The sequence below is a fragment of the Tsuneonella sp. HG249 genome (assembly GCF_053819205.1).
Genome location: NZ_JBSOQY010000001.1, coordinates 1058521 through 1112414 on the forward strand (window position 1 = coordinate 1058521; position 53894 = coordinate 1112414).

General features: G+C 66.7%; 60 protein-coding genes and 1 tRNA gene (1 of these 61 running past the window's edge). 28 read left to right on the forward strand and 33 right to left on the reverse strand.

The genetic code is table 11. From position 1 onward, the window contains the following. The 4 genes from ACWPM1_RS05220 to ACWPM1_RS05235 form a co-directional block, all read left to right on the forward strand. Positions 1-244, forward strand: the 3' portion of a protein-coding gene (locus ACWPM1_RS05220; protein WP_455693779.1) for an adenylosuccinate synthase. It extends 1046 nt beyond the left edge of the window; 244 of the gene's 1290 nt are visible here — the last part of the coding sequence; the start codon falls outside the window, past its left edge; it ends in the stop codon at positions 242-244. 74 nt (positions 245-318) lie between these two features. Next, the gene (locus tag ACWPM1_RS05225; protein WP_455693780.1) at positions 319-1278 is read left to right on the forward strand and encodes a winged helix DNA-binding protein; all 960 of its coding nucleotides are present in this window, start codon (positions 319-321) and stop codon (positions 1276-1278) included. A gap of 75 nt (positions 1279-1353) precedes the next feature. Next, positions 1354-1662, forward strand: coding sequence for a hypothetical protein (locus tag ACWPM1_RS05230; RefSeq protein WP_455695126.1), 309 nt, complete (start codon positions 1354-1356; stop codon positions 1660-1662). A 47-nt stretch (positions 1663-1709) separates the two neighbouring features. Beyond that, positions 1710-2114, forward strand: a complete 405-nt coding sequence (locus ACWPM1_RS05235; RefSeq protein WP_455695127.1) for a response regulator — start codon at positions 1710-1712, stop codon at positions 2112-2114. Positions 2115-2177: 63 nt separating this feature from the next. Here the strand turns inward: ACWPM1_RS05235 and ACWPM1_RS05240 are convergent, their stop codons facing one another. The 5 genes from ACWPM1_RS05240 to argH all read right to left on the reverse strand — a co-directional run bounded on the left by ACWPM1_RS05240 (position 2178) and on the right by argH (position 6902). Continuing rightward, positions 2178-2996: a hypothetical protein gene (locus ACWPM1_RS05240; RefSeq protein WP_455693781.1), complete on the reverse strand. Its 819-nt coding sequence runs from the start codon at positions 2994-2996 to the stop codon at positions 2178-2180. Positions 2997-3177: 181 nt separating this feature from the next. Next, positions 3178-3969: a siroheme synthase gene (locus ACWPM1_RS05245; RefSeq protein ID WP_455693782.1), complete on the reverse strand. Its 792-nt coding sequence runs from the start codon at positions 3967-3969 to the stop codon at positions 3178-3180. After that, positions 3960-5219 (reverse strand): diaminopimelate decarboxylase, encoded by a 1260-nt coding sequence (gene lysA, locus ACWPM1_RS05250; protein ID WP_455693783.1) that lies wholly within the window; start codon positions 5217-5219, stop codon positions 3960-3962. Before lysA ends, ACWPM1_RS05245 begins: the two co-directional genes overlap by 10 nt. Positions 5220-5289: 70 nt before the next feature. After that, positions 5290-5526 (reverse strand): hypothetical protein, encoded by a 237-nt coding sequence (locus ACWPM1_RS05255; RefSeq protein ID WP_455693784.1) that lies wholly within the window; start codon positions 5524-5526, stop codon positions 5290-5292. Then, a complete protein-coding gene (gene argH, locus ACWPM1_RS05260) occupies positions 5523-6902 on the reverse strand; it encodes an argininosuccinate lyase (protein ID WP_455693785.1) in 1380 nt (459 codons plus the stop codon). The genes ACWPM1_RS05255 and argH overlap by 4 nt, the downstream gene beginning before the upstream one ends. Between argH and ACWPM1_RS05265 the strand changes: the two genes are divergently transcribed. Continuing rightward, positions 6901-7485 carry a TlpA family protein disulfide reductase gene (locus ACWPM1_RS05265; RefSeq protein WP_455693786.1) on the forward strand — a complete coding sequence of 195 codons (585 nt, stop codon included), beginning with the start codon at positions 6901-6903 and terminating at the stop codon, positions 7483-7485. The two genes, argH and ACWPM1_RS05265, sit on opposite strands and share 2 nt — an antisense overlap. 4 nt (positions 7486-7489) lie before the next feature. Here ACWPM1_RS05265 and ACWPM1_RS05270 read toward each other — a convergent pair. Continuing rightward, positions 7490-7562 (reverse strand) — tRNA-Val (locus tag ACWPM1_RS05270). A gap of 61 nt (positions 7563-7623) precedes the next feature. On the opposite strand from ACWPM1_RS05270, the gene ACWPM1_RS05275 reads away from it, so the two are divergent. Then, on the forward strand, positions 7624-8601 hold the full coding sequence (locus ACWPM1_RS05275; RefSeq protein ID WP_455693787.1) for an asparaginase: 978 nt from the start codon (positions 7624-7626) through the stop codon (positions 8599-8601). Here ACWPM1_RS05275 and ACWPM1_RS05280 read toward each other — a convergent pair. From ACWPM1_RS05280 to fmt, 3 genes are read right to left on the reverse strand one after another with little or no spacing between them, the layout of a single operon-like run. After that, positions 8598-9710 (reverse strand): zinc-binding dehydrogenase, encoded by a 1113-nt coding sequence (locus tag ACWPM1_RS05280; protein ID WP_455693788.1) that lies wholly within the window; start codon positions 9708-9710, stop codon positions 8598-8600. The two genes, ACWPM1_RS05275 and ACWPM1_RS05280, sit on opposite strands and share 4 nt — an antisense overlap. Positions 9711-9766: 56 nt before the next feature. Then, positions 9767-10516 carry a tRNA pseudouridine(38-40) synthase TruA gene (gene truA / locus ACWPM1_RS05285; RefSeq protein ID WP_455693789.1) on the reverse strand — a complete coding sequence of 250 codons (750 nt, stop codon included), beginning with the start codon at positions 10514-10516 and terminating at the stop codon, positions 9767-9769. Further along, the gene (gene fmt, locus ACWPM1_RS05290) at positions 10513-11418 is read right to left on the reverse strand and encodes a methionyl-tRNA formyltransferase (protein WP_455693790.1); all 906 of its coding nucleotides are present in this window, start codon (positions 11416-11418) and stop codon (positions 10513-10515) included. Before fmt ends, truA begins: the two co-directional genes overlap by 4 nt. Positions 11419-11470: 52 nt before the next feature. On the opposite strand from fmt, the gene recR reads away from it, so the two are divergent. Both recR and ACWPM1_RS05300 read left to right on the forward strand, forming a co-directional pair. After that, positions 11471-12067 (forward strand): recombination mediator RecR, encoded by a 597-nt coding sequence (gene recR / locus ACWPM1_RS05295; protein WP_455693791.1) that lies wholly within the window; start codon positions 11471-11473, stop codon positions 12065-12067. Between the two features lie 42 nt (positions 12068-12109). Beyond that, positions 12110-12676 carry a peptide deformylase gene (locus ACWPM1_RS05300; RefSeq protein ID WP_455693792.1) on the forward strand — a complete coding sequence of 189 codons (567 nt, stop codon included), beginning with the start codon at positions 12110-12112 and terminating at the stop codon, positions 12674-12676. 10 nt (positions 12677-12686) lie between these two features. Here ACWPM1_RS05300 and ACWPM1_RS05305 read toward each other — a convergent pair whose 3' ends face one another. Further along, complete coding sequence (locus tag ACWPM1_RS05305) at positions 12687-13127, reverse strand: four-helix bundle copper-binding protein (protein ID WP_455693793.1); 441 nt, start codon at positions 13125-13127, stop codon at positions 12687-12689. 201 nt (positions 13128-13328) lie between these two features. Between ACWPM1_RS05305 and ACWPM1_RS05310 the strand changes: the two genes are divergently transcribed. Together ACWPM1_RS05310 and ACWPM1_RS05315 are read left to right on the forward strand one after the other, a co-directional pair. After that, positions 13329-14708 (forward strand): DNA recombination protein RmuC, encoded by a 1380-nt coding sequence (locus ACWPM1_RS05310; RefSeq protein WP_455693794.1) that lies wholly within the window; start codon positions 13329-13331, stop codon positions 14706-14708. A 42-nt stretch (positions 14709-14750) separates the two neighbouring features. Further along, entirely contained in the window at positions 14751-15464 is a 714-nt protein-coding gene (locus tag ACWPM1_RS05315; protein ID WP_455693795.1) for a hypothetical protein, read from the forward strand. Here ACWPM1_RS05315 and ACWPM1_RS05320 read toward each other — a convergent pair. From ACWPM1_RS05320 to ACWPM1_RS05350, 7 genes are all read right to left on the reverse strand, one after another. Next, a complete protein-coding gene (locus ACWPM1_RS05320; protein ID WP_455693796.1) occupies positions 15461-16273 on the reverse strand; it encodes a TrmH family RNA methyltransferase in 813 nt (270 codons plus the stop codon). The genes ACWPM1_RS05315 and ACWPM1_RS05320 overlap by 4 nt on opposite strands. Next, a complete protein-coding gene (locus ACWPM1_RS05325) occupies positions 16273-16551 on the reverse strand; it encodes an HPr family phosphocarrier protein (RefSeq protein ID WP_455693797.1) in 279 nt (92 codons plus the stop codon). The genes ACWPM1_RS05320 and ACWPM1_RS05325 overlap by 1 nt, the downstream gene beginning before the upstream one ends. A gap of 10 nt (positions 16552-16561) precedes the next feature. Beyond that, positions 16562-16990, reverse strand: coding sequence for a PTS sugar transporter subunit IIA (locus tag ACWPM1_RS05330; RefSeq protein WP_455695128.1), 429 nt, complete (start codon positions 16988-16990; stop codon positions 16562-16564). A gap of 73 nt (positions 16991-17063) precedes the next feature. Then, positions 17064-17990: an RNase adapter RapZ gene (gene rapZ / locus ACWPM1_RS05335; protein WP_455693798.1), complete on the reverse strand. Its 927-nt coding sequence runs from the start codon at positions 17988-17990 to the stop codon at positions 17064-17066. Continuing rightward, entirely contained in the window at positions 17987-18430 is a 444-nt protein-coding gene (locus ACWPM1_RS05340; protein WP_455693799.1) for an HPr kinase/phosphorylase, read from the reverse strand. The genes rapZ and ACWPM1_RS05340 overlap by 4 nt, the downstream gene beginning before the upstream one ends. Continuing rightward, complete coding sequence (locus ACWPM1_RS05345; RefSeq protein ID WP_455693800.1) at positions 18427-19992, reverse strand: stimulus-sensing domain-containing protein; 1566 nt, start codon at positions 19990-19992, stop codon at positions 18427-18429. Before ACWPM1_RS05345 ends, ACWPM1_RS05340 begins: the two co-directional genes overlap by 4 nt. Continuing rightward, positions 19985-20740: a response regulator transcription factor gene (locus ACWPM1_RS05350; protein WP_455693801.1), complete on the reverse strand. Its 756-nt coding sequence runs from the start codon at positions 20738-20740 to the stop codon at positions 19985-19987. The genes ACWPM1_RS05345 and ACWPM1_RS05350 overlap by 8 nt, the downstream gene beginning before the upstream one ends. Before the next feature lie 176 nt (positions 20741-20916). On the opposite strand from ACWPM1_RS05350, the gene ACWPM1_RS05355 reads away from it, so the two are divergent. Beyond that, on the forward strand, positions 20917-22530 hold the full coding sequence (locus ACWPM1_RS05355) for a phosphoenolpyruvate carboxykinase (protein ID WP_455693802.1): 1614 nt from the start codon (positions 20917-20919) through the stop codon (positions 22528-22530). 74 nt (positions 22531-22604) lie between these two features. Here ACWPM1_RS05355 and ACWPM1_RS05360 read toward each other — a convergent pair whose 3' ends face one another. Together ACWPM1_RS05360 and ACWPM1_RS05365 are read right to left on the reverse strand one after the other, a co-directional pair. Beyond that, positions 22605-24434: a DUF885 domain-containing protein gene (locus tag ACWPM1_RS05360; protein WP_455693803.1), complete on the reverse strand. Its 1830-nt coding sequence runs from the start codon at positions 24432-24434 to the stop codon at positions 22605-22607. Between the two features lie 40 nt (positions 24435-24474). Next, positions 24475-24864 (reverse strand): DUF3597 domain-containing protein, encoded by a 390-nt coding sequence (locus ACWPM1_RS05365; protein ID WP_455693804.1) that lies wholly within the window; start codon positions 24862-24864, stop codon positions 24475-24477. Between the two features lie 85 nt (positions 24865-24949). Between ACWPM1_RS05365 and ACWPM1_RS05370 the strand changes: the two genes are divergently transcribed. Continuing rightward, positions 24950-25153 (forward strand): hypothetical protein, encoded by a 204-nt coding sequence (locus tag ACWPM1_RS05370; protein ID WP_455693805.1) that lies wholly within the window; start codon positions 24950-24952, stop codon positions 25151-25153. Positions 25154-25182: 29 nt separating this feature from the next. Here the strand turns inward: ACWPM1_RS05370 and ACWPM1_RS05375 are convergent, their stop codons facing one another. Together ACWPM1_RS05375 and ACWPM1_RS05380 are read right to left on the reverse strand one after the other, a co-directional pair. Further along, entirely contained in the window at positions 25183-25857 is a 675-nt protein-coding gene (locus tag ACWPM1_RS05375; RefSeq protein ID WP_455693806.1) for an energy transducer TonB, read from the reverse strand. Positions 25858-25948: 91 nt separating this feature from the next. Further along, entirely contained in the window at positions 25949-26605 is a 657-nt protein-coding gene (locus tag ACWPM1_RS05380; protein ID WP_455693807.1) for an alpha/beta hydrolase, read from the reverse strand. A 90-nt stretch (positions 26606-26695) separates the two neighbouring features. Here ACWPM1_RS05380 and ACWPM1_RS05385 point away from each other — a divergent pair, with 90 nt between their 5' ends. From ACWPM1_RS05385 to ACWPM1_RS05400, 4 genes are all read left to right on the forward strand, one after another. Next, the gene (locus ACWPM1_RS05385) at positions 26696-27793 is read left to right on the forward strand and encodes a cysteine desulfurase family protein (protein ID WP_455693808.1); all 1098 of its coding nucleotides are present in this window, start codon (positions 26696-26698) and stop codon (positions 27791-27793) included. Beyond that, the gene (locus tag ACWPM1_RS05390; RefSeq protein WP_455695129.1) at positions 27793-28860 is read left to right on the forward strand and encodes a cysteine desulfurase family protein; all 1068 of its coding nucleotides are present in this window, start codon (positions 27793-27795) and stop codon (positions 28858-28860) included. Before ACWPM1_RS05385 ends, ACWPM1_RS05390 begins: the two co-directional genes overlap by 1 nt. Then, a complete protein-coding gene (locus tag ACWPM1_RS05395; protein ID WP_455693809.1) occupies positions 28857-29189 on the forward strand; it encodes a 2Fe-2S iron-sulfur cluster-binding protein in 333 nt (110 codons plus the stop codon). The genes ACWPM1_RS05390 and ACWPM1_RS05395 overlap by 4 nt, the downstream gene beginning before the upstream one ends. Before the next feature lie 80 nt (positions 29190-29269). Further along, positions 29270-31108: a DUF885 domain-containing protein gene (locus ACWPM1_RS05400; protein ID WP_455693810.1), complete on the forward strand. Its 1839-nt coding sequence runs from the start codon at positions 29270-29272 to the stop codon at positions 31106-31108. A 52-nt stretch (positions 31109-31160) separates the two neighbouring features. Here ACWPM1_RS05400 and ACWPM1_RS05405 read toward each other — a convergent pair whose 3' ends face one another. Then, positions 31161-31970, reverse strand: coding sequence for a DUF4349 domain-containing protein (locus tag ACWPM1_RS05405; RefSeq protein ID WP_455693811.1), 810 nt, complete (start codon positions 31968-31970; stop codon positions 31161-31163). A 227-nt stretch (positions 31971-32197) separates the two neighbouring features. Here ACWPM1_RS05405 and parC point away from each other — a divergent pair, with 227 nt between their 5' ends. Next, positions 32198-34510 carry a DNA topoisomerase IV subunit A gene (gene parC / locus ACWPM1_RS05410; RefSeq protein WP_455693812.1) on the forward strand — a complete coding sequence of 771 codons (2313 nt, stop codon included), beginning with the start codon at positions 32198-32200 and terminating at the stop codon, positions 34508-34510. Between the two features lie 161 nt (positions 34511-34671). Here parC and ACWPM1_RS05415 read toward each other — a convergent pair whose 3' ends face one another. The 5 genes from ACWPM1_RS05415 to ACWPM1_RS05435 are packed head-to-tail and all read right to left on the reverse strand — an operon-like array spanning position 34672 to position 38745. Beyond that, positions 34672-35850, reverse strand: a complete 1179-nt coding sequence (locus ACWPM1_RS05415) for a CCA tRNA nucleotidyltransferase (protein WP_455693813.1) — start codon at positions 35848-35850, stop codon at positions 34672-34674. Continuing rightward, positions 35843-36442: a CoA pyrophosphatase gene (locus ACWPM1_RS05420; protein ID WP_455693814.1), complete on the reverse strand. Its 600-nt coding sequence runs from the start codon at positions 36440-36442 to the stop codon at positions 35843-35845. Before ACWPM1_RS05420 ends, ACWPM1_RS05415 begins: the two co-directional genes overlap by 8 nt. Continuing rightward, positions 36439-36975 (reverse strand): DUF1285 domain-containing protein, encoded by a 537-nt coding sequence (locus ACWPM1_RS05425; RefSeq protein WP_455693815.1) that lies wholly within the window; start codon positions 36973-36975, stop codon positions 36439-36441. The genes ACWPM1_RS05420 and ACWPM1_RS05425 overlap by 4 nt, the downstream gene beginning before the upstream one ends. A gap of 24 nt (positions 36976-36999) precedes the next feature. Beyond that, positions 37000-37515, reverse strand: a complete 516-nt coding sequence (locus ACWPM1_RS05430; RefSeq protein WP_455693816.1) for a GNAT family N-acetyltransferase — start codon at positions 37513-37515, stop codon at positions 37000-37002. A 42-nt stretch (positions 37516-37557) separates the two neighbouring features. Further along, a complete protein-coding gene (locus ACWPM1_RS05435) occupies positions 37558-38745 on the reverse strand; it encodes a PQQ-dependent sugar dehydrogenase (protein ID WP_455693817.1) in 1188 nt (395 codons plus the stop codon). Here ACWPM1_RS05435 and ACWPM1_RS05440 point away from each other — a divergent pair. Further along, on the forward strand, positions 38744-39373 hold the full coding sequence (locus ACWPM1_RS05440) for a ribonuclease HII (protein ID WP_455693818.1): 630 nt from the start codon (positions 38744-38746) through the stop codon (positions 39371-39373). The genes ACWPM1_RS05435 and ACWPM1_RS05440 overlap by 2 nt on opposite strands. On the opposite strand, the gene ACWPM1_RS05445 is transcribed toward ACWPM1_RS05440, so the two are convergent. From ACWPM1_RS05445 to ACWPM1_RS05455, 3 genes are all read right to left on the reverse strand, one after another. Continuing rightward, positions 39370-40065, reverse strand: a complete 696-nt coding sequence (locus ACWPM1_RS05445; protein ID WP_455693819.1) for a sulfotransferase family protein — start codon at positions 40063-40065, stop codon at positions 39370-39372. The genes ACWPM1_RS05440 and ACWPM1_RS05445 overlap by 4 nt on opposite strands. Before the next feature lie 122 nt (positions 40066-40187). Continuing rightward, complete coding sequence (locus ACWPM1_RS05450; protein ID WP_455693820.1) at positions 40188-41099, reverse strand: hypothetical protein; 912 nt, start codon at positions 41097-41099, stop codon at positions 40188-40190. Between the two features lie 90 nt (positions 41100-41189). Next, positions 41190-41891, reverse strand: coding sequence for a sulfotransferase family protein (locus ACWPM1_RS05455; protein WP_455693821.1), 702 nt, complete (start codon positions 41889-41891; stop codon positions 41190-41192). 265 nt (positions 41892-42156) lie between these two features. On the opposite strand from ACWPM1_RS05455, the gene ACWPM1_RS05460 reads away from it, so the two are divergent. Both ACWPM1_RS05460 and folP read left to right on the forward strand, forming a co-directional pair. Then, positions 42157-43281, forward strand: a complete 1125-nt coding sequence (locus tag ACWPM1_RS05460) for a DNA methyltransferase (RefSeq protein ID WP_455693822.1) — start codon at positions 42157-42159, stop codon at positions 43279-43281. A 102-nt stretch (positions 43282-43383) separates the two neighbouring features. Then, the gene (gene folP, locus ACWPM1_RS05465) at positions 43384-44493 is read left to right on the forward strand and encodes a dihydropteroate synthase (RefSeq protein WP_455693823.1); all 1110 of its coding nucleotides are present in this window, start codon (positions 43384-43386) and stop codon (positions 44491-44493) included. Here the strand turns inward: folP and ACWPM1_RS05470 are convergent. Next, positions 44490-45272: an SDR family oxidoreductase gene (locus tag ACWPM1_RS05470; RefSeq protein ID WP_455693824.1), complete on the reverse strand. Its 783-nt coding sequence runs from the start codon at positions 45270-45272 to the stop codon at positions 44490-44492. The genes folP and ACWPM1_RS05470 overlap by 4 nt on opposite strands. An 18-nt stretch (positions 45273-45290) precedes the next feature. Then, positions 45291-46709, reverse strand: a complete 1419-nt coding sequence (locus ACWPM1_RS05475; protein ID WP_455693825.1) for a sigma-54-dependent transcriptional regulator — start codon at positions 46707-46709, stop codon at positions 45291-45293. A gap of 155 nt (positions 46710-46864) precedes the next feature. Between ACWPM1_RS05475 and ACWPM1_RS05480 the strand changes: the two genes are divergently transcribed. Genes ACWPM1_RS05480 through ACWPM1_RS05500 form a run of 5 tightly spaced genes read left to right on the forward strand, consistent with a single transcriptional unit; the run spans position 46865 to position 50222 of the window. Beyond that, positions 46865-46990: an aa3-type cytochrome c oxidase subunit IV gene (locus ACWPM1_RS05480; protein WP_455693826.1), complete on the forward strand. Its 126-nt coding sequence runs from the start codon at positions 46865-46867 to the stop codon at positions 46988-46990. A gap of 11 nt (positions 46991-47001) precedes the next feature. Next, a complete protein-coding gene (locus tag ACWPM1_RS05485) occupies positions 47002-48126 on the forward strand; it encodes an NAD(P) transhydrogenase subunit alpha (RefSeq protein ID WP_455695130.1) in 1125 nt (374 codons plus the stop codon). Between the two features lie 4 nt (positions 48127-48130). Then, positions 48131-48439, forward strand: coding sequence for an NAD(P) transhydrogenase subunit alpha (locus ACWPM1_RS05490; protein WP_455693827.1), 309 nt, complete (start codon positions 48131-48133; stop codon positions 48437-48439). A 20-nt stretch (positions 48440-48459) separates the two neighbouring features. After that, positions 48460-49905 (forward strand): NAD(P)(+) transhydrogenase (Re/Si-specific) subunit beta, encoded by a 1446-nt coding sequence (locus ACWPM1_RS05495; protein ID WP_455695131.1) that lies wholly within the window; start codon positions 48460-48462, stop codon positions 49903-49905. Continuing rightward, positions 49905-50222, forward strand: a complete 318-nt coding sequence (locus ACWPM1_RS05500; protein ID WP_455693828.1) for a hypothetical protein — start codon at positions 49905-49907, stop codon at positions 50220-50222. The genes ACWPM1_RS05495 and ACWPM1_RS05500 overlap by 1 nt, the downstream gene beginning before the upstream one ends. Here ACWPM1_RS05500 and ACWPM1_RS05505 read toward each other — a convergent pair. Beyond that, positions 50219-50581, reverse strand: coding sequence for a hypothetical protein (locus ACWPM1_RS05505; protein WP_455693829.1), 363 nt, complete (start codon positions 50579-50581; stop codon positions 50219-50221). The two genes, ACWPM1_RS05500 and ACWPM1_RS05505, sit on opposite strands and share 4 nt — an antisense overlap. A 109-nt stretch (positions 50582-50690) precedes the next feature. On the opposite strand from ACWPM1_RS05505, the gene ACWPM1_RS05510 reads away from it, so the two are divergent. From ACWPM1_RS05510 to ACWPM1_RS05520, 3 genes are read left to right on the forward strand one after another with little or no spacing between them, the layout of a single operon-like run. After that, positions 50691-51893 (forward strand): parallel beta-helix domain-containing protein, encoded by a 1203-nt coding sequence (locus tag ACWPM1_RS05510; RefSeq protein WP_455693830.1) that lies wholly within the window; start codon positions 50691-50693, stop codon positions 51891-51893. After that, positions 51890-52891, forward strand: a complete 1002-nt coding sequence (locus tag ACWPM1_RS05515) for an SO2930 family diheme c-type cytochrome (RefSeq protein ID WP_455693831.1) — start codon at positions 51890-51892, stop codon at positions 52889-52891. Before ACWPM1_RS05510 ends, ACWPM1_RS05515 begins: the two co-directional genes overlap by 4 nt. Continuing rightward, positions 52888-53853: an alpha/beta fold hydrolase gene (locus ACWPM1_RS05520; RefSeq protein ID WP_455693832.1), complete on the forward strand. Its 966-nt coding sequence runs from the start codon at positions 52888-52890 to the stop codon at positions 53851-53853. The genes ACWPM1_RS05515 and ACWPM1_RS05520 overlap by 4 nt, the downstream gene beginning before the upstream one ends. The last annotated feature ends 41 nt before the right edge of the window (positions 53854-53894 follow it).

The window sequence follows — 53894 nt, forward strand, 5'->3', positions numbered from 1 at the left end:
CGGCAGAATCCTCGATTACTTCCCCGCCCATGCCGCCGATCAGGCCGCTGTCGAGCCGATCTACGAAGAGATGGATGGCTGGCGAGAGACGACCGCCGGCGCTCGCTCGTGGGCCGATCTGCCGGCGCAGGCGATCAAGTACATCAGCCGCGTTCAGGAACTCATCGAGACTCCCGTAGCCCTGGTATCGACAAGCCCGGAACGCGAGGACACGATCCTCGTGCGAGACCCGTTTCTCGACTGAACAAGGCCGCAATTCATTGACTTAGGGTCTTCTTGTTCTACTCCTGTTCGCTTAGGTGGCAGCGGAGTGGTCGCGTGAATCAGGCGAATTTTTCCTATGGGGCGGGTGGGGCGGACGCACTTTCCTGCGTTGCGGGGTTGTACGCGGCCAGGCCGGCGGACGCCGCGCGGCTTGAAGAGGACATCGCCGCGGCGGGATACGGCGCGGTGGGCTTCGATCTCCTTGCAGAGCTGGCCGATGCCGAACCGCCATTGCCCGGCGACCTCCTGCTGGTCGATTGCCCGGTCGATGACGGGGCGATGATCGCTGCCTTGACCAAGCTCGATATTCGCGCGGCCGCGGCTCGCGTGCCGCTCATCGTGACCACCACGATGACGGCGCTCGAATCGGTGTTCGCGTGTCTCGATCAGTCGGGCGCCGAAGTGCTCGTCGATGCCACTAGGGGCGAACGCGTATTGGCTCTGGCGCGTGCGCTAACCAAGATTCCGCGGATGGCGGTGCGTGAACAGGACGAAGGCGATCGGATCACGCTGCTGCGTCTGACCGAACAGGTGGCGCAGATCGCCGCCCAGATCGACCGCCTCTCTGCCGGCGAGCCACGGGCGTTCAGGCTCGGGTCGCCCGTCGATGGCTTCGCGGGAGAGGGCGATGCCGAGCGCAGGCTCATCCGGCCTCCGCGGATGCCGCTACCCGACCCCAGGCTGGTACGGCGTGTCATCCGCCAGCGTCAATTGCGGGGGCAGTTCTTCGATCCCGCATTGTTCGCGGATCCCGCCTGGGACATTCTGCTCGATCTGACCGCCGCACGGGCCGAGCACACACGGGTGTCGGTAACCTCGCTGTGCATCGCCAGCGGGGTGCCGCCGACTACCGCGCTGCGCTGGATTGGCCAGATGACTGAAGCAGGGCTCCTGGAAAGGGTAGAGGACGACAGCGATCGCCGTCGGGCATTCATCCGGCTCAGCGACAAGGCGGCCGACGCCATGGCGCGCTATTTCGCGGAACTCGGCAGGGACGCAAAATCGGCCGTTTGAACACGTTGAAGGTTCGGCAACCAATTCGCTTTAGCGTGCCTTCTGGTCGCAGAGGGTGCCGAAGCCTTGATCGAAGTGCAAATCCAGAACGAGACTCACCAGTCCGAGCACACCATCCGGTTCGCCGCGGTGCCACGGATCGGCGAGGGCATTCGCCTGCGCGAGCCTGACGGTTGCTGGGCCAGCTACGATGTGCTCGACCTGTGGTACCAGAAGGCCGACTACGGCGACGTCTGGGTTCCCTACCTTCACGTCTGCATGACGCCCGCCGACAAGGCCGCGCTAGCCACGCCTTTCCCGGCGCAGCGTCCGATCGGCGATACCAGCGATGTCGACGAGCGTCCGGTCTATGGCGAAGAGGAGTTCGTGTCATTCACGGGTTGATCAAGCGCCTTAATCCGGAAGCCGGCGCAGTGCCGCCGCGCACTGCGATCGCCGAACCCGCGCCGGAGCCGACTACGCAGACGGGCCGCCGCACCTGCCTGCTGGTCGACGATTCGCGGATGATCCGCAAAGTCGCCCGCCGTATCGTCGAGAGCGTCGGCTACGTAGTGGTCGAGGCGGAGAACGGCGAAGAGGGCCTCGCCCGCTGCCGTGCGGCCATGCCCGATCTCGTGATCACCGACTGGAACATGCCGGTGATGACCGGCATCGAATTCGTCACCGCGCTGCGCGCAATTCCCGCCGCCCGGCCGCCGAAGGTCGTATTCTGTACCACCAACTCCGGCGCCAAGGACATCCACAAGGGCATCGCCGCCGGGGCGGACGAATACGTCATCAAGCCGTTCGACGAGGCAGCGATTGTCAGCCGCCTGCAGGCGATCGGCGCGGCCTGAGCACAGGATTCCTCCGCTCTAGCTGAATCAAGTGAATGTCCGCGATTGGTCGGAAAGCGGACGTCAGCCCCCCTCGGTCACCACGAAGGATGGCCGACCGTCACGCCTTGGCAGAGCGGTCCGGGCCAGCAGGACCCCCACGAGAAGAACCACTATCGCCAAGATCGCGCCCCTATTAGGCGCGGCGGTCGCAATAGTCAGGTTATCCAGTTGATCAACGCTCGCGAGATAAGCCTGAAGCCCTACCGCCAAAGGCCCCGAACCGGCCGTGAAGAGATACGGCCAGCCGTTCCTCCAGTCCTTGACGAACATGAGGAAGGCGATCGCCAGATTGACGTTGAGGCTCATTTCGCCCGCCGTCTGGAACCGGTAAAAGGTCTCTGGGCCCTCGATTCTGTAGGCGGGCGCGAATGCGATCAGTGCAAAGAAGATCGCCGGACCAAGAAAGATCAACAGGGTACTCATCAGAAAGGCACCATGCACCTTGCGCTGCTTTCTTAGGGCGAACGCGAGTACAAGAATTAAACCCAGCCAAAGGGTACCAACGATGTTTTGGACGATCAGGAAATCGGGCTGACCGCTTGCAATCGCCGATTGCGCACTATGCATTGCAAGGAACGCGGCTGAGCCAACTAGCAGCGGCCCGGCAACCAGAACTGCCAAGCCTACCCGGCGGTGGAGCTGCCACTTTCCTCGTGCCAGCAACAGCACTTGAGTGAACAGGAGGCCCATCCATCCGAATGTGGTAGCGACATGGAAATGATGGTGCGGTTCTGCACCCGCACGTGAACCTACATATACACTCCAGAAGCCCAGCACTCCGACAACCATCGTGGCCAGGACGAGCGTGATCTCCCCCGCATAAGGCCGGTACCGTTCCATACCACCCCCTTCCGCCCAGCTCTTTATCCGGCGCTTCGGTCCTTACCGAGACGCTGGCACGAGCAGGATCAGAGAGCAAGGGTATGGCTTCGCTTAGGCCGCTCCTCGCATGCCGCCTCGCCAGGCTTACTCCGACCTCGTCGCGTGGCACGAATGTCTGCAATTAAGTCGAAAGCGGACCTCAATATTCGCTTGGATCGATGGGCCGCAGGACAACTGTCAGGCCTGTGCGCCTTTCCGGGATGTTCGAGAGTCCGCATCTGATCGCGTCGGCTCGCGCGCGGGCGAGGATGGCTTCGGAGGTTTCGGGCCCGTGCGCGATGGTGTCCGCTTCGCCGAGCAGACGCGCCTGGCGGAGGGTGAGATCTTCCGGGTCCCTGCTCGTCAGCACGATCTCGACCGTCCGCGCCGCCGCCGGCTCGCGTTCGCTGGCCAGCCACCCGTCCACGCGCCCGAACGCGTCCTCCCGCAGCGGGTCGAGCACGCCGCCGGACGTGAGCGCGGCATCGAGCGCGCGGCGGCGCTCCGCGGGATCGGGGTAGCGCCGGCGCAGTGCCTCGCGGCTCGCGTTGAGGGCGTCAGCGAGCCGGCCCAGCGATTGCGGTATGAGCGCTTCCAATCGCAGCCGAAGCTGCTTTGCCAGACCCGCGGAAGCACCGCCGGTGCCTACCGCAACCAGCACCGGGTCGCGGTCGAGCACGCTCGGGACGGTGAAATCGCACAGCTCGGGCCGGTCGGTGACGTTAACCAGCAGGCCCTTGCCGCGAAGGCGGACGGCAGCCGCTTCCGCGGAGCGGGCATCGTCGATGGCGACGAAGGCGAGCCGCGCATGGTGCGCCTCTGGCTCCCCGCAACATACGCCGCCGGCGCGCTCTACCAGCCGCCGCTTGGCCTCCGCTGCCGGTCCGTCGCCGAGCACGACCACCCGCTGCCCCGCCACGCGGTGGAACAGCGGCAGGCTGCTCAGAGCCATTCGGGGACGCGCTCGGCATTCATGATCGCGTGCGGATCGATCCGATCCGCCACCACCGCGAACTTGTCGCCATCGACCAGTACTTCGGGCACGTAGCCGCGGCTGTTGTAGCTCGAGGCCATCGTCGCGCCGTAAGCCCCGGCGGTGCGGAACACCGCGAGGTCGCCGGCCCCGATCGCGTCGATCTCGCGGTCCATCGCGAAAGTGTCGCCGGTCTCGCAGATCGGGCCGACGATGTGCGCGGTCATCCGCTCGCCGGTCGGCGCGACAGCGTCGAAGTCGTGCCAGGCGCCGTACATCGCCGGGCGCGCGAGGTCGTTCATCGCCGCGTCGACGATCACGAACGGGGGCCCGTTGCCGCTGCGCTTCGAACGGATTACCCGTGTCAGGAGCACGCCCGCGTTGCCGGCGATTACCCGGCCGGGCTCGAAAGACAGCCGCACATTCCAATCGGCCGTGACGCGCGCGACCATCGCGCCGTACTCCGCGGGCGAGGGAAACACATCGTCCTTGCGATATGGCACGCCGAGACCGCCGCCGAGGTCGGCGTGAGTCACCGTCTGGCCCGCGGCGCGTAGCTCGGCGATCAGCGCCCCCAGCTTCTCGAACGCCGTCTCCAGCGGATCGAGGACTTGCAGCTGGCTGCCGATGTGCACCGCCACACCGCGCATCTCGAGGCCGGTTTCCGACGACAGCGCGGAGTAGATCGCCACCGCGCGGTCGAGCGGAACGCCGAACTTGTTCTCGCGCTTGCCGGTCGAGATCTTCTCGTGCGTGCGGGCGTCGACATCGGGATTGACCCGCAAGGCGCAGGCGACCCGCACGCCGCGCTCCGCGGCGATGGCGGCGAGTTCGCGGCCCTCTTCCTCGGACTCGATGTTGAACTGGCCGATGCCGGCTTCGATCCCCTGGATCAGTTCCAGGTGCGTCTTGCCGACGCCGGAAAAGACTATCTCGCTGGGCGCGATACCGGCGGCGAGCGCGCGGGTGAGTTCGCCGCCGCTGACGACGTCGGCGCCGTAGCCCTCCTTGGCGAGCACGCGCAGCACGGCGATGTTGGGGTTGGCCTTCACCGCGAAGGCGAGGTGCGGATCGCGCACGCCTGCCAGCCCTTCGCGAAACACCCGGGCATGGCGCACCAGCGTGGCGCGCGAATAGGCATAGACGGGCGTGCCCACCGCCTCCGCGATCGCGGGGAGGGGCACGTCTTCGACATGGAGAACGCCGTCACGGAACTGGAAATGGTCCATCGGCTGGCGCGTTAGCCGCGCTAGCGCTCCGGAGTCGAGCAAGCCTTGCTTGGGCCGCTATGCTCTGCGGTTATTCCGGGGGGAGGTCGAAGGGATCGTCTTCGCGCTCTTCCGACCGCTTGCGCAGCTCGACGGTGCGTTCGGGGGCGGCGTGGGGGTCGGGTTCGAGCAGCGCGGCCGCGTCAGGCTGGGCCTTGGCACCATAGGGCGCCGGCGGCAGTGATTGGCCGGCAACCGGTTCAAGATCGGTCTTCTGGCCGCATGCAGCAATGATTGTGACACTTACGAGGGCGATCAAGCGCTTCATTGCGGCTCCATCCCGAGCGCCTGGCGCGCTGCGGCTACCTGTTCCCTTACTCGCACCGGCGCCGTCCCGCCATAGCTGGCGCGCGCCGCGACGGAGCTTTCGACCGAAAGCGCGGTGAACACCCGCTCGTCGATCCGCGCATCGATTTTCCTGAGATCGTCGATGGTTAGCGCATCGAGCGGGATGCCGCGACCCTCGGCGAGCTTGACCGCCGCGCCGGTAATATGGTGCGCCTCGCGAAACGGCACGTCCGCCTCCCGCACCAGCCAGTCGGCGAGGTCGGTTGCGGTGGCATACCCCAATTCCGCCGCCTCCCGCATCCGCTCGATCCTGAACTCGCTGCCTTCGATCATCCCGGTCATCGCCGCGACCGACAGCGCGAGCAGGCCATGCGCCTCGAACACCGGCGGCTTGTCGTCCTGCATGTCCTTCGAATAGGCGAGCGGCAGGCCTTTCATAGTCACCATCAGGCTGGTGAGGCAGCCGACGATCCGCCCCGAGTGGCCACGCACCAGCTCGGCGGCGTCGGGGTTCTTCTTCTGCGGCATGATGCTGCTGCCCGTGCTCAGCGCATCCGGCAGGCGGACGAAGCCGAACGGCTGGCTTGCCCACAGTATCAGCTCTTCGGCGAGCCGCGACAGATGCAGCGCGCACTGCGCGGCAGCCATCAGGTAATCGAGTGCGAAGTCGCGGTCCGACACGCTGTCTAGGCTGTTGGCGGTGGGGCCCGTGAAGCCGAGCGCACGAGCGGTCGCTTCGCGGTCGATCGGAAAGCCGGTCCCCGCGAGGGCCGCGGCGCCGAGCGGACACTGGCCGGCGCGGGTATGCGCATCGACGAACCGCGAGCGGTCGCGCTGGACCATCTCGTAGTAGGCCATCAGGTGATGACCGAGAGTGACTGGCTGCGCAGTCTGCAGGTGCGTGAACCCGGGCATAACGGCATCGGCGAACTCGCCGGCGCGGCTCACCAGCGCAACCTGTAGCGCACCCAGTGCCCGATCTGTTTCCACGCAGGCTTCGCGCACCCACATCCGGAAATCGGTTGCCACCTGGTCGTTACGGCTGCGCGCGGTGTGCAGGCGCCCCGCAGCCGGGCCGATAAGTTCGGCGAGCCGGCTTTCGGTGACCATGTGGATGTCCTCGAGGTCCCAATCCTCGGGCACCCCATTTGCCTCGTACTCGCCGGCGATCCGGTCGAGCCCGGCGGCGATCGCGGTGGCATCCTCGGCACTCACGATGCCTCGCGCCCCGAGCATGGTGACGTGCGCCTTCGACGCGGCGATGTCTTGCCGCCAGAGCGCCTTGTCGAACGGGATCGAGGCGTTGATTTCGCGCATGATCGCGCTAGGCCCCTCGGCGAAACGACCTCCCCACATGGAGTTTGCTGTGTCATTGCGACTGTCTGTCACGCTGCTCGCCTCGGCCGCCCTGCTCGGCGGGTGCAGTAGGGAAGAGCCTCCGGAGGTGCAAGGCGAGGCGGAGGCCCAGGATTCGGCCGGCGCGCTGACCGGTGAGATCGACCGAACGCATGCCGGCGAATTGCTTCCGGCGGTTGCGCTGACGAACCCCGAGGGGGCGACGCTCAACACGGGTGCGCTGTCGGGCACGCCGGTTCTGCTGAATTTGTGGGCCACATGGTGCGCACCCTGCGTCGAGGAAATGCCCCTGCTCGATAAGCTCGCGGGCGATTACCAGGGCAAGCTGCGCGTGGTCGTTGCCAGTCAGGACCTGCAGGGCGCCGAGAAGGTCGTTCCCTTCTTCGCCAAGGCCAAATTCTCCCACCTCGAGGCCTGGCTGGACCGGGAGACGCTCCTTTCCACCGCGTTCGGCGGCGACGGGGTTCTGCCGACCACCGTCCTTTACGACGCCAGCGGTCAGGAGGTCGCCCGAGTGGTCGGCGGGTTCGACTGGCAAAGCCCGGAGGCTAAGGCCCTCGTCGACGAGACTATCGGGGGCTAGCGCGTGGGCGCTGACGGGCTCGAACCGCCGACCCTCTCGGTGTAAACGAGATGCTCTACCAACTGAGCTAAGCGCCCCACGCGGGTGGCGCTTCTAGTCGGGTTTCGCGCGGCGTCAATCGGGGCTAGGGCGGCCGTCGTGAAAACGCCCCGCATCCGGATACTCGCCACCGGCGGCACGATTGCGGGCAGCGCGGGATCGGCGATCGAGCGTTGTTACCGTCCGGGGCAGATCGGCGTCGCCCAGCTACTCGATGCGGCCCGCGAGCTAGGGCTCGCGGCGCAATTCGACGGGCATGACATCGCCGCGATCGGATCGCAGGATATCGGTTGGCCCCAGTGGAACGCACTCCATCGGGAGATTTCCGATGCGATGGCCGACGACGCCGTGGATGGTGTCATCGTCACCCACGGCACCGACACCGCCGAGGAGACGGCATTCCTGCTCGACTTGACGCTGCCGGCGGGCAAGCCGGTCGTTCTGGTCGGTGCGATGCGCCCGGCTGATGCAGTCGGAAGTGACGGGATGCGCAACCTCGCGAATGCGCTGCGAATTGCGGGAGACCCCGACGCGGCAAATCGCGGCGTGGTCCTGGTGATGAGCGATCATGTTTTCGCTGCGATCGACGTGCGCAAGGCGGGAACCGGCGGAGCCGAAGCGTTCCGGGGATTTCCCCGTGGACCGATCGGAAACGTCACGCCGACATCGCTCGACTGGTTCGGGCCGCCGGACCGGGTAGGCCACGCGGCGCGATTCGCCTGGCCCGAGGCGCTGCCGAAGGTAGCGATCGTGACGGCATATGCCGGCATGGATACCGATGCGGCCCTTTGTGCGCTCGCCGGCGGTGCCAGCGGGCTGATACTTGCCGGCCTCGGGCAGGGCAACGCGCCTGGTCCCGTGATTGCCGCGCTTGCCGGAGCAGGCGTGCCGGTGGTGCGCTCGAGCCGGGTGGATCAAGGCTCGGTCGACCGCAACCTCGAGGTCGACGACGACGCGCTTGGCTTCGTCGCCGCGCGGGCGCTAGGCCCGGCCAAGGCGCGCATCCTGCTGCAAGTGCTGATCGCCAGCGGGATCACCGATCCCGCGGCGATGCAGGCGGAATTCGACCGCCGCTAACCCCAGGGTGTGACGAGGTACTTCTCGCCGGTCTTCATCTGGCGATAGTCGCTCGCCGCGCTCTTCTCGAGCATCTGCTCCAGCGTGACCTTGGTCTTGTAGTGGCTCGCGAAGGTCGAGGTCAGCCCGGCGAGCACCCGCTGGCGCATGCGCAGCATCGTCTCGACCCCGGCCTGAGCGAGGAACGGTGTCAGCAACCAGCCCGACAGCGTCCAGCCGAAGCCGTAGCTCGGGGTAAGGATGGTCGGCCCGGTGTCGAGCCGGCCGTATATGAACATGCGCTTCTGCTGGTTGGAGCCGTAGCGATTGTAGTCCTTCATCTTGCCGACCGCGACCCGCTCCATCGCCTTGAAGCACGCATCGACCGTGGTGCCGCCGCCGATCGGGTCGAAGCCGTAGTAAGCGTCGGTGGCGTCGATCGCTTCCATCAGCTTGGCCATGAAATCAGGCGCGGAGGAATTGACCACCCACTTGGCGCCGAGATCGCGCAAGATCGCCTCCTGCTCGGGCTTGCGAACGATGTTGACGAGACCAATGTCGTCTTCCTGGCAGATCTTGACCAGCATCTGGCCGAGGTTGCTGGCAGCGGCGGCGTGGACGATCGCCTTTTGCCCGTCCATCTTGGCGTTCTCGACGAAGCCCAGCGCGGTCATCGGATTGACGAACGCGCTCGCGCCGACTTCCGACGAGAGCTCACCGAGCGGCAGGCACATCGCCGCATCGGCAATGGCGTATTGCGAGTAGGCATGGCCGGGCACGCAGGCGACGCGCTGGCCCATCAGCGCCTTGGCCATGTCGGAATCGCCGGTCGCGACCACGGTCCCCGCGCCCTCGTTGCCGACCGGCATGCGCTGGCCGTGCCGGCCCTTCATCGCCGAATGGAACGGCTCGGGCATCGTCGCGACCAGCTTGCCGGGCGAGTACTCGCCGTTCTCGAGGTCGCACTGGCCGAGCAGCAGCGCGAGGTCGCTCGGGTTGATCGGCGCGGCCTCCATCTTGACGAGGACCTGGTTGCCGGTTGGGTCGGGAAACTGGGTTTCCGCCACCTCCACTGTCAGCTTGCCGTCAGCGGCGAGGGTGGTGAAAAGCTGCTTGCCGGTGGTGGCCATGATCGAGTCTCCCAGTTTCGGTTTGCAACTTTGCTAGTCGCGCAGCGCGACGATGGCTAGCCCTCGCCGGGGTAGATCGCGCGGACGAAGTAGAGACCGTGGGGCGGGGCATTGAGACCGAGCTTCTGGCGGTCCTTAGCTTCGAGAACCTCGGCGATACGCGCGGGCTTCCAGCGACCCATGCCGACGAGGGCGAGGCAGCCCACCATGCTGCGCACCTGGTGGTGAAGGAAACTGCGCGCAGCGGCTTCGACCGTCACGTGATCGCCTACGCGCCGCACATCGAGCCGGTCGAGCGTCTTGACCGGACTCGCCGACTGGCATTGAACCGAACGGAAGGTGGTGAAGTCGTGTTTTCCGATCAGCGCTTGCGCAGCTTCCTGCATGGCATCGGCGTCGAGCTCAGGGCCAATCTGCCACGCGCGTCCCGCTTCCAGCGTCAGTGGCGCGCGGCGGTTGGTGATGCAGTATTCGTACGCGCGGCCGATGCACGAAAACCGCGCGTGCCATTCGTCGGACACCGCTTTGCAGCCCGTCACTGCGATCGGCGCGGGTCGCAGGTGGGCGTTGAGCGCCTCCATGAGCCGGAACGGTGCAATGTCCTTCGCCAGGTCGACATGCGCCCGCATCGCACGCGCGTGGACCCCGGTGTCGGTGCGCCCTGCGGCGTGCAGCGTCGTCCGCTCGCCGGCCACTGCGAATACCGCATCCTCGACCGCGCCTTGCACGGTGGGCGCGTTGTCCTGCCGCTGCAGGCCGGCGAAGGGCCCACCATCAAATTCGAGCGTGAAGGCGAAACGCGTCACCCGACGAGGGTGCCAGCCAGGATCGGCTTGCCGCGCAGGAAAGCCTCGACGCCCATCGCCGGCCTGCCAGCCCGCTGGACCAGGATCGGGCGCAGCGAAGCGTAGCCGCAGGCAACGGTCAGCCCGTCGTCGAGAGTCGTGCCCGGCTTGCCTTCGCGGGCGACAACTTGCGCCTGCAATACCTTGATCCGCTCGCCGTCGAGTTCGAACCAGGCGCCGGGGAACGGGGCAAGGCCGCGCACCTTCCGCTCGAGCGCTTCAGCATTGCTGGTCCAGTCGATCCGGGCCTCGGCTTTGTCGATCTTGGGCGCGTGGGTGGCTTCGAGATAGTCCTGCGGCTTGGCCTGCAGGTTCGGCAGGTCGTGCAAGGTCTCCACCATCAGCCGCGCGCCGATCTCGGCCAGTTCGGCGGTCAGTTCCCCGGCGGTTTTGTCGTCGACCGGCGTGCGCGCCACCGAGAGCATCGGGCCGGTGTCGAGCCCGGCCTCCATCCGCATGATCGTAACGCCCGTGACCGGGTCACCGGCCATGATCGCCCGCTGGATCGGCGCCGCGCCACGCCAGCGCGGGAGGAGGCTGGCGTGGACATTGAGGCAACCGCGTGCCGGGATATCGAGCACCGCCTGGGGAAGGATCAGGCCGTAGGCCGCCACCACTGCGATGTCGGGCGCGTATGCCGCCAGTCGCATCTGCGCCTCGGCAGGCCTCAGTGATTTCGGAGACAGCACCGGGATACCGCGGCGCTCGGCCTCGAGCTGCACCGCGCTCGGTTGTAGACGCTTTCCCCGGCCCGCCGGGCGCGGCGGCTGCGTGTAGGTGGCAACCACCTCGTGCCCGGCCTCCGCCAGCGCAATAAGCGTCGGCACCGCGAAGGCCGGCGTTCCCATGAACACGATGCGCATAACCGGGGGCCGTACCTTTCGTGGCGAGGCGCCAGCCCCTATCTCCCGCCCCATGGCATCGCAAGAGATCGAGACCCTCGCCTCCGCGCTGGCGAGGCTGCCCGGGCTGGGGCCACGGAGCGCGCGGCGGGCGGTGCTGTGGCTGGTCAAGCGCCGCGAGACGGCGCTCACCCAACTCGTCGCCGCGCTCGGGGAAGTGCGCGACAAGCTCGTCGAGTGCGCCACTTGCGGCAATGTGGACACGCAGAACCCCTGCGGCATCTGTGCCGACCCGCGCCGCGATCCTCGGTCGCTGTGCGTGGTGGAGGACGTAGCCGACCTGTGGGCGCTCGATCGCGCCAGGCTGTTCAGTGGGCGCTATCACGTGCTCGGCGGCCGGCTCTCAGCACTCGACGGGGTTGGACCCGAAGACTTGACCATCGGGCGCCTTATCGACCGTGTGGGGAAGGGCGGGATCGACGAAGTGGTCCTGGCGATGAATGCCACGCTCGAGGGGCAGACCACCGCTCACTACATCGCCGAGCGGATCGAGAGCTTTCCCGTGCGCATTACCCAGCTCGCTCACGGTTTGCCGGTGGGCGGGGAGCTCGACTATCTCGACGAGGGCACTCTGGCGCAGGCGCTGCGGGCACGGCGGCCCGTCGGCTAGCGCCCACTTGCCGTTCAGCGGTGCCGTGATTATCTGCCCGCCATGGCCATCCGTGAGATTCTCGAGGTGCCGGACCCCCGGCTGAAGACCGTGTCGACGCCTGTCGAGGTGTTCGACGACGAGCTCAAGACGCTCGTCTTCGACATGTTCGAGACGATGTACGACGCGCCGGGGATCGGCCTCGCGGCCATCCAAGTCGGCGTGCCGAAGCGCGTCCTGGTGATCGACCTGCAGCCCGAAGATCCCGACGCCGAGCCCGAGCCGTGCGATCATGACGGGCACCACCATCACCACCGGCCGACGATCAAGCAGCCGCGGGTCTTCGTGAACCCTGAAATCCTCGACCCGGCCGAGGACCTGGCGACCTACCAGGAAGGCTGCCTCTCGGTCCCCGAGATTTACGCCGACGTCGACCGCCCGGCGACCTGCCGCGTTCGCTGGCAGGACCTTGAGGGTACGTTCCATGAAGAGACGATGGAGGGGCTGATGGCCACCTGCATCCAGCACGAAATGGACCACCTCGAAGGGGTGCTCTTCATCGATCATCTCAGCCGGCTGAAACGGCAGATGGTGCTGAAGAAGCTGCAGAAGCTGCGCCAGGCGGCCTGACGCGGGGCGGTTAAGCCGCGCCGTGCTCGAACGTGCTGCGTTCGCGGTCAGTGTGAACCTCGTCGTTGAGCGCGGTCAGGGCGCGGCGACAATCCTCGGCGCATTCACGGCACATTTTGGCGCAGCGTTGGCAATGCGCGTGGTCGTGCCTTTCGCATTCCTCGGCGCAGGTTTCGCACGCCTCAATGCATACCGCCAACACTGAGCGGATCAGCTGGCGGTTCTCGTCGGTTCGCCGGGTGGCGATGCGATAGGCCATCGTGCACACGTCCGAGCAGTCCAGGCACAGCCGGATGCAACGGCGCATGTCCATTTCCTCGGCGCTGCAGGCGTCGGCGCACGAATTGCAGATCGCCGCGCAGTACATCGCGTGCTTGACCGCTTCGCCAAGCGTCTCGTTGTAATCGCTCCCGACCGCGGGGTGCTCGCGGATCATTTCCTTGATCGACATGGCTCTCTCCTCACCGCACCAGCGCGCGAGGAACGGGGATTGTTCCAGAGCAGGCTTTCCTACAGCTCTCGTTCCGCCTATGTTCCAAGCCGTTATGCCGATCGAAGGCGTCTGCCGTCGCAATCCCGCAGCGGACCCGTCGTTGGTGTCAACTTAGTGTAACCTTTCGAAGGCCGGACCTTCGGCAAGCAGGCGATGAACATGGATTTCGCGGTCGTTGTGGCGGTTGTCGTTGCGTTGCTGGCGGGCTTGGCGGCCGGCTGGTTCTTCGGTTCGCGCCCGGTAGCCGATTGGCAATCTCGCCACGGCGAACGCGAGGGCGAGTGCAGGGCGCTTAACGAGAAGCTGGCGCGCATTGTCCCCGAACTCGCCACCATGAGCGAGCGCGCCGCGCGGGCGGATGTGCTGGCGGCGCAACTCGACGCAGCGCGCGAACAGAACGCGGCGTTCAAGGCGGAACGCGCAGGGTTCGCCGAGCAGAAGCGCCTGCTCGAGGAGAGCCGCACGAATTTGCTCAAGGAATTCGAGAACACCGGCGCCAAAGTCCTTGGGATGGCGCAGGAAAAGATGCTGGCTGCGGCCGCTGAGCGGATGGGGCATTCGGAGAAGGCGTCCGAGGAAAAGATCAAGGCGCTGCTCGAGCCGGTCGGCTCGCGGCTCAAGGCCTACGAGGAGCAGGTCGCGGCGCTTGAGGCCAAGCGGGTCGATTCGTTCGGCCAGCTCACGGGGCTGATTGAATCGATGAAGGCCGGACAGGAAGAAGTGCGGCGGGAGGCCGCCCGGCTGGGCAATTCGCTGACCAACGCCCCCAAGGCGCGTGGCCGGTGGGGCGAACGCGCGCTGCAGAATGTGCTCGAGCAGTGTGGGCTGTCCGAACACACCGACTTCACGCTCGAACACTCCATGGACACCGAGGAGGGGCGCCTGCGCCCCGACGCGATCGTCCGCGTCCCCGGACAGAAAAAGCTGGTGATCGATGCCAAGGTGTCGCTCAACGCGTACCAGGCGGCATTCGAGTGCGAGGACGACGGCGAACGCCGCCGGCACCTCGACCTCCACGCCAAGTCGATGCGCAACCATGTCCAGACCTTGGGCGCCAAGAGCTACCAGAGCCAGTTCGACGAGGCGCCCGATTACGTGGTGATGTTCGTTCCCGGCGAGCACTTCGTCGCCGCCGCGCTCGAACACGATCCCGAACTGTGGGATTTTGCCTTCCGTAATAAAGTGTTGCTGGCCACTCCTACCAATCTCGTGGCCATCGCGCGGACGGTCGCGCAGGTTTGGCGACAGGACACGATCGCGCGCGAAGCCGTCGAAATAGGCAAGGCCGGTGCCGAGCTCTACGACCGGCTGGCGGTGGCGGCCGAGCACATGAAGCGGGTCGGCGGCGGACTCGAGACTGCGGTCAACAACTACAACAAGTTCGTCGGCAGCTTCGAGCGCAACGTTCTCACTGCGGGCCGACGGCTCAAGGACAAGGGCATCGAGATCGGCAAGCGCGAGATCGAGGAAGTGCCGCTGGTGGAATCGGCACCTCGTTATGTGGGAATAGCGGAAGGCGAAGTCGAAGCCGGCGTGTAGCGCGGGTTGCCACCTGCGGTACTCGGCGGTTACGCAGCGGAAATGAAGATATCCACTTCTTCCATCGCCATATTGTCCGCGCTGCTGCTGGCATCCTGTAGCCAGGAGCATGCTCCCTCGGAGTCGATCAGCGAGGCGGCCGATACCGTCGTCGAGAAGGTCGAGGGCGAAGAGCCGACCCCCTTCGCCAAAGGTGAATTCGCGCCGCGCGATGAGTGTGCCGACGTTCCCGGAGCCGCCGCGTTCCGTGCGCAACTGGCGGCCGCGGTGGAGGCGCGCGATGCCGCCAAGCTGATCGCGCTTGCCGCGCCCGACGTGCAGCTCGACTTCGGGGGCGGGGCGGGGACTGCGGAACTGCGTTCCCGCTTGACGGAGGAAGAAGGCGCTCTCTGGAGCGAACTCGATGCGCTGATGGCGCTCGGATGCGCGGCGAACGAAGCGGGCGGGATCACTCTGCCCTGGTTCTTCGACCGCGACTTCGGCACCCGCGATCCCATGATGACGATGATCGTGACGGGGGAGGACGTGCCCGCCTACCGCTCCGCCGAGAGCGGCAAGCCCGCCGGTTCGCTATCCTGGGACGCCGTCGAGTTGGAAGGCTTCTATCCCGAGCGAGCACGCCAGCAGGTCAAGACGGCGGAGGGCGAGACGTTGTTCGTGGCCACCGACAAACTGCGGAGCGTGATCGACTACCGCCTGATCGCATCGAGCCGTGACGGAAAGTGGAGCTTCACCAGCCTGATCGCGGGCGACTAGCTCTCGAGCGACGCCAACACTTCGTAAGCCAGAACGGCGGCGGCGACCGCGGCGTTCAGGCTGTCGGCACGCCCGCGCATCGGCATGGTGACCCTGAGGTCGCAGGCCGCTTCGTACTCGTCGGGCAGGCCACGGGACTCGTTGCCGACGAGGATGAAGCACGGCGCTTCGTACGGCGCGCCGCGGTAGGGCACCGCCTCGCGCAGACTCGCCGCGACGAGCTGACCGGCTCCCTCGCGCAGCCACGGCAGGAACTCTTCCCACCGCGCCTGCGCGATCGGTACGGTGAAGACGGCGCCCATGCTGGCTCGGACGGCTTCGACGCTGAACGGGTCGGCGCAATCGTCGATCAGGATCAGCCCTCCGGCGCCGACGGCGTCCGCAGTGCGGAGCATGGTGCCGAGGTTTCCGGGGTCGCGCACCGCCTGCACCACGAGCCAAATCGGTGCAATGAAGCGCTCGATCCGCTGCAAACCAGTGTTGAATTCTGCGAATACACCACTGATTGCCTGCGGATTGTCCTTGCCGGTGATCTTGCTGAGTATCTCTTCCGAGGTCTCGATCACCTCGCCCCCGGCGGCCAGCACATCGGCTTCCAGCGCGGCGAGCAGCGGATGGCTCTCGCGCCCCTCTGCCATCACCAGGGTTTCCGGCAGCATGCCGGATTCGCGCGCGTCGGTGAGCAGGCGCAGCCCTTCGGCGAGGAACTTGCCTTCCGCCTTGCGGTGCTTCTTGTCGCGCAAGCTCCGGAGCGCCTTGACGGTGGGATTGGAAAAGCCGGTGATCTGCCGCCGGCCGGGGTGCGCCATCAGTTCTCGCCGAAGCCGTCGTCGATCATCGCGCAAAGCTCGTCGAGCACGGCTCCGGAATCGTCACCGTCAACGATCACCTCGATGGTGTCCCCCTTCGCGGCGCCGAGCATCATCAGCCCGAGGATCGAACCGCCGCCGGCTTCATTGCCGCTGGCCGCAATCCGGACGCTGCAGCCGGAGGGTAGCTGCGCCACCGCGTTGACGAACTTGGCGCTCGCGCGGGCATGAAGGCCCCGCTGGTTGACGATGGTGCAGGTCCGCCGGACCTCGCTCATGAAACCGGCCTCACTGGGCCGCCTTCTTCTTGAGGCAGGCCTCGGCCGAGAGGAATTCGGAGGCGATGGTGATGTAGCTCTTGCCCGCGTCCCGCGCCGCCTTGACCGCGTCGCTCACGCCCATCGCCTTGCGCGCGCCGGCGAGGCGAATGAGCATCGGCAGGTTGATCCCGGCGATGACCTCGATTCGGCCCGCCTCGAGCAGGGAGATCGCGAGATTGGACGGCGTCCCGCCGAACAGGTCGGTGAGGATGATGGCCCCGGTGCCGGTGTCGACCTCGCCAATCGCCTTGGCAATTTCGGCGCGGCGCTTTTCCATGTCGTCGCTGGGCCCGATGCAGATCGTCGCGATCCGCTCTTGCGGGCCGACGACGTGCTCCATCGCGCTGACGAATTCCTCGGCCAGGCGGCCGTGGGTGACCAGAATTAAACCGATCATGTGAAGATGATGCTCGTTTTCCGCCATTGCGCGGCGCCGGCCCGACCCCGGGCGCCCAGAAGTAGCGAGTTCGTCACGACTGCGGCTGCCCTTCGAGCTGGTCTGCGGCGCGCGAACCCAGGTTGCGATGGACCACAGTGGGCGAAAACCCCGCGTCGCGCAAGGCCCGGGCGATGGCCTCCGCCGAGTGGACCGAGCGGTGTTTCCCGCCGGTACAGCCGAACGCGAGGTTGACGTAGGTCTTTCCCTGCGCGGCGTAACGCGGGAGCAACTGGAGCACGAGGTCACGGATGCGGGCGAAGGCCTCGTCCCAGGCCGGATCGCGCTCGATATGCGCCGACACCGGCTCGTCGAGCCCCGTTAGCGGCCGCAGGTCGGGATCCCAATGCGGGTTGTCGAGAAAGCGCATGTCGAACACCAGGTCAGCCAGGGGCGGCATTCCCCGGGCGAAACCGAAGCTGGAGACGGTCACGGTCATGGCGTCCGCCGGCGCGTCGCCGAACCGCTCGCGGATGGCCTGCTGGAGATCGCTGGAGGTCAGCGCGCTGGTGTCAATCACCGCCTCGGCCCAGCGGCGCAGCGGCTCCATCAGCTCGCGCTCGGCCTTGATCCCTTCCATGACCGGGCGCCCCTGCGCCATCGGGTGGCGCCGGCGGGTCTCGTTGTAGCGCCGCTCAAGCTCGGCACCGCTGCAGTCAAGAAAGAGCGTGGTCACGTCGAGATCGGGCCGTGCGGCGAGTTTTTTCCACCGCGCGATGATCTGGCTCGGCACGAACCCGCGCGTGCGCGAATCGAAGCCGATGGCCAGCGGCGGGCGCGGCTCGTCCTGCCCTGGCTCCGTCGCCACGAGCCGTTCGAGCAGGCGAATGGGGAAGTTGTCGAGCGCCTCCCAGCCCAGGTCCTCCAGCACGTTGAGCGCGGTGGTCTTTCCCGCACCCGACAGCCCGGTGACCAGCATGACCCGCTGGCGGTGCTCGGGGGCAGGCGAGTCGGCGCTCATCGGTCCATTTGCGAACAGGCGCCGGAAAAGTCCAACCCATGCAGCGCGAGCGCATATTCCGCCCGTAGCGGCGAGGCCTGCGCGGAGAGGTCGAACGGCAGCGACGGGATGACGATCCCCTCGATCTCCAGCGATCCGGCCGTCTCGACATAGCGAGGGGGGGTGGCTTCGAAGGTCAAGACCAGCCCGACCGGCGCCTGCGTGTAGGGGAGGGTGGTCAAGCCCACGCCGCGCACTTCGAGCACCCCGCGAGTCGCCTCGGGCGGTTCGGCCCAAAGGACCCCGCCACGCGAGCTGAGGGCTACCCCGTCGTCGCCCACGAGCACGGCGCCGCGATCGATCAGCGCGAGGGCGAGGCTGGTCTTGCCGCACCCGGGCGGCCCTTCGATAAGCAATGCCCGCCCATCGATGGCGACCGCGGTTGACTGTCGCAGCTTCACGGCCGAGGTGCGCTCGCCTCCGGCAGCGTGATCGCCAGGCACGCGCCATTGCCACCGTCGGCGCGAGGCTCGGCGATAAGGGTTCCGTCGTGCGCCTCGGCAATCGTCCGGGCAATCGCCAGGCCGAGCCCGCTGTGCTGCCCGAACCCTTCGGCCTCGGGCCGGTCCGAGTGGAAGCGACGGAACACCTTCTCGCGCGCATCCTCGGGTATGCCGGGGCCATGATCGGACACGGTAAGCGTCACCAGTCTATCCCCGCGCGAGATCGACAGTTCGATCGGCGCTTCCGGGGGCGAGAACGACACCGCGTTGTCGAGCAGGTTATCGATCACGCGTTCCAGCCGCACGGGAACCCCCATGACCGGCGCGCCGCCCCGCGAGGGATGGGTGAAGGCGACTTGCCGCCCCGCGTTCTCATCGCGCAGTTCGCGGCGGCCGATGATGTTCTGCGCCAGGTCGACGAGGTCGATCTTTTCGAACACTGCCCGGCTGAGTTCGGCGTCGATGCGGCTGGCTTCGGATATCTCGCTGACCAGCCGGTCGATCCGCCGCACGTCGTGCGCGGCAATGTCGTTCAGTTGCCGCCGCAGGTCCTTGTCCTCGACTGTGCCCAGTGATTCGAGCGCGCTGCGCAGCGACGCGAGCGGGTTCTTGATCTCGTGGGCGACGTCGGCTGCAAAATGCTCGACCGCGTCGATCCGCTGGCGCAGCGCGTCGGTCATGTCCGAGATGGCGCGTGCGAGCTGGCCGATCTCGTCCCGCCGCTGGGGCAGGCGAGGCACTTCGACCTGTCGCTCGCGCCCCTGTCGCACGCGGTTGGTCGCGTTCGCCAACATGCGCAGCGGGGTGACGATGGTCCGCGCCATGTAGAGCGAGAGCAGCGTCGACATCAGCAACGCGAGCATGACCGCGGTGATCAGCGTAGCGCGCGCTTCGCGTACCTCCTGGGTGATGTCGACTGCGTTCCGGGTGGTCAGCAGCGTCGCGCCGCGCAGACCGACGGGGGCCGCGGTGTTGATAACCGGGGTTCCGTCGCTCGCGTCGCGCAGCTGGATCTGGGTGAGGTTCTCTTCGCGGGCGCGCTTGAGCTCGGGCCAGGCATCGGCGTCGAGATTGTCGGGCTCGATATAGTTCGGGATCGGCTCTGCGCCGACCACGGCATCGACCGCCCGGTCCATCCAGCGGGCGAGGTTCTCCTGCCAGGTTTCATCGCCGGGCGTGTCGAATTCGAAGCTCGGTTCGTCGAGCGCGAAGCTGTCGGCCCACAACTCACCTTCGGCATCGAACATGCGCAGGCGCATCTTCTGTTCCTTGCCGATCTGGACGAGCACGGCTTCCTGCCGCTCCCGGCTGGCTCCGGCGAGCGCCTCCGCGGTGATCTGCGCTTCGACCCTCGCCAGCTTGTAGCGCTCGTTGAGGAGCTGTTTGCGGTAGCTGTCGAGATAAAACACCCCGCCGCCGAGCAGAAGTAGCGGCAGCAGGTTGATGATCAGGAGCCGCGGGGTGAGCGAAAGCCGTCCTCCGGGCGTGAACCGGAGGAGCCCCGCGGTCGTCTCAGCCATCGGCGAAGCTGTATCCCGCGCCGTACAGCGTCTCGATCGCGCCGAATTCGCGGTCCACGGTACGGAACTTGCGGCGCATCCGCTTGATGTGGCTGTCGACGGTGCGATCGTCGACAAAAACATCGTCGGGGTAGGCTGCATCCATCAGCTGGTTGCGGCTCTTGATGACGCCGGGGCGCTGGGCGAGCGCCTCGAGAATCAGGAACTCGGTGACGGTGAGCGAGACCGGGCGGCCTTCCCAGGTCACCTGGTGACGCGCTGGGTCCATCCGCAGCCGCCCGCGCTCGATGACGGGCCCTGGCTCGGGAGTAGCCACGCCCGAGTCGCTTTCGTCCGCAAGACCCGCTCGCTTCAGGATCGCGCGGATGCGGGCGATCAGCAGGCGTAGGCTGAACGGCTTGGCGATGTAGTCATCCGCGCCCAGTTCGAAACCGGCTTCCTCGTCTTCCTCGTCGTCCTTGCTGGTGAGGAAGATGATCGGCAGCGCAGTGTGTTCGGCGCGCACGCGGCGAAGCAGTTCCATCCCGTCCATCCGGGGCATCTTGATGTCGAACACGCCGAGGTCCGGCGGGTTCTCGGTGATCGCCTTCAGCGCCGCTTCGCCGTCGGAGTACACCCGGGTGGCGAAGCCTTCGGCCTGGAGCGCGATCGACACGGTGGTGAGGATATTCCGGTCGTCGTCCACGAGCGCGATGGTGCGGCGGTCGCTGGCTGTACGCTCGCCGGTGGCAGTGCTGTCCTCTCGCATGTCTGCGGGACTAGACCGAAGCGTGGCGGGTGACAATAAAGCGTCGGAAAGCAACGCTTGGTCCGCATGCTAACCTGCGTTGTTTGACGGAAATCGCTTCCGCGACTATGCGCCGGACTAGCCCGCGCGCATAGGTATGCACGGGGCGCTCGGTCGCATCCGCTTGGAGAATATCGTTGACTGCTCCGCTTGCTCATTCGCTGTCGGCCCAGGGCATCGACACTGCCGCCGAAATCCATGCCAACCTCGGGACCGACGCGCTGATCGAAGCGGCGTTGGCCAACGGTGAAGGCAAGCTCGCGAAGGAAGGCGCGCTGGTCGTCGAGACAGGCAAACACACCGGCCGTAGCGCGAAGGACAAGTTCATCGTCCGCGATGCCGAGACCGAGAACTCGGTCAACTGGGGTAAGGTCAACGTCGCGATGGCTCCCGCGCATTTCGCCGCGCTCAAGGCCGATTTCCTCGCTGCGCTTAAGGACAAGGGCGCGCTTTATGTCGCCGACCTGTTCGGCGGCTCGCAGCCGGAACATCGCGTCAACGTGCGGGTGATCAACGAACTCGCCTGGCACAACCTGTTCATCCGCACACTGCTCGTGCGGCCCACCGAGAGCGAGCTCGAGGGCTTCAGCCCCGAGTACACGATCATCGACCTGCCGAGCTTCCGGGCGGATCCGGCGCGCCATGGCACCCGCAGCGAGACGGTGATCGCGGTCAATTTCGCCGAGAAGCTCATCCTCATCGGCGGCACCAAGTACGCCGGCGAGATGAAGAAGAGCGTTTTCGGCATACTCAACTACCTGCTGCCGCTTGAAGGCGTGATGCCGATGCATTGCAGCGCCAACATCGGCCCCGACGGCAAGACGGCGGTGTTCTTCGGTCTCTCGGGCACGGGCAAGACGACCCTGTCGGCCGATGCCAGCCGCACCCTCATCGGCGACGACGAGCACGGCTGGTCGGACACGGCGGTCTTCAACTTCGAAGGCGGCTGCTACGCCAAGATGATCCGCCTCTCGCCCGAGGCCGAGCCGGAAATCTACGCCACGACCAAGATGCGCGGCACCGTGCTCGAGAACGTGGTGATGGATGCCGAAGGCAACCTCGACTTCGACGATGCCTCGCTGGCTGAGAACAGCCGCGGCGCCTATCCGATCGAATTCATTCCCAACACCTCCGAGAAGAACCTCGGTCCTGTGCCAGCCAATGTGGTGATGCTGACCGCCGACGCGTTCGGCGTGCTGCCGCCGATCGCGCGACTGACGCCCGACCAGGCGATGTATCACTTCCTCTCTGGCTACACCGCCAAGGTCGCCGGCACCGAGATCGGCGTGACCGAGCCCGAGGCGACCTTCAGCACCTGCTTCGGCGCGCCGTTCATGCCGCGTCACCCGAGCGTCTACGGCAACCTGCTCAAGGAGCGGATCGCGAAAGGGGGGGTGCAGTGCTGGCTGCTCAACACCGGCTGGTCCGGCGGCAAGGCGACCGAGCCGGGCATCAAGCGCATGCCGATCAAGGCCACCCGCGCGCTGCTCAATGCGGCGCTCGACGGGTCGCTCAACAACGTCGAGTTCCGCAAGGATCCTAACTTCGGCTTCGAGGTGCCGGTTAGCGTACCGGGGGTCGACGCCAAGCTGCTCGACCCGCGCGCGGCCTGGGCCGACGCAGATGACTACGACCGGACCGCCGAGCGCCTGGTGCAACTGTTCGTCGACAACTTTGCGCAGTTCGAAGAGCACGTCGATCAGGGCGTGCGCGACGCGGCGCCGACGCCGGCGCAGAAGGTAGCCGCCTGAACTAGATACGACGGTTGGAGAGGAGAGCCCCGCCCGGGAAACCGGAGCGGGGCCTCTCTTTGCGGCTCGGCCGCCTAGGCTCTGGCGCCCGCGATGTACCGGTCCACCGTCTTGGCCAGCACGTCGAGCGGCACGTTGCCCCCGTCGACCACCGCCTGGTTGAAGTCCTTGAGATCGTAGCGCGGGCCGAGTGCGGTCTGGGCCTTCGTCCGCTGGCGGTTCATCTCGGTATGACCGATCTTGTAGGCGCAGGCTTGGCCTGGCCACGAACAGTAGCGGTCGACCTCGCTCGCTACCGATGCCGCGTTGTCGCCGTTGCGCTGGACGAAGAAATCGACTCCCTGCTGCCGCGTCCAGCGCTTGTGGTGCAGGCCGGTATCGACGACCAGTCGGCAGGCGCGAAAGGCCTGGCTCTGCAGATAGCCCAGGCGCCATTGCGGGTTCTCGTCGTACGCGCCGAGCTCGTCGGCCAGCTGCTCGGCGTAGAGCGCCCACCCTTCGGAGAAGGCGCTGAACGAGAGGATCGAGCGGATCAGCGGGAGCTTATTCGAATAGGTACCTTCCCAGATGTGCCCGGGGACCATCTCGTGATGGGTGAGCGTGGGCAGGTCGTACTTCCGATGCAGGTCGGTGGAGCCCAGGTTGATCCACATCTTGCCCGGGATCTTGCCGTCCTTCGAGCCGGCACCGCCATAGGCACCGGGACCGCCCGGTTCCTCGGCCAGCGGCAGGCGGCGCACTTCCATGTTGGGGTTCACCACGTTGTTGAACGCGCGCGGCATCTGCGCCTTGATCCAGGCGAGCCGCTCGTTGATGAACGCCATGATCTCGGCGCGCCCGGGATCGCCCTCCTTGAACTTGTAGCGGGGGTCCTCGGCAAGCTGCCGCATGCGGGCACCGACGGTGCCCTGCGCGTAGCCCGCGCCCTGCAGCAGCTTGTCCATGCGGGCGTGGATCTCATCGAGTTCGTTGAGGCCGATCGCGTGAATTTCGTCGGGGGTGAGACGCGTGGTGGTCGCCGCGCGGAGGCCCCAGGCGTACCACTCGTCGCCGCGCGGCTGGCTCCACATGCCAGGGTCCATGTCCGCGACCGTCCGCTCGACCTTGAGCTCGCCCAGCTGGCGCTCGAGGGCCGCGGCGATCGCCGGCGTGAGCGCGCGGGCGCGCTCGCCCCAGTTGCCGGGTATGTCGCTGGTTCGCGCCGTCAGACCCTTGACGTAAGCGCCGTTCGGCTCACGGGCATCGGCGATCGAGCTCTCCATCGCGGCGATCGCCTTGTCGAGCAGGAACCCCGGCGGGACGACGCCTTTGGCCCGCGCATCACGGATGCGGCCCAGCTCTCCGTCCAGCACGCGCGGAATCTGCTCGAGGCGGGAAAGGTAGGCTTCGGCATCGTCGCGATCGCGCACCGGGTGCTCGGGATCCATGAACCGCGGTAGGTCGAGATAGGCGCCGACGTTCTGGATCACCACGTAAGGCGAGTTACGCCAGCCGCCTACCGCCACGTCGCCATAGGGCAGGGCGAAGCCGTCGAGGGCGGTCGAATAGGCGCTTTCGACGACTTCGAAGCTCGTGCGCGTCGCGGGATCCAGACCGCTGGTGTCGACCTTGCGGACGCGCGCAAGGTCGGTCCGCACGGTATCGGCGAATGCCGCGATCCCCGCTGCCGAGGGATCGGATAGGCGCCCCCTCAGATAGGCTTTGTCGCCTACGTCGATGCCTTGGCCCGTGGCGATGCCAGGCTGGTGCTCGATCAAGTTCCACGCCACGTCGTCAAGCAGCGCTTGGGGCGAGAGAGCGGGGCTGGCCGCGACGGTCGTCTTGCAACCGGTAAGGGCGACAACGGAAACGCCGCCAAGACCGGCAAGGGCCTGGCGGCGCGATAGTTGAAATTGTAACTTCATGGCAGCCGTTTGCGGGCGCCCCGAGCGCCTGTCAAATACGTTAGTCTAGAAATTCTGCCGGTACCTTGCCGCCGTTGCGCGACAGCTCGCCCATCACCTGTCGGTGAAGCCAGACGTTGTCCTCAGCGGTACCGGAGTAGTCGGTGCGGCCGAGTTCCTGTGCCAGCGCCTTCCTAGCTTCGTAATCGGAATCGATCCCGAGCAGCTTCATGAGGTCGACGATGGACGTCCGCCAGTTGAGGCGGTCGGCACCCGGCATCGAATCCATGTGGTTCTCCACGTCGACCAGTGCCGTGGGCTCGGGATCGAGCGCCGCGGGCGAAGGGGACGACGCGCCGGGCGCTTGAGTGGTATCGAGCGTGGGGGTGGGCGCCGGCTGGGCGTGGGCCTTGCCGAAGATGGCGTCCTTGATCTTGCCGAAAATGCTCATGTCATGCGCTCCCGAAGAGTTTGTGGTCATCAACCAGTGGCGCAGCGGGCTGTTCCGTGAGCATGGTCGGGGCTAAGACGATTCCATGCTGTCGACCGTTCTTTCCGTGCTCGTGCTGGCCGCCTTCGCGCTGGTGCTCGGTGCCATCTATCTCTGGCGCAAGCCGGGCATGCGGCGCCAGGCTATGCTCATGCTGGTGCTCGCTGTGATCGCGGTCGTGAACGTCGGCATATGGACGCTGCCCGACGGCAAAGGGCGCTCACCGATTGGGCAGCTGGGCGACCGCTAGGATTTAAGGCCTGCCCTTCGCCGTCAGAATCACTCAGGCAATTCCCAACGCACCGAGTTGTTGTAGCTTCCGAATACCTTCGCGCCGCTCTCGTCCTTGGCCGGATCAAACCGTGCGCGCTGGGTGACCAGCGCGCAGGTCGCTTTGTCGAGTTCCGAATGGCCACTCGAAGCGGTGATGGTGCAATTTTCGACTCGGCCGCTTGCCCCGATCTCGAGGCGAAATCGGGCCGTGCCGGCCATCTCGCGGTTGATCCAGCTGGAGCGGTAGTCGTCGACGGTCACCCACTTGCCGGGATTGCCTTTGGGACGCGCTCCAACCGGATCCGAGGTCGGCCGGGCCGCTGGTGTGAAGGCGGGCGTTGGTTGGGGGATCACCTTGGTGATCACATTGTCCCTCTGCGGGATGACATCGGTCGTGTCGACGATTGGCCTCACCGGGCTGACGTCGATGATCGGCTTGGGCGTGACGATCGGCCGCTCTATGATCGCCTCGGTGCTCGCTTTCGGTGTCGGCGGAGGGGGTGGCGGCGGCAAAGGTATAGGATCGGTGTAGGTCTTGCCGACGAAGGGCGGGTCCACTTCGATCACCCCGGTGAATTGAAGTCCGGTGACCAGCGCATATCCGATAAGCGCGTGTATCCCGATCACTCCCGCAACTGCTCCCGGGCGATCTTTCCAACTCGTGTGCTGAAGGTATGCCATATCGAGTCTCCTCTCCCGATAGGCAATGTTACAACGTTACATACGTTCCGCAAGTGCAATCGCGTTGCGGAGAGCTACCGACAAAATCGAATCAGCGAATGGGGCAGTCCGGCGAGAGGCGGAAATCGAGATACTTGTCGACCGACAGCATCATGTCCTCGACTTCGTGCTCGAAGAAATGGTTCGCCCGCGGAATCTCGTCGTGGTGAATCGTGATGTGCCGCTGCGTGCGCAGCTTTTCCACCAGCTTGCCGACCGAACTCGGCTGGACGACGGTGTCCTGCGCGCCGTGGACGAAGATGCCGCTCGCGGGGCAGGGCGCGAGGAAGCTGAAGTCGTACATGTTCGCCGGCGCCGATACCGAAATGAAACCGCGCACTTCCGGGCGGCGCATCAGCAACTGCATGCCGATGAGTGCGCCGAAGCTGACCCCGGCGACCCAGGTCGTCTGGGCTTCGGGGTGGATCGATTGCACCCAGTCGAGCGCGCTTGCCGCATCGCTCAGCTCGCCGACCCCGTTGTCGAAGCTGCCCTGGCTGCGGCCGACGCCGCGGAAGTTGAACCGCAGCGTCGCGAACCCGCGGTCCACGAAAGTCTTGTAGAGCCGCTGAACGATCCGGTCGTTCATGGTGCCGCCGCCATGGGGATGCGGATGAAGGATCATTGCCACCGGCGCGCGTGGGCGCGGAGCCGGGCTGTAACGGCCTTCGAGGCGGCCTTCGGGGCCGGGAAAGATCACTTGAGGCATGAAACGACCTAGTTCGAGCTGGGCACGAGGCTGCCGGCTGGCGCCCCGCGGGTGGGCGGCTATATAGGCGCGAAGGCGAAAATCGCAATCGTGACAAATCCCCGCATCTATCTCGACCACGCGGCCACCACGCCGCTGCGCCCGGAAGCGTGCGCGGCGATGCAGCAGGGGTTCGCGCTATGGGCCAATCCGTCGAGCCCGCACAGCGAAGGCCGCCGTGCGCGGGCTGCGCTGGAGGACGCACGGGAGCGGTTCAAGCTCGCGCTCGGTTGGGAGGGCGAGGTCATTTTTACCTCCGGCGCGAGCGAGGCGGCGGCGCTGGCGCTCGATGCCGCCAACGCGGTGCACGACGTGGCCAGCGCGGTCGAGCACGATGCGGTCCTGCGCGGAGATCGCCCGGAATGGACCTTGCCCGTGCGCGGCGACGGCGCTGCCGATGTCGTGGCGCTCTCGGACGAAAGCCGGCCCTCCGATCTGCTGGTCGATGATCCGGAGAACCGCTCGCTGGTGGCGGTGCAGCACGTAAATTCCGAGACCGGCAATCGCCAGCACATCGGCTTCGCGGCGGAGGTGGTCCACGATAACGGCGGCCTGTTGCTGGTCGATTGCGCGCAGAGCGCCGGGAAGTTCGAGCTGCCCCAGATGGCGGACATGGCGATCGTCGCCGCGCACAAATTCGGCGGGCCCGTCGGGGCGGGGGCGTTGCTGGTCAAGGACTATGCGATGCTGCATCCCGGCGGAGGGCAGGAGCGCGGCTATCGCCGGGGGACCGAGAACCTGCCGGGCGTGCTGGGAATGGTCGCCGCGCTGGAGGCATGCGGCGAACCCTATGTCGATCCTGCAGTTCTCGAGCCGCTGGATGCGTTTGCCGCGGAAGTACGCGCGCTCGGCGGGGAATGGCTGGCGGACCGCTTGTCCGATCCGACGCCCTACATCCGGGCGATCGCCATGCCGGGAATATCGGCGCAGGCGCAGCTCATGCGCTTCGACGGTGCAGGGATCGCCCTCAGCCAGGGTTCGGCCTGCTCGTCGGGAACGATGAAGCGCAGCCATGTGCTGACCGCGATGGGACTTGCCGACGAGATCGCCGATCGCACCATCCGGGTCAGCTTCGGCTGGACCACCACCCGCGCCGAGGTGGAGCGGTTTTGCGAAACCTGGCTCGCCATGGCACGGGGAAAGGGATGATAATCTACCTCGACTACCAGGCGACCACGCCGCTCGCTCCCGAAGCGCGCGAGGCGATGATGCGCTGGCTCGGCGGGCCGGAGAGCGAAGGCTTTGGCAATCCCCACTCCTCACACCGCGCGGGGCGTGGGGCGAAGGCGGCGGTCGAGGTCGCGCGCGAGCAGGTCGCCGCGCTGATGCCCCCCGGAGGACGGGTGATCTTCACGGGCAGCGCGTGTGAGGCGGTCAACCTTGCGATGCGCGGTTGCGGAAGCGCGGGCCCGGTCGCCTACTCCGCGATCGAGCATGCGGCGGTGCGCGATACCGCGCAGGCGCTGGGCAATGCCTACGAGTTGCCGGTCGACAGCGATGGCCTGACCGATCCCGACACCGAGCTTGCCCCGGGCACGCGCCTCGTCGCCGTAATGCAGGTGAACAACGAGATCGGGACGGTTCAGCCGACGTCACAGTGGGCGGCGCGGGCGAGGGAGGCGGGCGCGCTGTTCCTGTGCGACGCGGTCCAGTCGTTCGGCAAGATGCCGATTGCCGACGCGGACCTCGTCGCGGTGAGCGCGCACAAGGTCTATGGGCCCAAGGGAATCGGAGCGTTGTGGGTGCGGGACGGGGTCGAGCTGACGCCGCAGATCACCGGGGGGCTGCAGGAGGAATACCGTTCCGGCACCCTCAGCCCCGCGCTCTGCGCCGGGTTCGGGGCGGCCGCCGCGCTTGCGAATGAAGCGCTTGATCGGGACGCGAAGCATGTTGAATCGTTGTGGAATCGCGCGCGGCAATTGTTCGACGGGTGGGAATTGAACGGTAGCGCGGAGAATCGCTGGCACGGCAACCTCAACCTTTGCCGTGAGGGTCTCGATGTGGCCCGGCTGATGAGCGATTGCCGCGAGGTGATGTTCTCCGCTGGCAGCGCTTGCGCCAGCGGTTCTGGGCGCCCGAGCCATGTGCTCCGGGCGATCGGCCTGTCCGACGAGCAGGCCAAAAGCTCGATCCGACTGGGCTTCGGCCGCTACACCACGCTCGCCGAAATCGAGCAGGCCGCCGCGCTGATCAACGCCGCGGCGGAGGCGCAATGATCCGCGTCACCTTCACCGATCCGCGCGGCGCCCTGGTCGAAGCGGAAGCCGAGCCGGGCGACAACCTGTTGCGGCTGGGCCAGGCCAAGGGGCTCGCGCTCGAGGGCACCTGCGAAGGGCAGATGGCGTGCTCGACCTGCCACGTGATCGTGGCGCCCGAATGGTTCGACCGCCTGCCGCCCGCGAGCGAAAATGAAGAGGACATGCTCGACCTCGCCGCCGGGGCGGTGCGCACCAGCCGCCTGTCGTGCCAGATAGAACTGACGTCGAATCTCGACGGGCTCGCCGTGCGCGTGCCCGCCGAGGCGCGGGACATGCGGCGGGTCTGAACCGGCGCGCATAAACCGCTGGGCCAATCGCAAAAGGCCGGTAAACGCCGGTCGGTCATTGCCTTCGAGGGAAGATTCGCATGCGCCTGGTTCTTGCTCTTCTGCTGGCCGCGGCTCCGGTCTCACTCGGAGCCGGCGTTTCGCCCGCGTGGGCCCAGACCGCCAACGCCGAAGCGCGCGATCCCCGGCTCAAGGCCTGGTTCGACGCGAAGTACGAAGAGCAGCTGCAGATGAGCCCGCTCTCGCTGACGGGCCTCGGCCGCAAAGAGCGCTACGGCGAGATCGACGATTTCTCGCTCGCGGCGGCCGACGCCCAGCTCGCCTGGCAGAAGGCGACCGTGGATGAACTGAAGCGCAGCTTCGATTACGGCAGCCTCTCGCCCAGCGACAAGCTGTCGTACGACATCTGGGTGAGCAATTACGAGCAAGCGGCCGCCGGGCGGCGCTTCCGCGACAGCAACTACGTCTTCACCCAGATGCAGGGCGTCCACGCGGCGCTGCCCTCGCTGCTGATGTCGCAGCACCGGGTGGATACGCGCCAGGACATGGTCGACTATATCAGCCGGGTTTCCGGAATCGGCCGGGCGATGAGCCAGCTCACCGAGATCGCGCGGGACCGAGCCGCGAATGGCGTCCGACCGCCCTATTTCGCTTACGACATCGCCACCGCCGAAGCGCGCAGGCTTTCCGCCGGCGCGCCGTTCGATGATGGAGCCGACAACGCGATCTGGGCCGACGGCAAAGCCAAGATCGCCGCGCTCGCTGCTAAGAACGCGATTTCGAGCGAGGATGCCGCGGCGCTCACCGCCTATCTCGCCGAGGCGCTGAGGGACGGGTACGCGGACGGATACAAGGAGTTGATCGCTTTCCTCGAAGCCGATCGCCCCAATGCTGCGGCGGTCGCCACCGGGGTCGGCGCATTGAAGGATGGCGCGGCCTTTTACGCGCAATCCTTGACCAGCCGCACGACGACCGAGATGACGCCCGATGAGGTCCACCGCCTGGGCTTGAGCGAAGTCAAACGCATCCACAAGGAGATGGAGGCGATCCAGCGTAAGGTCGGCTTCAAGGGCGATCTCAAGGCATTCTTCGAGCACGTCAGGACCAAGCCCGACAATTATTTCGCGCAAGGCGACGATGGTGCCAAGCAGTATATCGCGGAGGCCGACGCGGCGATCCGCCGCATCGAGCGCCAGCTGCCGCAGTATTTCGGCCTGCTTCCGAAAGCAGCGCTCGAGGTGCGCCGGGTCGAACCGTTCCGCGAGCAGGCGGGCGGAGCCCAACACTACCGCACGGGCACGCCGGACGGCTCGCGGCCCGGGATCTACTACGCCCACCTCGCGGACATGACGGCGATGCCCAAGAACGTGCTGGAGGCGATCGCCTACCACGAGGCGCTTCCCGGCCACCACATGCAGCTTTCCATCGCGCAGGAATTGGCCGGTGTGCCGGAGTTCCAGAAGCGGGCGTTCTACGGAAGCTATATCGAGGGCTGGGGGCTCTACGCGGAGAAGCTCGCCAAGGAGATGCCCGGCACCTACACCGATCCGTATTCGGACTTCGGCCGCCTGAGCAACGAACTGTGGCGGGCGATCCGTCTGGTGGTCGATAGCGGAGTTCACTCGAAGGGCTGGACCGAAGATCAGGCGATCGCCTACTTCAGCTCCAATTCGGCCACGCCGCTCGAAACCGTGCGCAACGAAGTGCGCCGCTACATCGTCTGGCCGGGCCAGGCGACCACTTACAAGGTCGGCGAACTGCGGATCCTCGCGCTACGTGCGGAGGCGGAAAAGGCGCTCGGCAAGCGCTTCGACATCCGCGGGTTCCACGATGCGGTGCTCGGCGCCGGCTCGCTGCCTCTGACGCTGCTCGACCGCCGCGTGCGCGAGTGGATCGCGGCGGAAAAGGCCAAGTCGTGAGGCAGGCGTGACGCACCGGCCCGCGCCGTAGGTGACGGCGCGGGCGGGCGAACTAGTTCGTGGACGTAGACGCCAGCTTGCGGCGGACGGTCACGAAGGCGGCGACGGCACCCCCTATCGGCAGCGCGAGAGCAAGCAGCACGATCAGGACCGCAGCCAGACCGCCGAAGATGCCGCCCAGCGCCCCCAGCGCGCCCTTGACCGGCGCAGTGAACTCGCTCGCGGCGCCCGAGGGCGGCGCGTAGTCGATGTCGAGCTTGCTGAACGCGACGCGTCCTTTGGTCTCGGCCAGCCAAGAGCGCGCCTGATCGATCTCCTCGTTGACGGTCGCCACGCTGCGCTCGGCCTCGACCAGTTCCTGCACGCTGCCCTTGCGGGTGCGCAGGACCTCGAGCAGCCGATCTCGCAGTTCCTCGCGCGTCCGGATGCGCGCTTCGGTGTCGACAATCTGTTTGGACACTTCTTCGCTGCCGATGGTGGAAGAGGCGATTTCAGCGCCAGCGTCGGCCGCTTCGTCTTCCAGCAGCGCGGTCACCGCGCGTGCGTGGTTGGAGGCGACCGCCAGCGAAAGCTTGCCGCGCACATCATCGTCCTGGGCGCGGCCCGAAAGATCCATGCCGACGATGCGGCACGAGGCGGGACCCTGCTGCTCGCAAACGTTGGCGTGGCGCCGCATCAGCTTGCCGATACCGGCGGGTTCAAGTTCGAAGGCCATGCCGTAATCGTAGGCCAACTGGGGCATGCCCGCAGGGATTGGCGGAAGGTCATTGGCGACCGTGGTGTCGCTCGCCGCTTCGCGGGATTCGGGCACACTCTGCGTTGCGGCGGCGTCGGCGGACGCCCCAGCCATGGCCTCAGACATCTCGCCGCCTTGCTTCTCCTGCCCGCAAGCAGTCAAAGCCAGCACGGCTACACAGCTGAAAAGAAAACTGTTTTTCATTTCACTCTCCTCTCACGCCCCATTCCCGCCGCAATTGTGCCTCATTTTGGCCATAATGCAAGCGGCCTCGGTCGGTTCCGCTAGTCGCGGGGGACAGCCACAGGGAGAGGCGTTGAGCGCGGAGCCGCCGCGCTGCTAGGGGGCGGCGCATGGCCGACGTGATCGACAGCGAGAAAGACCCGTTCGACCTCATCGTCGACGCCCCGTTCGACAGCGCGCTGTCGGAGCGGTATCTCGTCTATGCGCTCTCCACGATCACGGCGCGCTCGCTGCCCGACCTGCGCGATGGGCTGAAGCCGGTGCATCGGCGCCTGCTGTGGGCGATGCGACAGTTGAAGCTCAACCCCACCGACGCGTTCAAGAAATCCGCGCGCGTGGTCGGCGACGTAATTGGCAAGTACCACCCGCACGGCGACCAGTCGGTCTATGACGCGATGGTCCGCCTCGCGCAGGATTTCTCGCTCCGATATCCTTTGGTCGAGGGGCAAGGCAACTTCGGCAACATCGACGGCGATAACGCCGCCGCCTATCGCTACACGGAGGCGCGGCTGACGCGTACCGCGCTGCTGCTGATGCAGGGGCTCGACGAAGGCACGGTCGAGTTCATCCCGACCTACAACGGCGAGGAAGAAGAGCCCGAGATCTTCCCGGGCCTGTTCCCCAACCTGCTCGCCAACGGATCGAGCGGAATCGCCGTCGGCATGGCGACCAACATCCCCAGCCACAACGTCGCAGAAGTGCTCGACGCGACGCTGGAGCTGATCGACAACCCGCACGCCGAGCACGCGCGGCTGATGGAGCTGTTCCATGGGCCGGACTTCGCCACCGGCGGGCTGGTGGTGGATAGCGCGGCGACCATCTCCGCCGCTTACGAAACCGGCCGCGGATCGTTTCGCATCCGCGCGCGGTTCCATGCCGCCGAAGCGAAGGACGCGGCCGACCAGCAGGCGGGCGTCGAGCGGCTCGGCGCCGGCCAGTGGCAGCTCGTCGTCAGCGAGATCCCCTACCAGGTGCCCAAGAGCAAGCTGATCGAACAGGTCGCCCAGCTCATCGCCGACCGCAAGCTGCCGATCCTCGAGGACGTGCGCGACGAGAGCGACGAGCAAATCCGCATCGTTTTCGTGCCCAAGAGCCGCAACGTCGATCCGGAGCTGCTCAAGGAATCGCTCTACAAGTTGACCGATCTCGAGACCCGCTTCGGGCTCAATCTCAACGTGCTCGACGCGCAGCCCGGGCCCGATGGCGATATCCGCCGCACGCCAATGGTGATGGGGCTCAAGGAAGTCCTGCTGCACTGGGTCGCCAGCCAGATCGACATCCTCCAGCGCCGCAGCCGCCACCGGCTAGAGCAGATCGCCCGCCGGCTGGAGCTGCTCGAAGGCTACATCATCGCCTTCCTCAACCTCGACCGGGTGATCGCGATCATCCGCGCCGAGGACGAGCCCAAACCGGTGCTGATGGCCGAGTTCGAACTGACCGACCGCCAGGCCGAGGCTATCCTCAACATGCGCCTGCGCAGTTTGCGCAAGCTCGAGGAAATGGAGCTGCGGCGCGAGCACGACCAGCTGCTGAAAGAGCAGGACGAGCTCAACAAGCTGCTCGAAAGCCCGGCGCGCCAACGCACCCGATTGAAGCGCGACCTCACCAATCTGCGGAAGGAATACGCCGAAGACACCCCGCTCGGCCGCCGCCGCACGACCATCGCCGAGGCGGCGCCGACGGTCGAATACGATCCGTCGGCGATGATCGAGAAGGAGCCGGTTACGGTCATCCTCTCGGCCAAGGGCTGGATTCGCGCCGCGCGCGGGCACTTGCCTCTGGACCAGGACTGGAAGTTCAAGGAAGGCGACGGACCCGCCTTGGCGCTCCATGCGCAGACTACGGACAAGCTGCTGCTCGCGGCCGACGACGGGCGCTTCTTCACCATCGGCGCCGACAAGCTGCCGGGCGCCAGAGGGTTCGGCGAGCCGCTGCGGACCATGCTCGACATCGATTCCGAAGCGCAGGTAATCGCGGCGATGGTGCACAAGCCGAAGGGCCAGCTGCTGCTCGCCTCGACGAGCGGCAAGGGCTTCGCCGCCGAGACCGACGAACTGCTCGCCGAGACCCGCAAGGGCCGCCAGGTAGTGAACCTGAAAGAGGGGCAGAAACTCGTTGCGGTGCGCGAGATCGCGGCCGCGCACGATCACGTCGCGGTCGTCGGCGACAACCGAAAGCTGGTGGTGTTCGCGCTCGAGGAAGTGCCGATCCTCAGCCGCGGGCAGGGGGTGACCCTGCAGCGTTACCGTGACGGCGGGCTGGCCGACGCTATCACCTTCACCCTAGCTGACGGCCTGAGCTGGGCGATGGGCGGCGAGAGCGGGCGGACCCGGACCGAAGACGATGTCTGGCAATGGAAGGTCGCGCGCGGCGCCGCCGGACGCTTGCCCCCGCGCGGCTTCCCCAAGGACAACAAGTTCTGAAACGTAAAACGGGCCGAAGAGCGCTCGACGCCTCCGACCCGTTCCGCGACCCGAGGGCTCTGCTTTGCAGATTACCTTCGGTTAGGGGCCAGCTAATATCGGTCACAAAACCGCCGCAATCGTTCTGCGGTGAAACGAAGATATTGCGGGACGGTCTCCGCTCAGCTGCGGCGGGCGAGTTCCTCGTCGAGCAGGCGTTCGACCCGCTGGCGCCCCGGAAAGCCTTCCTTGACCCAGCGCTGTTCCACCGCCTGCAGCAGCCTCGCCACATCCGGCCCGGCCGCGATGCCGCGGGCGACGATTTCGCCGCCCTTGAGCGGAAGCCGGGGCACCTCCCACCCGGCCAGCACGGCGGGATCGCCACCGGTGAGCAGCAGGCGGTCTACCGCGCACGGCACGCCCACCGCCCAGGCGAGCGCGCGCGGATCGTCGCCGTCGCGCATGTCCCGCGCCGCCGCGCAGGCCAGGCGCCCGCGCTGGCTCTTCGATAGCCTAAGCCGTGCGGCCACGGTTTCGGCCACTGGCGGTACAGCCGGCAGCAGCGCGGCGAGACGGCGGATCGCGTCGGGCGGGAGGCCGGCCGCGTCCTCGGCCGCGATCAACCCGACGAGCTTTTCGACTTCGTGCTTGCCGCACTCGGGGAGGATTACCTGGAGCACGCCCAGCTGTCGCATTCGCGCCAGGGTAGGGGACGGATCGGGTAGCGAGAGCAGGTTCTGCAGTTCCCACCCCACGCGCTCGCGGCTGAGGCCCTTTAGGCTGGGGGCTAGCTCGGCGCAGGCCTCCTCGGAAGCGGCGTCGAGCTGCGCGCCGAAGCGTGCCTGAAACCGGAAATAGCGCAGGATGCGCAAGTAATCCTCGCGGATCCGCTGGCGGGCGTCGCCGATGAACCGCACGCGTCGCGCGGCCAGGTCGTCGAGCCCGCCGAAATAGTCGAACACCTCGAGCGTGGCGGGGTCGGCATAGAGCGCGTTGATGGTGAAATCGCGCCGCGCGGCATCCTCCCGCCAGTCGTTGGCGAACGCAACCGTGGCGCGCCGGCCGTCGGTCGAGACGTCCTTGCGCAGCGTGGTGATCTCGACGTTGCCCCCTTCGAGGATTGCGGTGACGGTGCCGTGATCGATGCCGGTGGGGATCGTGCGGATGCCCGCGGCATCGAGCCGGCCGATCACTTCGGCTGGCGGGAGCGGGGTCGCCGCGTCGATATCGTGCACTTCGTGATCGAGCAGCGTGTCGCGCACGGCGCCGCCCACCCAGCGCGCATTGCCAGCTCCCAGCGCGGAAACGAGCCGCGCCAGTTCGGGGCGCCGCGTCCATGCGGCCGCGGGCAGCTCAGCCATCGAACAGTTCCGCCAGTTCGAGCCGCCGTGAGAGGTTGCCGATGATCGCCGCGGTGATCCCCCAGATGCGATGCTGCTGCCAGACAATCTCGAAGTAGGTGCGCGGCGCGCCTTCCCACTCGACCGTGCGCGGGACCTGGTTGGCGGGATCGAGCACGTATGCGAGCGGCGGCTCGAACCACTCGGCCACCTCGTGGGGGTTGGGTACCAGCGGCAGGTCGGGCGGGATGACGGCGAGAACCGGGGTGACGTCGAACCCCGTGCGGGTGCGGAACGGGTCGGTGGTGCCGATCACCTGCACGTGGCGGGGATGGAGGCCGAGCTCCTCGTGCGCCTCGCGCAGGGCGGCGGCGACCGCATCTTCGCCCGAATCGAGCCGTCCACCGGGAAAGGCCGCCTGGCCGGCGTGCTTGCGCATTGTCTCGGGGCGGTGGGTCAGCAGCACGCCCGGCTCCGGCCGATCGGTCACCGCGATCAGAACTGCCGCGGCGTGGAGATCTTGCGTTGGCGCCATCGCGTCGGTGAGCAGTTCGACGTCGCGCGAATGCCCCGCCTCGAACACCTTCGCGAGGCGGTCGAACAGCGTGTTCATGCGGGCACCAGCGAGTAGCTTTGGCCCTGGCTTGTCACCTTCCAGTCGGCATCCGCCAGCAGCGCCAGCTGCTCGTAAGTCGATCGGTTGAGCCGGGCCTCACAGCCGCGGCGGACGGCGAGGTATAGCGCCGGCGTTTCGACATCGCCGCGCGGCGTGAGCGGATGCTCCGCCCCGGCGATGACGATCTCGTCGGTGTTCAGGCGGAAAGCGAGCGCGCCGTCCTTCGCGGTCACATCGATGGCGACGAAGCCAGCGTCCTCGACCGCGATCGACAGCTTCTGCACCGGGGTCACCAGCCAGTGCCCCTCAGCGTCACGCATCAGCAGCGAGGCGAAGGCGCGAACCATTGCCGGGCGGGCGATCGGGCTGCCTTCGTGGGTCCAGGTCCCGTCGGCGAGGATCATCATATGGCTGTCACCCACGTTAGAGGGCGACCACTGCTCGACCGGCGGCAGCTTGCGTGCCTCGACCGCCTCGGCGAGCTCGGCCAGCGACAGTCCGGCAATCTCGGGAGGAGGGTCGTAGGGCATCGGCGCGGCGATGCCAGATGTGCGTCAGTTCGCCAAGCGGGGCGGCCAGGGACCCAGCATGCCGTCGGGCGGCAAGGTCGCGCGGTTGTCGCAGCGGACCAGCAGGCGCCCCGGTTCCCAGGGCCCGGGGCAGTGCCAGCCGCGCGGCGTCTCTTCGAAGCCGAAGCGGCCGTAGTACGAGGCATCGCCGATCAGCACTTGCGGCAGCGGGGCCGCCGGATCGATCGCTCCCAGCGCGGCGGCCATCAGCGCCTTGCCGTATCCTTCGCCCTGATGCGCCGGCAGCACGGCCACCGGCCCGACCATCAGCAGCGGATGTGCGCGGCCTTGCGGGTCGGTGAGGGCCGCCGGCGAGACGTGGATCGCGCCGACCAGCCAGTCGTCGTCGTCGAGCGCTGCGAAGCTCAGCGCGGGCAGCGGCTCGGCGTCCCCCCGAATGAGATACGAGGTGCGCTGCTTGCGCTCGGGCTCGAACGCGGCGTCGAGCAATTGCTCGATCTGCTGCGGGTCGACCGTGGAGAGGGGCACGATGCTCGGCATTGGGCGCGCGCCGATAAGGACCCGCCTCCCCGCTGTCGAGCGTTAACGGGCCGGGCGGAGCTCGAGCAGCCGGCCGCCGGCCTTGTCCTCCAGCAGCCAGATCGCGCCGTCGGGGCCCTCGACGATCTCGCGGATGCGCTTTTCCATCGGGTAACGGGCGAGCTCGGTTGCCTTCTCCCCGTCGATTCCCACGCGCACCACGCCCTCGGGGCTCATCGCCGCGATCAGCGCTTGCCCTTTCCACTGGGGCCACAGCTTGCCCGAGTAGAAGATGAAGTCGCCTGGCGCGATCACCGGGTTCCAGGCGATCGCGGGTGCGGCGAATTCGGGGCGGGTCGAGTGCGGCGGGATTACCTTGCCGTCGTAATGGTCCCCTTCGGAGACCACCGGCCAGCCGTAGTTCGTGCCCTTGCGGACGAGGTTGAACTCGTCGCCGCCAGCCGGACCGTGCTCGAGGTCCCACAGCCGCCCCGACGAGTCGAACTTGAGGCCGAGGATGTTGCGATGGCCCCACGACCAGATGTCCTGCGCCTTGCCAGCTTGCCCCACGAACGCGTTGCCGCTCGCCGGGGTGCCGTCGAGATTGAGCCGGACGATCGAGCCCAGGTTGTTCGAAGTGTCCTGCGCGGGGTCCATTTTTTGCCGGTCGCCGCTCGCGACGAACATCGTCTTGCCGTCGGGCGCGAAGACGATCCGGTGCGAATAGTGCCCGCGTCCGGTGACCTTGGCCTGCCGCCAGATCACCGTCATGCCTTCGATGCGGCAAGCGTCGGCTTCCTCGCACGCTAGCTGGCCGCGCCCGACAACCGCGCCGCGGGTATCGCCGTCGCCGGCTTCGGCCCAGGTCAGATAAATCGTCCGCCGGTCGAGCGTCGCGCTACGCTCGCTAGGCAGGAAAGCCACGTCGCCGAGGCCGCCCTGGCCGCCGTAGTCGACCTTGGGCACGCCACTTACCGTTCCGAGACGCCCGCTGGGCAGATCGACAAACTTCATTGTCCCGCTGCGCTCGGTGACGAACAGCACGTTGGTACCGGGGGCGAAGGCGGCCGCCCACGGCTCGTTGAATGCGCTATGCTGGGTCACCGCGAACGGCGCCCCCGCTTCGGCGGTGGGGGCCGGTGTCGAGCGCGCATCCACAGCGCTGTCCCCGGTGGCCTGCGCGCCGCAGCTTGAAAGCGCGAGCGCGGCGGTGGATAGAAGCGCGAATAGGGTCGGTCGCTTGGTCAACATGTTCGCAGGAACTCCTCATCCATCTTTCGGCCTATCGCCCCTCGTCGTCGGTGTCGACGAGGCCGGCCGGGGCCCACTGGCTGGCCCGGTTGTCGCCGCTGCGGTCGCGCTGTGCAAGCCCCGCCCCGCGGGGATCGACGATTCGAAGAAGCTATGTTCCGAAAGCCGGGCGCGCGCCGACGCTGCGATCCGCCGTCGCTGCGCTTGGGCCGTGGGAGTGGTCGAGGTCGATGAGATCGATCGGCTCAACATCTTCCATGCGACCATGCTGGCGATGACGATCGCGGTCGCTCGGCTGGCCGAGGTGCTGGAGTGCGACCCCGAGCTTGTGCTGGTCGACGGCAACCTCACCCCGCACGGGCGGCGGCCTGAATGGCGGTGGGCGGCCAAGCCCATCGTCGGCGGCGACGCCAGGGAGCCTGCGATCGGTGCGGCGAGCATCGTCGCCAAGGAATGGCGCGACCGCATCATGCGGGAGCACGCCAAGGCACACCCGCATTACGGGTGGCAGACCAACGTCGGGTACTCGACGCCCGAGCATCTGCGGGCGCTTGTCGAGCACGGCCCGTGTCCGCTCCATCGGCGCAGCTTCGCGCCTGTGGCCCAGAGCGGGCTCGCCTTCGCCTAGGCGAAGGCTTTCGCGCGGAGCTCTTCGATATACCGTTTTCCGAACGCTTCCGCGGAAGCGGCATCGGGCTGCAACCCGCCGGCCTCATCGTTGGCCTGCTGGAGCTCATCCCGGCTGTTTACCCTTGGAAAGCGCTCTTCGGGAACGGCAACGCCCAGAAAGCGACATAGCGGTTCCCAGCCGTCCTTAGGGTGGAAAACCAGCAGCCGTTCGGTCGGTATAGCATCGATCACCAGTTGATTGCGCCGGGTGTACCAGTCGGTCATGAACCGGCGATCGGTGATATCGCCGCCGCCGAAATGGGCGAAGATGGCGCCCTGCATCATGTCGCCTGCTGGGCTTCCGCGCAGCCCGCCCTGCATCGCTTCGGAGAAGATGGTTTCGCTGACCGACTCGAACCAGCTATCGGGATCGCGCACGGTGAGGACCACCTTGGCCTGCGGATAATAGTCGGCAAGCTCGTGCCAGTAGCTGCACGCCGGGTAGTCGGTCGTCGAGCGGAAGCCGCGAAACACTTCGTCCCAGTCGGGACGCCCGGCGATCACGCCCAACCACAGCGGCACCTGCCGGCGCGCGTCGGCGAAGACTTCGGCCATGTGGTGGCAAGGTCCGAAGCCCAGATGCTCCAGTGCGAACTTGGTCGAGAACGTGGCATTCCGGCCCAGTCCCGCCCCGATGACTTCAAGCGCCATGATTCCCCCATCATCGCGACCCGGTGCCAAAGCTGAACCGCGCTTGTCGGTCGGGCAAGCGCCAAATCCGCCCACATCGTTTCCCCAGCGGTTGGCCTGGGTTTGTGCGACCAAATGCTACCCTAGGCGCTCTTTCGAGCGAAGATCGTCATGGCCGGCGATACTGCATTGGGCACCAGAAGCTTTGTGCGGGCTATGATCTCCTCCCCCTTCGGCCCGAGAAACATCCCCTCGATCTCGCCGTCGAGCGACGGGTCGACCGGTCCGAATTTTCCTGAGAACCGGGTGCCATCCGGGGAAACAACTACGTCCTTGAGATTGAAGTCACTTGTGCCTTGGCCGTAGAACCCTGTGCGGATGAGGCCCGTGATCCGGCGCGCGGCGAAATCCACGCGCAAGTCGTCGACCGCGGCATCGGATCGGCGATATACTCCTGTGCCGGTGGTGGGGAGCGCGTTGGGCGGAGAGGCAACCCCGTATCCGAACTGGGCATTCAAGTAGGGATCTTTCTGGGTGGGGTCGGCCGCGCTCGTGAAATAAGCGCTGATCATGTGCTGGGCGATCTGACTGGCGATTACGGGCCGCCGGAGGTCGACTATGCCGCCTATCGCATCGAAATAGGCGGAGACGCGCTCGCCATTGAATGCGCTGCCTGATTCGGCATGGGCAATCAGTTCCCCCTCGCTCAGGCCGGGCACCGACATGATCAGGCTGGACGGCGGCGAGAATCGCATGCCCAGGCCCGGATCGAAATCGTACGTGTCCGGGTTTGTTATCCAGTCCCACCCGTCCTGCTTCGCCCGGACGGTGAAACCCAGCAGAGCGAATGATTGAGCCGTCGTGACGCCAAGAGTGCCAAGTGAGCCAACCGGAGGCAGCGGCGGCGGGGGTGGCGGGGGTGGCGGAGGTGGCGGCGGAGGAGGTGGCGGCAGCGCCTGGGATGGTGCGGGCGCCGATGTCCCGCCGCCTCCGCATCCGCTCAAGAGTACCAGGCCCAGTGCGGCAAGGGCTTTGCGCCGGTCGAGATCGTCCATGACATGTCCTCCTGCCTCCTAGTTGAAGGACACCGCGAAGTTCGGCCATGATGGAGAACCGATGCTTTTCCGATGATTCGCCGATAGCGACTACGCTGCGCGCTGAAACGCCTTTCCGCGCATGATCTCGATGTACTGGCGCGCGGCACGTTCGTGCGTTTCGGGGTCGCCGGCGAATGTCCCGCGACGGCCTTGCGCAGTGCCGAATTCGCTTCGGCTGTTCACGTGGGGAAACGGAAATTCGGGAACTGGCACACCGAGAAAAGCGCAAAGAGGTTCCCAGCCCTCCCGCGGATGAAATGGCAACAGGCGGTCCGCTGGCAAGGCGTCAACAACCGACTGATTGCGGGCGGTGTACCATTCTTTGAGAAAGGTGCGGTCCTCGGGATCGTGGCCGATGGGGTCGAAGATCGTCGCTTCCAGCATGGACCCTACAGGCATGCCGCGAAATAGCGTGCGCCTTGCAGGGTGAAAGATCGTCTCCTTCACCGAATCGCACCAGCCGTCGGCGTCACGCGTAGTCAGGATCACCTTTGCTTGCGGATAGGCCGCGGCAAGCTCTCGCCAGTAAGTTGCCGAGGGATAGTCGCTGGTCGAGCGGAACCCCTTGAAAATGGCTCCCCAGTTGGGTCGACCCTCGGCGGCGGCGAGCCATAAGGGAATCTGCTGGCGGCCGTCCGCCAGCACTTCGGTCATGTGATGGCATGGGCCAAGGCCCAGCGCCTCAAGCGCGAATTTCATCGATAGTGTCGCGTTGCGCCCAAGGCCCGCCGCGATCACCTCAAGTGTCATGAACGAGGATTCCCGGGGCGGTCACGTCGGGCACTGTGCGCCCGCCCGCTTGCCGTCGCAAGCGGCTGTGAAATGAGTCTTTCGCGCAACACCTGCTCGCTTCTTCATGGAAGACAGTGTTTCTAAAGCAAGTGGTTGGCACGGACACCTTCTGTTCCGTCTCAGTAAATTTCCGTTTTCGTGAGCTTGACCGAAAGTCCCCGCTTGACGGCGAGTCCGCGAGGACTCACCATGTGGATAAGTTGAATCAGGGGGAACTGACGGGATGGGGGTCTTGGAGACCGCACGGGCTCGTGCGCGCGGGAATGCGGCACCGGTCGAACTGCCGCTGGGGCGGATTCTGGCGGGCGATTGCATCGAGGCGATGAAGCGACTGCCGGCCGCCAGCGTCGACCTGGTGTTCGCAGACCCGCCCTACAACCTGCAGCTCGGTGGCGATCTGAACCGGCCTGACGGCAGCCATGTCGATGCGGTGACCGACTATTGGGACCGGTTCGACAGCTTCAAGACTTACGACGACTTCACGCGGGCCTGGCTCAGCGAGGCGCGCCGGGTGCTCAAGCCCGACGGCGCGCTCTGGGTCATCGGCAGCTACCACAACATCTTTCGCGTCGGCGCGATTTTGCAGGACCTGGGGTTCTGGATTCTCAACGATGTCGTGTGGCGCAAGACCAACCCGATGCCCAACTTCAAGGGCACCCGCTTCACCAACGCGCACGAGACGCTGATCTGGGCCAGCATGGGCGAGAAGAGCCGCTACCACTTCAACTACCGCGCGATGAAGACGCTCAACGACGAACTGCAAATGCGCAGCGACTGGGTGATCCCGATCTGCGGCGGGCAGGAGCGCCTCAAGGAAAACGGCCACAAGGCGCACCCGACGCAGAAGCCCGAGGCGCTGCTCTATCGCGTGCTGCTCGCGACGACCGAAAAGGGCGACATCGTGCTCGACCCGTTCTTCGGAACCGGCACCACCGGCGCGGTTGCCAAGCGGCTGGGACGCGAATGGATCGGCTGCGAGCGCGAGCCCGCCTACCGCGAGGTCGCGACGAAGCGGATCGAGAAGGAGCTGCCGCTCGACGAGAGCGCGCTCGCCACGATGCAAAGCCCGCGCGCCGCGCCCAAGGTGGCGTTTGGCGCGCTGGTCGAGGCGGGTCTTCTGCCGCCCGGGACCCAGGTGTTCGACAAGCGCCGCCGGTGGACCGCCACCGTGCGCACAGACGGCTCGCTGCTTTACGAGACCCAAAGCGGCTCGATCCACGGCCTCGGCAAGGACCTCCAGGGTGCGCCGAGCTGCAACGGCTGGGCCTTCTGGCACTACGAGACAGGCGGGGAGATCAAGCCGATCGATGCCGCGCGCCAGCTCTACCTGTTGAGCGTGGAAGACTAGGCTCACCACTCATCATTGCGAGCGACCGACGGGTCGCGCGGCAATCCAGCTTCGGAGCTGGATTGCTTCGCGTCGCTTTCAAAGACGAGTTAAGGGTTCGATATGACCGACCGCCTCTACATCATGCCCATCGGCCTCGCGGCCAGCCCGCAGAGCGAGGGCGGTGACGCCGTCCGCCTCGCCGGTGGACTGGTCTACGCTCACCGCTTCGCGGCACTCGTGCGGCGCGAGGGCTGCGTTGTCGAGCGGTACCGCTTCACTTCGGAAACCGCCGCCGAGACCTTCGCCAGGCTATCGGCAGAGCTCGGAGCCGAGGCCGAGGCGCAGTGGGGCGCTTTGCGCACGGCACACCCGCCGCTCCAGCTTGGCGAGCGGACGATCCGCCTCGATCAACCGCAGGTGGTGGGCATCCTCAACGTCACCCCCGACAGCTTTTCCGACGGCGGGAAGTTCCTCGAAAAGCCCGAGGAAGGCGCCGCGCATGCTGCGGCGATGCTTGAGGCGGGCGCCGCATTGGTCGACATCGGCGGCGAAAGCACCCGCCCGGGAGCGGCGGCGGTGTGGGAGGAGGACGAGATCGCCCGCGTGGTCCCGGCGGTCGAATACTGCGCGAAGATGGGCGCGGCGATCAGCATCGACACCCGCCGGGCGGCGGTCATGAACGCCGCGCTCGATGCCGGGGCGCATATGGCGAACGACGTCTCAGCGTTGCGGCACGACCCCAACATGGTCGACCTGGTCACCGCTCGCGCCTGTCCCGTGGTGCTCATGCACGCGCCCGGGTCTGGCGAGGACCTCCACGCCGGCGGTGACTACGACAGCGTCGTGTTCGATGTGTTCGACTGGCTTGCCGCACGGCGCGACGAGGCGCTCGCCGCGGGCGTCGCCCGCGAGAAGATCGTGCTCGATCCAGGTATCGGCTTCGGCAAGTCGCTGGCCGACAACCTCGCTTTGATCAACTCGCTGGCACTATTCCACGCGCTCGGTCAGCCGCTGATGTTCGGTGCCAGCCGCAAACGGATGATCGGCGCTCTCAGCAACGAGGCGGCCGCGCATGAACGGTTGGGTGGCAGCGTGGCGCTGGCCGTCAAGGCGATGGACGCCGGCATCCAGCTCGTCCGGGTGCACGACGTCGCCGAGACGGTGCAGGCGCGCAATGTCTGGCGCGGTCTGCGCGACGCGGCGCTGACCGACTTTTCGGCGCTGGATTAACTGCCGGGCGAGGCGGCGGAACCCGCCAGCAGGCCGCCATCGAGCGTGAGCTCGGCACCCGTCATATAGGCGCTTTCCGGCGAGGCGAGGTACACGCAGAGCGCGGCGACCTCGTCGACGGTTCCGAAGCGCTTGAGCGGCGTATCGGACACCATCGCCGCCATTCGCTTCTCGCGATCGGGCCCGTCGCCGATCAGCGCGTCCCACATCGGTGTGAACACGGCCGCAGGGTGGATCGAGTTGCTGCGGATGGCCCAGCCCTTCTGCGCGGCATACAACGCCACCGACTTCGAATGATTGCGGACGGCCGCTTTACTCGCCGCGTAGGCGGCCGCGCCCGGAATGCCGACAAGGCCCGAGCGCGACGACATGTTTATGATCGATCCAGTGCCCTTCGCCTTCATCGCCCGAAGCGCGTAGCGGCAGCCGAGGAAGCAACCGTTAGTGTTTACGGCGTGGACCCGCTGCCATTCGGCCAGGCTGGCGTTTTCCGGATCATGCGCCGCGGGACCGTCCTCGAATCCGGTAATCCCGGCATTGTTCACCAGCACGTCGATTGCGGGATAGGCGCGCGCGAAGGCATCCCAGTCGGCTTCGCTCGCCACATCGAGCCGATGCCACTCACATCCGAGTTCGGCCGCCGCTTGGAGGCCCTCGCTCTCGTCGATGTCCGTGAGTACGACCCGGGCCCCTTCAGCGACGAAAGCCGCGCAGATCGCCTTGCCAATCCCTCGCGCGCCGCCGGTTACCACGCAAAGCATGCCCGATAGTTTTCGCATGCCGCGTCGCTAGTTCACTCAGGCGGCGCTCTCAATCCCCAAGTCGCCGAGTTTGCGGTACAGCGTCGAGCGGCCGATCCCGAGACGACGGGCGACCTCGGTCATGCGCCCGCGATAGTGGCCGATGGCGAGGCGGATGACGTCGGCCTCGATCTCTTCGAGACTGCGCAGGTTGCCGTCGTCGGTGTAGAGCATCACGCCCACCCCATCGAGGCGGGGGTCGCGGGTTTCCACGGGCTCACCGAGCATTTCGGATAGCTGCGGAAAGCTGTCGGAAGTGAGCGCGTCGCCGTCGCAGAACACCGCAGCACGGAACAGCACGGCCTGAAGCTGGCGAACGTTGCCCGGCCAGTCGAACGCGGCCAGCAGCGCCAGCGCCCCGTCGGTAATGGTCAGGGCCCGCAACCCCGGTTGCTCGCCGATGCGGGTGAGGAAATGGCGGGCGAGCGCCTGGATATCCCCGGTCCGCTCGCGCAGCGGCGGCAGGGTGATCGTGGTGCCCGAGAGCTGCTCGTGAAGCGCCGGGTGAAAATAGCCGGCGTCTCCGAGCGCGCCGAGCGGCAGGTTGCTGGCCGAAAGAACTCGCACGTCGATCTTGAAGCCGTGCCGCGCGCCTACAGGGCGGACAACGCCGGTCGAGAGGACCTCGGCGAGCTTCTCCTGCATGTCCATCGTCAGACGATCGATCTCGTCGAGCACCAGCGTACCGCCATCGCATTGCTGGATGGCGCCGACCTGCCGCTCGAAGGCGCCGGGAAAAGCGTTTTGCTCGTGACCGAACAGCACGGACTCGATCGAATTGGCGGGAACGGCGCGGGCGTTGATCAGGCGGAACGGCGCCTTGGCGCGGGGCGAGGCGGCGTGCATCGCGCGCACCAGCATTTCCTTGCCGGTTCCGGTCTCGCCTTCGATCAGCACGTTGCCGTGGCCGCGCGCCGACTTGGCCGCCTTGGCCAGCGCGGCACGGAAATTAGGCGCGGTGCCGATCATCGCGTCGAAGTCGAGCACCTGGCCCAGCTTCTCGGTCAGCGGCTGGAGCTCGTCGCGCGGCGCCTCGCGCTTGGTGGCGCTGCGGAGCGCCTGCATCAGCCGGTCGGGCGCGACGGGCTTGATGAGGTAGTCGTTGGCGCCCGCGCGCATCGCCTCGACCGCGAGCAGCGGGCTCGCGCTGGCGGTTAGCATGAGGATCGGCAGGCCGGGCCGACGCGCCTTCAATTCTTCGATCAGGCGGCAGGCCTCGTCGCCGGGGACCCACTGGTCGAGGATTATCGCGGAAAGCTGCATGCCTTGCCGCGTGCCGAGCGTGGCGATGGCCGTCTCCGAGTCCCCGACGACCAGGGTGCGCCAGCCCTCGCGCGCGGCGAGTGCGGAAATGAGCCGGCTCTGCGCCGGTTCGTCGTCGATCAGCATCAATAGCCGGTGTTCGCCGTCGATCATCGTCCCACGTGTCCCGTCCCGATACAGACCGACCGAATACGGGACAGGAGTAAAGGTCCGCTTAAGCCACTCGAAAAGCCGCCGCCTCGGGGTTGAGCGGGCGCGCGGCGCGCGATAGGAGACGCGCCAATCAAATTCGTGAGGTGAGAGAGACAATGGCAACCGGCAACGACATGAAGGCGCACCAAGGTACCTACGGCGGCTTCATCAACCTGCTGAAGTGGAGCGTACCTGCTCTGGCGATCCTGACGCTGATTATCGTCATCCTGATCGCCGAGTGACGGTCATCCCGCTGCGGATTGCCGTCCTCAAGGAGACCGCGCCGGGCGAGACCCGGGTCGCCCTGACGCCCGAAACGGCGAAGAAGTTCGCCGCGCTGGGTGCGACGGTGGCGGTCGAGAGAGGCGCCGGGCTGAGGGCGAGCATCCCCGATGGCGCCTATACCGATGCTGGCGCGCAAGTCGGTGCGGGCGTCGAGGTGGTGGAGGGCGCGGATATCGTCGTGGGCGTTGCGCCCCCGGAACCCTCGGCACTGGCCGGCGCCAATCCCGGTGCGTGGGTCGCGGCGGTGTTCGACCCGTTCGGCAGGCGTGAGCGAGTCGATGCCTATGCCGGCGCGGGCTTCGAGGCGCTGGCGATGGAGTTCATGCCGCGAATCACCCGGGCGCAGAGCATGGACGTGCTATCGAGCCAGTCGAACCTCGCTGGCTACAAGGCGGTGATCGCCGCAGCCGATGTTTATGGTCGGGCCTTCCCGATGATGATGACCGCCGCCGGCACGGTGCAGGCGGCTAAAGTATTCGTGATGGGGGTCGGCGTCGCCGGCCTGCAAGCAATCGCGACGGCTCGGCGGCTGGGGGCCCAGGTCTCCGCCACCGACGTCCGCTCGGCCACCAGGGAGCAGATCCAGTCGCTCGGCGCGAAGGCGATCTTCGTCGAGGACGTTGCCGGGATAGAGGGCGAGGGCGCGGGCGGCTACGCGACCGAGATGTCGGACGAGTACAAGGCGGCGCAGGCCGAGCTGGTCTCGAGCCATATCGCCAAGCAGGATATCGTCATCACCACCGCGCTCATCCCGGGCCGGGCGGCGCCGCGGCTGATTTCGGACGCCCAGATCGCGACCATGAAGCCCGGCAGCGTGATCTACGACCTGGCGGTGGCGCAAGGCGGTAATGTCGAAGGATCGGTGGCCGATCAGGTAGTCGAGAAGCACGGCGTGAAGATCATCGGCTACGCCAACACCCCTGCCAAGCTACCGGCCGATGCATCCGCGCTCTACGCGCGCAATCTCTATAACTTCCTGTCCGCCTTCTGGGACAAGGAACAGGGCCGCCCAGTTCTCGACGCGGAGATCGGCGACGCGGTGCGGCTGACCAGGGGCGGGGCGGTGGTGAGCGAACGGCTCAAGGGGGGCTGAGCAAGTGGACTTCATCTCGATCCTGTCGATCTTCGTGCTCGCCTGCTTCGTGGGCTATTACGTCGTTTGGTCGGTCACTCCAGCGCTGCACACGCCGTTGATGGCGGTGACCAACGCGATTTCGTCGGTGATCGTAGTCGGCGCGCTGATCGCGGCGGCGGCGGAGGGGAGCCCAAGCGCCAAGTGGCTCGGACTGATCGCGGTGGCGCTGGCCAGCGTGAACATCTTCGGCGGGTTTGCGGTCACCGCGCGAATGCTGGCCATGTACAAGAAGAAGGATAAGCCGGCGCCCGCGGCGGAGAAGAAGGCGTGAGCGCCCTTCCCGCGGAACGGGTGAGCGACCTCTCGATCGTCGCCGACGCGGCACACGCGGTCAGCCCGTGGGTGGCGCTGGCCTATTTGGCGGCGGGCGTCCTGTTCATCCTGGCCTTGCGCGGCCTGTCCTCGCCAGCGACAAGCCAGCGCGGCAACCGCTTCGGCATGGCGGGCATGTTGATCGCGGTGGTGACGACGCTGGTGACGCACGAGGTCGCCTCGCTGCCTGAAATCTTTGCTGCAATCGCGATCGGCGGGGGGATCGGCTGGATCATCGCGCGGCGCATTGCGATGACCGCGATGCCGCAGCTGGTCGCCGCCTTCCACAGCCTTGTCGGCCTTGCGGCGGTGCTTGTCGCGGTCGCTGCTTTCCTCAATCCCGACGCGTTCGGAATCCTCGGAATGGACGGCAACATTCTCGCCGTCAGCCGCATCGAGATGGCGCTGGGCGCGGCGATCGGCGCGATCACGTTCTCGGGCTCCGTGATCGCCTTCGCCAAATTGAACGGCAATATGAGCGGCGCGCCGATCATGTTGCCCGGGCGGCACATTATCAATCTCGGCACGCTTGTCGCGATAATCGCCGGCACGGCGATCTACGCCGTGTCTAACGACGCCGGCGCGGGCGAGGGCTGGCTGTTCTGGGCCATCGTCGCCGCGGCGTTCGCGATCGGCTTCCTGCTGATCATCCCGATCGGCGGGGCGGACATGCCGGTCGTGGTGTCGATGCTGAACAGCTATTCCGGCTGGGCGGCTGCGGCGATGGGGTTCACGCTCCACAACACCGCGATGATCATCACCGGCGCGCTGGTCGGCAGCTCCGGTGCGATCCTGAGCTACATCATGTGCCGGGCGATGAACCGCAGCTTCATCTCGGTGATCGCGGGCGGGTTCGGCGCGGATGCGGCGATCGCCGGCGAGGCGCGTGAGCAGCGCCCGTACAAGACCGGGAGCGCCGCCGATGCCGCGTTTATGCTCGAGCAGGCCGAAAAGGTGATCGTCATTCCCGGCTATGGCATGGCCGTGGCGCAGGCTCAGCATGCGCTGCGCGAGATGACCGACAAGCTCGAAGACAAGGGCGTCGAGGTGAAGTTCGCCATTCACCCGGTCGCGGGGCGGATGCCGGGCCACATGAATGTGCTGCTCGCCGAAGCGCAGGTACCTTACGACAAGGTGTTCGAGCTCGAAGACATCAACTCGGAGTTCGCCCAGGCCGACGTGGCGTTCATCATCGGCGCCAACGACGTGGTGAACCCGGCGGCCAAGACCGACAAGTCCAGCCCCATTTTCGGCATGCCCGTCTTCGACGTCGACAAGGCCAAGCAGGTGTTCTTCATCAAGCGCAGCATGGGCGGCGTGGGCTATGCCGGGGTCGACAACGACGTGTTCTACATGGACCAAACGATGATGCTGCTCGCCGACGCGAAGAAGATGGTCGAGGATATCGTCAAGGCGCTCGACTGATGCGAGCGGCGCTTATCCTCGTCGCGGCGCTGGCGCTGGGCGGGTGCGTGCAGAAAATCGCGGAGAGCCGCGTGCGCTCGGCGCTCGTCGAGGCTGGCCTGTCGGACAAGAACGCCGAGTGCATGGCGGGCCGGATGGTCGATCGGCTCACTATCGCCCAGTTGCGTAAGCTCGAGGCATTGAAGGCCCGCGCCGGCGAGCGCGAGCGGCCGGTCACAATCTCGGAATATCTCGAACGCGTGCGCCGAGTGGCAGACAGCGAAGTGATCGCCGTGACTGCTAGTTCGGCAGGGATCTGCGCGGTGGGCCTGGGCTAGCTGCCCTTTAACACCGGCAGCTCGCCTTTCAGCGCGAAGTCGCCGAATGCATATTTGCACGCGTCGAACGCCGGGAAGATCAGTTGGCTGTCTTCGTCAAAAGTGACGCGCACGTCGTATTTGCAGACGCCCGCATCCTTGTCGAAGTGGACCGTGTAGTCCTCGCCGGGCTTGATGGTGCTTGGCCCCTGATCCTCGTCGCGCTTGTCCTTCTTCCAGTCGGAGACGCCAGTTTGCGAAACCTCGACTAGCTTGATCGTCTTTCCGGTCTTGTTGACCAGCACGAAATCCCAGTTCTCGGCCAGAGCGGGGGTTGCAAGCGTCAGCAGCAGTCCCCCCGCAAGTAGCTTGATGCGCATGGCATTGCTCCCCGGTGCTGTAACGCCCGGAGAATGCGCTTCATTCGCGAGTCTGGCAAGCGGGCCTACCCTCATTGACTTACCGAGCTGTCAGCAGCAGTCTCGCCCTATGAGGATGATCATGATAGCCGCGCTCGCACTGAGCGCCTCACCCCTTTCCGCCGCTACACGTGAGGTCGCCGCTGGCGACGGGGCGCAGGCTCGCTTGCAGGAGGCGCTGATCCTCGCCGAGCCGGGCGACGAGGTGGTGCTGGGAGCGGGCCGTTTCGCGATCGACGACGGGCTCAGTCTCGACGCGAATGGGGTTACTGTGCGTGGCGCGGGCATGAATGCCACCGTGCTCGATTTCTCCACCCAAAACGGTGCCGGCGAGGGGTTTCTCGTCACCGGCGACAGCGTGACGTTGCGCGACTTCGCCATCGAGAACCCCAAGGGCGACGGCATCAAGTCAAAGGGGGCCGACAACATCGTCTACCAGCGCATCCGGGTCACCTGGACCGGCGGCCCCAAGGCCACCAACGGAGCGTACGGGCTTTATCCGGTGGAGAGTACCGGGGTGCTGATCGTCGACAGCGAGGTCTCGGGGGCATCGGACGCCGGCATCTACGTCGGCCAGTCCAAGGGCATCACCGTCCGCGGCAACCTCGCCCGCCACAACGTCGCCGGGATCGAGATCGAGAATAGCCGCGATGCAGTCGTCGAGACCAACTTCGTAACCGGCAATACCGGCGGTATCCTGGTGTTCGACCTGCCCAATCTGCCAGTCATGGGCGGCGGCAACACCGTGGTGCGCAACAATCTGGTAGCCCACAACACTACCGCCAACTTCGCACCTCCCGGCAACATCGTGGCAGGAGTGCGCCGCGGCACCGGGATCATGGTGATGGCGAATGACGGGGTGCTGGTCGAAGGCAATACCATCATCGACAACCCGACCGCGCCGGTGATGGTCGTCGCCTATCCGATGCAGTTCGATGACAAGACCTACAATCCCTATCCCCGCAACGTGACAATCGGCGCGAACCGAGTCGAGCGCGGCGGCTACGATCCGCAGTTCGAAGGTGGGGAGCAACTGCTTGCCGCGTTCGGCGGCGCGCTGCCGCCGGTGCTGTGGGACGGGCTGACGCAAGATGGCACCACAGCCGTGCGTGTCGACCCTGCGCTCGCAGGATGGTCGCTCAACCTCACCACGCAGGGTACGGGGCTGGACGCCGCCAAACCGGGATCGCTCAAGGTCGCCGCGCCGGTCGCCGGCGTCAGCCTCGCCGGCGCGGGCGCCCCCGCGGCGTTGGAGGGCCGGCTGGTCCCGTGATCCGCGAGGGTATCCTCGGCCTCGCGCTGCTGACCGCAGCGGTGGCGATGGCGCGCGACGCGCCGACGCCGAGCGACGCGGCGATCGCCGGCAGCGCGATGCCCGCGACGCTCGCCGAATTCGGCTTCTTCGCCGACCCGGCCCGGCAAGTACCGTCCCAAGGCGTGGTGCCTTATCGCCTCAATACTCCGCTCTACTCCGATGGCGCCGAGAAACTGCGTTTCGTTTATGTGCCCCCTGGCAAGCAGACCGTCTCGGCGGGCGACGGGCTGCTAGAATTCCCCGTCGGCACCGCGCTCATCAAGACGTTCGCGTTCGAGGAGAATGGCGAGCGCCGGCTGATCGAAACCCGGGTCCTGCTGCGCCGCGCCGACGGCTGGGTGGCGCTACCTTACCAATGGAATGCCGAGCAGACCGAGGCGAAGCTGGTGCTGGCGGGCGCGCGGGTCCCTGTCGTCACCCCGGGGGGCGAGGCGATCGAGTATCGCGTGCCCAACAAGAACCAGTGCAAGGAATGCCACGGGCTGGAGGGCAAGGTGGTGCCGATCGGGCCCAAGGCGCGCAACCTCGCGCCCGGATGGCTGCGCGCGCAGCACAAGGCCGGGACGCTCGATCGCATGCCCGAAAGTTCGGGCGTGTTTCCGCTGTGGGAAGATCGCGCAAATGCGCCGGCGGAGGCGGTCGCGCGCGCCCACCTCGACGTCAACTGTGCCCATTGCCATCGCCCGGGCGCTGGGGCTTCGAACTCGGGCCTAGACCTGCGCTGGGAACAGAGCGATCCCAAAGCGCTCGGGGTGATGAAGCGCCCGGTCGCCGCGGGCCGCGGGGCGGGCCAGTTTCTCTACGACGTGGTGCCCGGCCACCCCGAGCAATCGATCCTCACCCACCGCATGCGCAGCCTGGAAGGGGGCGTTGCCATGCCCGAACTGGGCAAGGCGACGATCGACCGAGAAGGCGTCGAAGTAGTGGAGCGCTGGATTGCCGGAATGGCGCAATGAAGCGCTTGATCCGGGCCGCTGCGATACTGATCGCGCTGCTTGTAATACTGTTTCTCGTCTTCCGCGTGCCTGATGCCGATCCGGCGGCGATGCGCGCGAAGTACGGGGCCGCGCCTTCGCGCTTCGTCGAACTCGCCGGCGGCCCGACCGTGCATCTTCGCGACGAAGGGCCGCGCGATGCACCCGTCATCATGCTGCTCCACGGTTCCAACGCGGATCTTCACACCTGGCGGCCGTGGGTCGAGCGGCTTGCCGGCGACTACCGGATAATCCGCTTCGACCAGCGAGGACACGGCCTGACCGGGCCGGCCGAGGACGACGACTACAGCCGCGCGGCGTTCGCCGCAGATGTGGAGCGCGTCGCGGACCGGCTGGCGCTCGACCGCTTCGTGCTGGCGGGCAATTCGATGGGCGGCGGGATTGCGCTCGAATACGCGCTCGCGCATCCGGAGCGGCTGGCGGGGCTGGTGCTGGTCGATGCCGGCGGGGCGCCGCGGCTGGAGGAAGCCAAGGGCAACATCGGCTTCACGCTGGCCCGCACACCGGGTGTAGCCTCGCTGATGGGGCAGGTCGTGCCGCGCTCGCTGATCGAGCGCAGCCTGCGGCAGAGCGTGTCGAACCAGGCGGTCGTCACCGACGCGGCAGTCGACCGCTATTGGGAGCTGTTGCGCTATCCCGGCAACCGCGCGGCTACCGCCAAGCGGTTCTCTCTGCCCAACGAGCCCTTCGCGCCTGCCGCGCTGGCCAGGCTCGGCGTCCCCACGCTGGTGCTGTGGGGGGCGGAGGACAATCTCATCCCGCGATCCTCCGGCCGCTGGCTCGCCGGGCACATTCCCGGCGCGCGGCTGGAAGTCCTGCCAGGGATCGGCCACCTCCCGATGGAAGAAGCGCCCGACGCCACCGCGCGCATTCTTCGCGACTGGGCCGCCGGCCTCCCGTCCCCCGCCGCGCCCACCGCCTGACTTGCCTCGCCGAGCGGGCATCGCCTATGGCGCGCCGTCGC

Bases quoted from the DNA above. Each gene is read 5' to 3' on its own strand.
- ACWPM1_RS05245 (WP_455693782.1), bottom strand. From the start codon at position 3,969: ATGGCTCTGAGCAGCCTGCCGCTGTTCCACCGCGTGGCGGGGCAGCGG.
- ACWPM1_RS05425 (WP_455693815.1), bottom strand. From the start codon at position 36,975: ATGCCCTACGACCCTCCTCCCGAGATTGCCGGACTGTCGCTGGCCGAG.
- fmt (WP_455693790.1), bottom strand. From the start codon at position 11,418: ATGCGCATCGTGTTCATGGGAACGCCGGCCTTCGCGGTGCCGACGCTT.
- ACWPM1_RS05480 (WP_455693826.1), top strand. From the start codon at position 46,865: ATGGCAACCGGCAACGACATGAAGGCGCACCAAGGTACCTACGGCGGC.
- rapZ (WP_455693798.1), bottom strand. From the start codon at position 17,990: ATGAGCGCCGACTCGCCTGCCCCCGAGCACCGCCAGCGGGTCATGCTG.
- ACWPM1_RS05520 (WP_455693832.1), top strand. From the start codon at position 52,888: ATGAAGCGCTTGATCCGGGCCGCTGCGATACTGATCGCGCTGCTTGTA.
- ACWPM1_RS05310 (WP_455693794.1), top strand. From the start codon at position 13,329: ATGGATTTCGCGGTCGTTGTGGCGGTTGTCGTTGCGTTGCTGGCGGGC.
- ACWPM1_RS05445 (WP_455693819.1), bottom strand. From the start codon at position 40,065: ATGGCGCTTGAAGTCATCGGGGCGGGACTGGGCCGGAATGCCACGTTC.
- ACWPM1_RS05510 (WP_455693830.1), top strand. From the start codon at position 50,691: ATGAGGATGATCATGATAGCCGCGCTCGCACTGAGCGCCTCACCCCTT.
- ACWPM1_RS05460 (WP_455693822.1), top strand. From the start codon at position 42,157: ATGGGGGTCTTGGAGACCGCACGGGCTCGTGCGCGCGGGAATGCGGCA.
- ACWPM1_RS05430 (WP_455693816.1), bottom strand. From the start codon at position 37,515: ATGCCGAGCATCGTGCCCCTCTCCACGGTCGACCCGCAGCAGATCGAG.
- ACWPM1_RS05365 (WP_455693804.1), bottom strand. From the start codon at position 24,864: ATGAGCATTTTCGGCAAGATCAAGGACGCCATCTTCGGCAAGGCCCAC.
- ACWPM1_RS05400 (WP_455693810.1), top strand. From the start codon at position 29,270: ATGCGCCTGGTTCTTGCTCTTCTGCTGGCCGCGGCTCCGGTCTCACTC.
- lysA (WP_455693783.1), bottom strand. From the start codon at position 5,219: ATGGACCATTTCCAGTTCCGTGACGGCGTTCTCCATGTCGAAGACGTG.
- ACWPM1_RS05405 (WP_455693811.1), bottom strand. From the start codon at position 31,970: ATGTCTGAGGCCATGGCTGGGGCGTCCGCCGACGCCGCCGCAACGCAG.
- ACWPM1_RS05500 (WP_455693828.1), top strand. From the start codon at position 49,905: ATGCGAGCGGCGCTTATCCTCGTCGCGGCGCTGGCGCTGGGCGGGTGC.
- ACWPM1_RS05315 (WP_455693795.1), top strand. From the start codon at position 14,751: ATGAAGATATCCACTTCTTCCATCGCCATATTGTCCGCGCTGCTGCTG.
- ACWPM1_RS05300 (WP_455693792.1), top strand. From the start codon at position 12,110: ATGGCCATCCGTGAGATTCTCGAGGTGCCGGACCCCCGGCTGAAGACC.
- ACWPM1_RS05415 (WP_455693813.1), bottom strand. From the start codon at position 35,850: ATGGCTGAGCTGCCCGCGGCCGCATGGACGCGGCGCCCCGAACTGGCG.
- ACWPM1_RS05505 (WP_455693829.1), bottom strand. From the start codon at position 50,581: ATGCGCATCAAGCTACTTGCGGGGGGACTGCTGCTGACGCTTGCAACC.
- ACWPM1_RS05360 (WP_455693803.1), bottom strand. From the start codon at position 24,434: ATGAAGTTACAATTTCAACTATCGCGCCGCCAGGCCCTTGCCGGTCTT.
- ACWPM1_RS05350 (WP_455693801.1), bottom strand. From the start codon at position 20,740: ATGCGAGAGGACAGCACTGCCACCGGCGAGCGTACAGCCAGCGACCGC.
- ACWPM1_RS05470 (WP_455693824.1), bottom strand. From the start codon at position 45,272: ATGCGAAAACTATCGGGCATGCTTTGCGTGGTAACCGGCGGCGCGCGA.
- recR (WP_455693791.1), top strand. From the start codon at position 11,471: ATGGCATCGCAAGAGATCGAGACCCTCGCCTCCGCGCTGGCGAGGCTG.
- ACWPM1_RS05305 (WP_455693793.1), bottom strand. From the start codon at position 13,127: ATGTCGATCAAGGAAATGATCCGCGAGCACCCCGCGGTCGGGAGCGAT.
- ACWPM1_RS05280 (WP_455693788.1), bottom strand. From the start codon at position 9,710: ATGGCCACCACCGGCAAGCAGCTTTTCACCACCCTCGCCGCTGACGGC.
- ACWPM1_RS05440 (WP_455693818.1), top strand. From the start codon at position 38,744: ATGTTCGCAGGAACTCCTCATCCATCTTTCGGCCTATCGCCCCTCGTC.
- ACWPM1_RS05330 (WP_455695128.1), bottom strand. From the start codon at position 16,990: ATGATCGGTTTAATTCTGGTCACCCACGGCCGCCTGGCCGAGGAATTC.
- folP (WP_455693823.1), top strand. From the start codon at position 43,384: ATGACCGACCGCCTCTACATCATGCCCATCGGCCTCGCGGCCAGCCCG.
- ACWPM1_RS05325 (WP_455693797.1), bottom strand. From the start codon at position 16,551: ATGAGCGAGGTCCGGCGGACCTGCACCATCGTCAACCAGCGGGGCCTT.
- ACWPM1_RS05455 (WP_455693821.1), bottom strand. From the start codon at position 41,891: ATGACACTTGAGGTGATCGCGGCGGGCCTTGGGCGCAACGCGACACTA.
- ACWPM1_RS05255 (WP_455693784.1), bottom strand. From the start codon at position 5,526: ATGAAGCGCTTGATCGCCCTCGTAAGTGTCACAATCATTGCTGCATGC.
- ACWPM1_RS05420 (WP_455693814.1), bottom strand. From the start codon at position 36,442: ATGAACACGCTGTTCGACCGCCTCGCGAAGGTGTTCGAGGCGGGGCAT.
- ACWPM1_RS05450 (WP_455693820.1), bottom strand. From the start codon at position 41,099: ATGGACGATCTCGACCGGCGCAAAGCCCTTGCCGCACTGGGCCTGGTA.
- parC (WP_455693812.1), top strand. From the start codon at position 32,198: ATGGCCGACGTGATCGACAGCGAGAAAGACCCGTTCGACCTCATCGTC.
- ACWPM1_RS05375 (WP_455693806.1), bottom strand. From the start codon at position 25,857: ATGGCATACCTTCAGCACACGAGTTGGAAAGATCGCCCGGGAGCAGTT.
- ACWPM1_RS05395 (WP_455693809.1), top strand. From the start codon at position 28,857: ATGATCCGCGTCACCTTCACCGATCCGCGCGGCGCCCTGGTCGAAGCG.
- ACWPM1_RS05475 (WP_455693825.1), bottom strand. From the start codon at position 46,709: ATGATCGACGGCGAACACCGGCTATTGATGCTGATCGACGACGAACCG.
- ACWPM1_RS05345 (WP_455693800.1), bottom strand. From the start codon at position 19,992: ATGGCTGAGACGACCGCGGGGCTCCTCCGGTTCACGCCCGGAGGACGG.
- ACWPM1_RS05320 (WP_455693796.1), bottom strand. From the start codon at position 16,273: ATGGCGCACCCCGGCCGGCGGCAGATCACCGGCTTTTCCAATCCCACC.
- ACWPM1_RS05380 (WP_455693807.1), bottom strand. From the start codon at position 26,605: ATGCCTCAAGTGATCTTTCCCGGCCCCGAAGGCCGCCTCGAAGGCCGT.
- ACWPM1_RS05435 (WP_455693817.1), bottom strand. From the start codon at position 38,745: ATGTTGACCAAGCGACCGACCCTATTCGCGCTTCTATCCACCGCCGCG.
- ACWPM1_RS05265 (WP_455693786.1), top strand. From the start codon at position 6,901: ATGGAGTTTGCTGTGTCATTGCGACTGTCTGTCACGCTGCTCGCCTCG.
- argH (WP_455693785.1), bottom strand. From the start codon at position 6,902: ATGTGGGGAGGTCGTTTCGCCGAGGGGCCTAGCGCGATCATGCGCGAA.
- ACWPM1_RS05240 (WP_455693781.1), bottom strand. From the start codon at position 2,996: ATGGAACGGTACCGGCCTTATGCGGGGGAGATCACGCTCGTCCTGGCC.
- ACWPM1_RS05370 (WP_455693805.1), top strand. From the start codon at position 24,950: ATGCTGTCGACCGTTCTTTCCGTGCTCGTGCTGGCCGCCTTCGCGCTG.